The following is a 54,677-nucleotide window of genomic DNA, read 5'->3' as shown; positions in this document are numbered from 1 at the left end:
GAGTCCGTCCCGCACGCCCCGGGCGTCTACTTCTTCGAGGACGACCGCGGCGAGGTGCTCTACATCGGCAAGAGCACCAACCTGCGCAACCGCGTGCGCTCCTACTTCACGGCCGCCGAGACCCGCCCGCGCATCCGCGAGATGATCGGCATCGCCGAGCGCGTGCGCCACGTCGTCTGCGCCACCGGGCTGGAGGCCGAGGTCAGGGAGCTGCGGCTGATCGGCGGCGCCAAGCCGCGCTACAACCGCCGCTCGCGCTTCCCGGAGAAGGTCGTCTGGCTCAAGCTCACCCCCGGCCCCTTCCCCCGCCTGTCGATCGTGCGCGAGCTGAAGGACGACGACGCCACCTACCTGGGCCCGTTCAGCAGCTCCCGCCTGGCCGACGAGGCCCGCATCGCCCTGCACGAGGCCGTGCCGCTGCGCCAGTGCACCCAGCCGATCAGCCTGCGCACCCGCCGGGCGGCCTGCGTCCTGCACGAGATGGGCCGCTGCGGCGCGCCCTGCGCGGGCAAGGAGAGCCCGGAGGAGTACGCCGCGCACGTCGAGAGCGCCCGCCGGGCCATGACCTCCGACGCCTCGCTCGTCTACACCGCCGTCTCGGCCCGCATGGAGCGCCTGTCGGTCGAGCAGCGCTACGAGGAGGCGTCCGTCGACCGCGACCGGCTGGCCGCGTTCGTCCGGGCGGCGGCTCGCATGCAGCGCCTGAGCGCCATCACCCGCATCCCCGAGCTCGTGGCCGCCAGCCCGGCCTTCGACGGCGGCTGGGACATCCACGTCGTCCGCTACGGGCGGCTGGCCGCGGCGGGCGTGATGCCGAAGGGCGCCCATCCCACACCGTTCGTCGCCTCGCTCAAGGCCATGGCCGAGGCCGTCATCCCGGGCCCCGGCCCGGTCCACGCGGCCAGCGCCGAGGAGACCGAGTGCATCCTGCGCTGGCTGGAGTCGCCGGGCGTGCGGCTGGTCGAGGTCGACGGCGTGTGGTCGATGCCCGCCCGGGGCGCCGCCCGCCACAAGGCCCGCATCGACCTGGCCTACCGCGGGCTTGATCAGCGGCGCGACCGAGAGGGACGTCCTTTGCGATGACCGGATACAGTTAATACATGGTCACGGCAATCGTCCACATCAAGGCCGAGGTAGACCGGATCCCGGAGGTCGCCCAGACGATCGCCGAGATCGACGGGGTCAGCGAGGTCTACTCCATCACCGGCGAATGGGATCTGCTCGCCATGGTCAGGGTCGCCCGCTACGAGGAGGTGGCCGAGGTCATCCCCGGGCGGGTCAACAAGGTCGACGGCGTCGAGCACACCGAGACGCACATCGCCTTCCGCACCTACTCCAGGCACGATCTCGACGCCGCCTTCTCGATCGGCTTCCCCGAATCCGACTGACCCGCTCCCCCGCGGTCCCCGCGTAAACCCTCGCATCCGCTTCGGCGTCGGCGCCTGCGCCCGCTTCTGCTTCTGCGTCCATCTTGGGTGCCCACCTTGGGCGTCCGTCTTCGGTGCCCGTCTTGGGCGCCCGTCTTGGGCGTCCTTCCTCGGTGTCCGTCTTCCGGGCCCGGCCGTCCTTCGGCCGGGCCCGACGCGTTCCCGGGCCCGATCGTCCCCGGCCGGTGGGCCCGAATGCGGAAAGGCCCGGACGGGGAAACCCCGTCCGGGCCGATCACGATCAGGCGAAACCCTAGTGGGTGAGGCTCCGGTCGTCGCCGGAACCGATCGCGGCGTGCTCGCCGTGCTCCCCGTGCTCGCCGTGGTGCCCGTCGTCGAGCGGGATCTTCTCCCCGCCGTACGCCTTGGACATCCGGCCGCGGAGCTTGCCGAGCGGGCCGCGCATGCCCTTGGGCGGGATGCCGGAGGCGTCCTCGTCCACGGGCAGGGCCGCCACCGCCTCCTTGCCCCGCATGTGGGCCTCGAGGTCGTCGGACGGCGGCGTGTGCACCTCGATGAACTCACCGTGCGGCAGCCGCTTGATGACACCCGACTCCACACCGTGCCCGATGACCGCGGCGTCGCTGCGCTGCAGGCCGAGGCACATGCGGTAGGTGATCAGGTAGGCCAGCGCCGGCCCGACGAAGACCAGCACCCGGCCGATGTACGTCGTCCAGTTGAGGCTGACGTGGAAGTTGGCCGAGATCTCGTCGTTGGCGCCGAGCAGCCACAGCACACCGTAGAACGTCATCGCCGAGATGCCGATCGCGGTGCGGTGGGGGTTGTTGCGCGGACGGTCGGCGACGTGGTGCTCGCGGTTGTCCCCGGTGACCCACCGTTCGATGAACGGGTAGAGCGCGAGACCGGTCATGATGATGCCCATCGGCACCAGCGCCGGGATGATCACGCTCATCGGCAACGTGCCCGCGTGGGCCGTGCCGAACAGGTTCCACTCCCACGGCGGCATGAGCCGCAGCGAGCCTTCGAGGAAGCCCATGTACCAGTCGGGCTGCGAACCGGCGGAGATGTCCGCCGGCGTGTACGGCCCGAACAGCCAGATCGGGTTGATCTGGGCGAACGTCGCCAGCCCCGACACCACGGCGAGCGTGAACAGGAAGTACGCACCCGCCTTGGCCATGAAGGCCGGGTAGAACGGCGCGCCCACCACGTTCTTGTTGTTGCGCCCCTTGCCCGGCATCTGCGTGTGCTTCTGCACCCACATGAGCACCATGTGAGCCGAGACCAGCGCCAGCAGGATGCCCGGGATGAGCAGGATGTGCAGCGAGTAGAACCGGGAGATGACGTCCTCGCCCGGATACTCCCCGCCGAACAGGAAGAACGTGATGTACGTGCCCACCAGCGGCAGCGAGATCGCCACACCCTCGGTGATCCGCAGACCGGCGCCGGAGAGCAGGTCGTCGGGGAGGGAGTAGCCGGTCAGGCCCTCGGCGAGCGCCAGGGTCAGCAGCAGCACGCCGATGATCCAGTTGAGCTCGCGCGGCTTGCGGTAGGCGCCGGTGAAGAACACCCGCAGCATGTGCACCGTCATGCCGGCCACGAAGAGCAGGGCCGCCCAGTGGTGCATCTGCCTCATCAGCAGACCACCCCGGACGTCGAAGCTGATCTCCAGCGACGACGCGTAGGCCTCCGACATCATGACGCCCTTGAGCGGCGCGTACGAGCCGTCGTAGGCGATCTCGCCCATGCTCGGCTTGAACCACAGCGTCAGGAACGTACCGGTGAGCAGCAGGATGATGAACGAGTAGAGCGCGATCTCACCCAGCAGGAACGACCAGTGGTCAGGGAAGATCTTGCGCAGGTTGCGCTTGAGGAAGTTCGCCCCGCCCAGACGGTCGTCGAGGAAGGTCGACGGCCCGGCGATGGCCTTCGGTACGGCGTTCAGGTCGCTCATGCCTGGCCTCCCTTCTCCCTGGCCTCGGCCTCGGCGTCGCCGCGCTCCCAGTAGCTGGGACCGACGGGCACGTTGAAGTCACCCTGGGCGATCAGATAGCCCTCGCCGTCGACGGTGATGGGCAGCTGCGGCAGCGGCCGGGCGGCCGGGCCGAAGATGACCTTCGCGCCGTCGGCCGCGTCGAAGGTCGACTGGTGGCACGGGCACAGGATGTGGTGGGTGGTCTGCTCGTAGAGCGCCGCCGGGCAGCCGACGTGCGTGCAGATCTTGGAGTAGGCGACGATGCCGTCGTGCGTCCAGTTCTGCTTGACGCCGCTCTTGAGCTCCTCCGGACGGAACTTGATCAGGATCAGCGTGGCCTTGGCGAGCGCGTTGAGGTCGTGCTCGTAACCCTCGGGCACCACCGACAGGATGCCGCCGGGCGAGTTGAAGTCGGCCGCGCGGATCGGCTGGCCGGTGCCCTCGACCACAAGGCGCAGCGGCTTGCCCTCCTTGGTCTTCTCACCCCAGACCGTGTGGCGCAGCAGCTTGTTGAACTTCGCGGCGGGCATCTTGGAGTTGTCGAGGTCGCGCAGCAGCACCAGCGGCACCAGGCCGAGCGGCGCGGCGGCCAGCAGCAGCGTGCGGCGCATCAGCTTGCGCTTGACGAAGCCGCTCTCGTTGGCGCCCTGCAGGAAGGTCTCGGAGACGACCTCGCGGTCGTCCTCGTCGGAGGCCATCGTGTGGCGCTCCTGGACCAGCGCGTACTTCGGCATGATCTGGCGGACCCAGACCACGATGCCGACCGCGAGGCCGAGGACGGCCAGGGTCAGCGTGCCGCCGAGGGCGAGGTTGGAGACCCCCGTCGCCTCGGGGCTGCCCACCTGGAACACCACGTAGGAGATGAGGAAGGCGATGCCGGCCAGGAACGTGATCGCGAAGCAGAGCGCCACGATCTTCTCGGCCTTGCCGGCCTTCGCCTCGTCCTGCAGCGTCACGCCCGGGACGTCGCGGTCGGCGACGTCTTCCTTCTCCGCGGCGCCCAGCATCGACGTGCCCGGCGCGGGAGTGCCGATGACGCGCTTGGGCACGCGTTCGTCCGGCTGCTCGATCTCGTGCTCGTTGTCTGTCATGACTTCTGTCGCTTCTTCGCGGTGATCCAGATGGCGGCGAGGGCTAGGGCGGCGATGCCTACCACGAACGCTACGAGACCTTCGGTGACCGGGCCGATGCGCCCGAGGCCGAACCCTCCGGGGTCCTTCTGCTCACGGACCTGGGTGATGTACGCGATCATGCTGCGCTTCTCCTCAGGCGTGATCGTCGAGTCGTTGAAGACCGGCATCGCCTGCGGGCCGGTGACCATCGCCTCGTAGATCTGCGTCGGTGAGGACTCGTTGAGGTTGGGCGCGTACTTGCCCTGCGTCAGGGCACCGCCGGCGCCCGCCCAGTTGTGGCACTGGATGCAGTTGGCCCGGAACAGCTCGCCGCCCTTGCCGGCGTCGCCGAGCTTCGGGTCGACCTGCTCCTTGCCCGGGACCTGCGGACCGCCGCCGAGCGACTGCACGTAGGCGGCGACCTGACGGGTCGTGTCCTCGTTGACCCAGTGGGCCAGGGGCTTGCGCGGCGCCTGCGGGCCGGGGTTGCCGGCGGGCATGCGGCCGGTGCTCATCTGGAAGTCGACCGCCGCGGCGCCGACGCCGACGAGCGTGGGGGCGGTGTTGGTGCCCTCCGCGTTCATGCCGTGGCAGCTCGAGCAGTGGGCCACGAACAGGCTCTTGCCCTCGGCCACGTCGTCGACCTTGCCTGCCGCCAGCGCCGCGTCGGCAGGCTTGCCCGCCTGGACAAAGGCGGCGTATACCATCCCGACCAGCGCCAACGCCAAAATCAGGACGGCGTATCTCGCGAGGGGATGCCGCCGCCAAGCGGTGATCCTAGTCACAGAGATCCCGTTCCTTAACGAATGATGTAGATGGTCGCGAAAAGACCGATCCAGACGACGTCTACGAAGTGCCAGTAGTAGGACACGACGATCGCGCTGGTGGCCTGCTCATGCGTAAAGCGCTTCGCGGCGTACGTGCGTCCCAGCATGAACAGGAACGCGATCAGGCCACCGGTCACGTGCAGGCCGTGGAAGCCCGTCGTCAGGTAGAACACCGAGGTGTAAGCGTTGGCGGACAGGGTCGCGCCCTCTGACGCCAGCTCGCCGTACTCGTACAGCTGACCGGCGACGAAGATCGCGCCCATCAGGAAGCTGACGATGTACCAGAAGCGGAGCTTGCCGACCTGCCCCTTCTCCGCGGCCCACACGCCCAGCTGGCACGTCACACTCGACAGGACCAGGATGATCGTGTTGACCGTCGCGAACGGGATGTTCAGGTGAGCGCCTTCTGCCTCAACGCCTGCAGGAAGGAAGGCAGGGCCCCACTCGATGCCCTTCCCCTCGCTCACCGACCGGATGGTGAAGTACATCGCGAACAGCGCCGCGAAGAACATGAGCTCAGAGGACAGCCAGACGATCGTCCCGACACTGACCAGGTTCGGCCGTCGGTACGACTGTGCTGTCGTCGTCGAAGTTATTGCGGATGCTGTCGCCACGGGCAGCATTATTGCGGCTCCGGTGTTCGGTCCGGCCAACGACCCCCCGTTAGGAGGAACAAACCGGCCATCAACCTGGGATAATTGGGACAAAACGCCTGTCAGACCCGGTGGCCTGGGATTGCATCCCGGCGCAACGGTACGATCCAGGTGACCATACAGCTTCGACCGATAGTGAGCGCGACAGTGACGTCCTCTGGGAGCACCGACGACACGATGAGGGTCCTCGTCTACAGCGACGACGCGACCACCCGGGCCGAGGTCCGCCAGGCGATCGGCCGGCGGCCGGCGGCCGATCTGCCCCTCGTCGAGATCATCGAGTGCGCCACCGAGCCCAAGGTCCACCAGTGGCTCGGCTCCGGCGAGATCGACGTGGCGGTCCTCGACGGCGAGACCCAGCCCGCCGGCGGCATGGGCGTCTCCCGTCAGGCCAAGGACGAGGTCTACGACTGCCCGCCCGTCTGCCTGATCATCGCCAGGCGTGACGACCGCTGGCTGGCCGAGTGGTCCAAGGCCGACGCCGTCGTCCCGCAGCCCATCGAGCCCATGGTCCTGGCCGACACCGTCGCCGACCTGATGCGCCGCCGTTCCGCCACCCGACTCAACGCGAAGTAGGTGCCCATGGACTCCCGGACGACCTGGCCTGCCCTGTTCTCCGCGCTCCTTTCCGGCGAGCACCTGTCGGCCGACGAGACGGCCTGGGCGATGCGGGAGATCTTCTCGGGCAACGCCACCTCCGCCCAGATCGCGGGCTTCGCGCTGGCCCTGCGGGCCAAGGGCGAGACGGTGGCCGAGGTGGTGGGCCTGGCCCGGACGATGCTGGAGTTCTCCACGCCGCTGACCGTCGAGGGGCCCGTCCTCGACGTCGTCGGCACGGGCGGCGACCGTGCCCACACCGTCAACGTCTCCACCATGGCCGCCATCGTGGCCGCCGCGGCGGGGGCCAGGGTCGTCAAGCACGGCAACCGCTCGGCCTCCTCGCTGTGCGGGGCCGCCGACGTCCTGGAGCACATGGGCATCAGGCTCGACCTGACGCCCGAGCAGACCGCGCGGGTGGCGCGCGAGGCGGGCATCGCCTTCTGCTTCGCCCCCGTCTACCACCCGGCGCTGCGGTTCGCCGGCCCGGCGCGCAAGGAGATCGGCGTCCCCACGGTCTTCAACTTCCTGGGCCCGCTGACCAACCCGGCCCGGCCCAGCGCCCAGGCCATCGGCGTCTACGACGCCCGCATGCTGCCCGTCATCGCCGGCGTCTTCGCCGAGCGCGGCGTGTCCGCCCTGGTCTTCCGCGGCGACGACGGGCTCGACGAGCTGACCATCACCGGCACCTCCACGGTGTGGGTGGTCCGCGACGGCACGGCCACCGAGGCCAGGTTCGACCCCGCGATCCTGGGCATCCCCCGGGCCGACGCGAACGCGCTGCGCGGGGGCGACGTGCAGTTCAACGCCCAGGCCGTGCACGACGTGCTGGGCGGCAAGAAGGGGCCGGTGCGCGACGCCGTCCTGCTCAACACCGCCGCCGCGCTGGTCGCCCACGACGGCGCCGGCGACGACCTCGACACGGCGATGATCAAGGGCTACGAGCGCGCCACGCAGGCGATCGACTCCGGCGCGGCCGCCGACACGCTGCGCCGCTGGATCGAGGTCAGCAGCTCCTACCGCCCGTCGTGACCGTGAGCGCGCCCCTGAGGCGCGCTCACCTCCTTCGGCGGTACGCGGGTGCCCGAGAGCCCTGGCAGAGCCTCCAGGGCCTGCTCAGGGCCGGGTGACGGTCAGAAGGTGATGCTCGGGCCGTCCTTGAGCGTGCTCCACTTGAGCCAGTCCTTCCAGTTCTCCTGCCAGTGGCCCCACCCGTTGGTGGGCTCCAGCTTGCGCGGCGAGCCCGTGATGATGATCGGGTCTCCGATCAGGGTGTTCTTGATGAACCAGGCCGCGTTCTCCGGGCTGACGTTCACGCAGCCGTGGCTGACGTTGGAGTTGCCCTGGGAGCCCACCGACCAGGGCGCGCTGTGCACGTACTCGCCGCTGTTGGAGATGCGCACCGTGTTGTAGACGGTGAGCTGGTAGTAGCCCGACTGTCCTGGGCCGATGCCGGGCGAGGTCATGACGGTCACCGGCTCCCGCGACATCGCCAGGTGCACGCCCGAGGTGGTGTAGTACTTCCACTGGCCGCCCTGCCCGGCGCTCATCGGCATGGTGCGGATGCGCTTGCCGTCCCGGCGGACCGTCAGCACGTGCTCGTCGGTGCTGCCTCTGGTGATCTGGGAGCGGCCGATCTTGAAGTCGAGGGTGACGTCGCGCTTGCCGTACAAGCCGGGGCCGCCGCGCACGCCGGCCAGCTTCGCCTCCAGCCGCACCTTCGTGTACGCCGGCCAGTACTCCTCCGGCCGGAAGTCCACATGGCTGTCGTCGAACCAGTGCCAGGCCCCGTCCACCGGCTTGGAGCTGCGGATGGTCAGGTTGCGCTCGACGGCCACCCGGTCGCTCACGGGCTTGTCGAAGGCGATCATGACGGGCATGCCGATGCCCACCGTCAGCCCGGTGTCGTCCTTGTTGGGAGTGATCGTCTGGATGTCGAATGTCTTGTCGCCCTTGACCGTGGTGAACGTGCTGGAGGTCTCGCTCCGCTTGCCCGAGGCGTCCACGCTGACGACGGTGACCGTGTAGCCGGCGCTCGGCCGGGCGGTGGTCGTGCTGCGCCAGCGGGTGCCGTCACCGCTCAGGACGCCCTTCAGCCGGCCCGCCTTGCCGCCGTCCACCCGGACGCTCTTGATCGTGCCGCCGTGCGCGGACACCACCACGGGCTGGTCGGTGGCCACGTTCACGGCCTTGTCCTGGGGCGTGACGCCCACCGCCGGCTGCCGCGCGACCGCGGTCAGCTCCTTCGTCTCGTTCGCCGCGCCGCTCAGCGAGCACGCCGTGAGCAGCGCCAGGGCCAGCAGGCCGGCCGATCCATTCGCCACGCGTCTCACGAGTGACCCCCTCGCCCAAGATCCAACCTTCTCCTCCCTTATTACCCTGAGTGATCTATTCACGACATCCGTGACCTGGTAAAGAACACGAAAAAGCGGGCGTCCTCCCCTATGGGAAGGACGCCCGCTTCGAGCCGCTTGTCAGTGCGAGAAGTTGCCCCGGTAGTACTGGAACACGAACCCGATCATGGCCATGATGATCAGGAACACACCGATCAGGAACATCCAGAAGCCGATCACGAACCCGGCGAAGGCGAAGGCCGCCGCCAGGCACAGGAACAGCGGCCACCAGCTGCTCGGGCTGAAGAAGCCGATCTCGCCGGCGCCGTCGCTGATGTCGGCCTGCTTGTCGTCCTCCGGCTGGGCGCCGATGCGCCGCGCGGTGAACATCAGGTAGTAGCCCACCATGAACGCGAACCCGACCGAGATCGCCATGGCGGTGGTGCCCACGGGCTCACCGTGGCCGGTCGCGGCCTTGGTCCAGAACCAGTAGCCGACGTCGACACCGGCGAAGAACAGGCCGCACAGCAGGAACAGCCAACCCTGGACCTTCATCAGGCCTCCACCTCCTGGGCGGACTTGGCGGACATGTGCGGGTAGTGCAGGTCGAACGCCGGGCGCTCGGACCGGATGCGCGGCAGCGAGGTGAAGTTGTGCCGCGGCGGCGGGCAGGAGGTCGCCCATTCGAGCGAGCCGCCGTAGCCCCAGGGGTCGTCGACGGTGACCTTGCCCCCCGACCGCCAGGTCTTCCAGACGTTGTAGAAGAACGGCAGCGTGGAGGCGCCCAGGATGAACGCGCCGACCGACGAGATCATGTTCAGGTCGGTGAAGCCGTCGGCCGCGCTGTAGTCGGCGTACCGGCGGGGGAAGCCGACCATGCCCAGCCAGTGCTGGACGAGGAAGGTGGTGTGGAAGCCGATGAACAGCAGCCAGAAGTGCACCTTGCCCAGCTTGTCGTCGAGCATCTTGCCGGTGAACTTGGGCCACCAGAAGTAGAAGCCGGCGAACATGGCGAACACCACCGTGCCGAAGACCACGTAGTGGAAGTGGGCGACGACGAAGTAGGTGTCGCTGATCTGGAAGTCCAGCGGCGGCGAGGCCAGGATGACGCCGGTCAGGCCGCCGAGCAGGAAGGTGATCAGGAAGCCGACGGAGAACAACATCGGCGACTCGAACGACAGGTGACCCCGCCACATCGTGCCGATCCAGTTGAAGAACTTCACGCCCGTCGGCACCGCGATGAGGAACGTCATGAACGAGAAGAACGGCAGCAGGACCTGCCCGGTCGGGAACATGTGGTGCGCCCAGACCGTGATGGACAGACCGGCGATCGCGATGGTGGCGCCGACCAGGCCGATGTAGCCGAAGATCGGCTTACGGCTGAAGACCGGCAGGATCTCGGTCACGATGCCGAAGAACGGCAACGCGATGATGTACACCTCGGGATGGCCGAAGAACCAGAACAGGTGCTGCCACAGGATCGGCCCGCCGTTGGCCGGGTCGAAGATGTGGGTGCCGAGCTTGCGGTCGGCCTCCAGCGCCAGCAGCGCGGCGGCCAGCACGGGGAAGGCCATCAGCACGAGCATGCTGGTCAGCAGGACGTTCCAGGTGAAGATCGGCATGCGGAACATGGTCATGCCGGGGGCGCGCATGCAGATGATCGTGGTGATGAAGTTCACCGCGCCGAGGATCGTGCCGAGGCCCGACAGGGCCAGGCCCATGATCCACAGGTCGCCACCGATGCCGGGCGAGTGGATCGCGTTCGACAGCGGCGTGTAGGCGAACCAGCCGAAGGAGGCCGCGCCGCCCGGGGTGAGGAAGCCGGACACGGCGATGACGCTGCCGAACAGGTAGAGCCAGTAGCTGACCATGTTCAGGCGCGGGAACGCCACGTCGGGGGCGCCGATCTGGAGCGGCATCAGCTCGTTGGCGAAGCCGGCGAACAGCGGCGTCGCGAACATCAGCAGCATGATCGTGCCGTGCATGGTGAACAGCTGGTTGAACTGCTCGTTGCTGGTGATCTGCAGCCCCGGCTGCGCCAGCTCGGCCCGCATGATCAGCGCCATGACGCCGCCGATCAGGAAGAAGGCGAACGACGTGATCAGGTACATGTGCCCGATGATCTTGTGATCGGTCGAGGACATCCACTTGGCGATGATCTGGCCCTTGGTGACGGGCCGGACCGGCGCCCGAAGCGGTTCTTGGATGGCGGTCACTGGGCACTCCCAGCCTGGGTCGCGATGTACTGGTCGAACTCAGCCTGCTTGACGAGCTTCACCGAGAACAGCATCCGGCTGTGGTCGACGCCGCACAGCTCGGCGCACCGGCCGGCGTAGACGCCCACGCGGTCGTCGCCGAGCGTCTTGATCTCGAACTTGCGCCCCGGGTTGCCCTCCGGGATGCCGGGAATGATGTCCCGCTTGAACAGGAACTCGGGCACCCAGAACGAGTGGATCACGTCGTCGGTCGAGAGGTCGAACTCGACCTTGGTGTTCGTCGGCAGGACCAGCTGAGGGCCCTGGTGGTAGTCGTGCACCGGCATGCCGGACACGGGCTGCGTCGTCTTGCCGTTGTAGGTCGTGGTGAAGCGCCAGCTCCACTGGTAGGCCTCGACCTTGACCTTGACGGGCGCGTCACCCGCGACGTCCGTGAGGGCCTTGCTGTCGCGGGCGGTGAAGAAGAAGAACACCGAGACCATGACGAGCGGGACCACCGTGTAGAGGATCTCGATCGGCAGGTTGTAGCGCACCTGGGGCGGCAGTTCGGCCTTCCCCCTGCGCTTGCGGTGGAAGATCGCGGCCCAGACGATCAGGACGATGACGACGACGCCCGTGGCGAGTGCGGCGATCCAGGCCCCGTTCCACAGATGCTGAACGACCTTGGCCTGCTCGGTCACGCCCTCGGGCAGCAGGCCGTTGGACCAGTCGAACTTGGGAACGTCATTAGCACACGCCGTAGCAGTGGCCAGCAGCAACGCCAAAGCGGCGGCGCGCGGCACCCTGCGCCGGGCCAACGAACGCCGCGTCGTACGGCGAGTCGGACTCACGGATCGCCTACCCCACAGATGAAGCCCAAGAGTCTTTCCCTTGGGTGCTCGTATTTCCAAATGCACAGCTGATTGCAGACACATTAGCGTGCAGGTGTCCCGCCCTACCGCGCGACCCCTCGATGGCGCCGCAAGTGGGACGATGAGTCTCGTGGCGTATTTCGACGCGGCCTCGAGCGAGCCGCTCCACCCTCAGGCACGCGAGGCGCTGCTGGCGGCGATCGACGTCGGCTGGGCCGACCCCGCGAGACTGTACACCCAGGCCCGCCGCGCTCACCTGCTGCTGGAGCAGGCCCGCACGGAGGTGGCCGAGGCGCTCGGCGCGCGCCCCGACGAGGTGTCCTTCACCTCGTCCGGCACGCAGGCCGCGCATCTCGGCGTGCTCGGCACCCTACACGGCAGGCGCAGGGTCGGGCGTCATCTGGTCACCAGCGCGGTCGAGCACTCCAGCGTGCTGCACGCGGCCGGCGTGCACGAACGCGACGGCGGCACGGTCGAGACCGTGGGCGTGAGCCTGGAGGGGCGGGTCGACCTCGACGCGTTCGCCGAGGCCGTCGCGCGTCCCGGCACGGCGCTGGCCTGCCTCCAGACGGCCAACCACGAGGTGGGCACGGTGCAGCCGGTCGCCGAGGCCGCCGCCGCGTGCCGGGCGGGCGGGGTGCCGCTGCTGGTCGACGCCGCCCAGACGGCCGGCCGCATGCCGATACCGCCGGGCTGGTCGGTGCTGACCGCCAGCGCCCACAAGTGGGGAGGCCCGGCCGGGGTGGGCGTGCTGGCGGTGCGCAAGGGCACCCGGTTCCGCTCGTTCCTGCCCGAGGACGAACGCGAGCGGCGGCGGGTCCCCGGCTTCGAGAACGTGCCGGGCATCGTGGCCGCGGCGGCGGCGCTGCGCGCGATGAGCGCCGAGGCGGCGCAGGAGCAGGCCCGGCTGTCCACGCTCGTCGCCCGGATCAGGGAGACCGTGCCGAAGGTCGTGCCGGACGTCGAGGTGATCGGCGACCCGGTCGGGCGGGCGCCCCACATCGTGACCTTCTCGTGTCTCTACGTCGACGGCGAGGCGCTGCTCACCGAACTGGACAAGGCGGGATTCGCCGTATCGTCCGGAAGCTCGTGCACCGCTAGTACGCTTCGTCCATCGCACGTCCTCGAAGCGATGGGCGTGCTGACGCATGGGAATGTCCGGGTGTCGCTGCCCAGGGGCACGTCCGCGGCCGAGGTCGACCGGTTCCTGGCCGTGCTGCCCGATCTGGTGCGCCGCATCCGGCACGACGCAGGAGTCGCATGACCGAGGTAACTCAGCCGTCATTGACGATCGACGCGCTCGGGAAGAAGTGCCCGATCCCGATCATCATGCTCGCCGAGCAGATCAACCACGTGCCGCTCAACGCCGTGGTGGCGGTGCTGGCCGACGATCCGGCGGCCTACACCGACGTGCCGGCGTGGTGCCGGCTGAAGTCCCACCGCCACGTGGCCTCGTACGAGCTGCCCGAGGGCGGCTGGGCCATCCACGTGATGCGCAACTACTGACGGTTTGTGGGTAGGGCCCTCCCCTGACGGCACATCGACATTCGGGGGAGACCATGGCCAAGGGGAACGAGACCGCCCGTGACGTGATGAGCACGGGCGCGGAGTGCATCGCCGCGCACGAGACGCTCGACCGGGCGGCTCAGATGATGCGCAGCAACGACGTGGGCGCGCTGCCCGTGTGCGGCCCCGACGACCGGGTGACCGGCATCATCACCGACCGCGACATCGTGATCAAGTGCGTCGCGGCCGGTCACGACCCGGCGCAGGTGACGGCGGGCGAGCTGGCGACCGGCCTGGTCTGGGTGACGGCGGACGCCACTGTGCAGGAGGCGCTGTCGCGCATGGAGCAGAACCAGATCAAGCGGCTGCCGGTGCTGGAGAACGAGCGCATCGTCGGCATGATCAGCGAGGCCGACCTCGCCCGGTGCCTGCCGGACGACCAGCTCGCCGAGTTCGTGCACCGGGTGTACGCCAAGCGCTGACACCCGTACGGGGATCGCCCCGCCACGCCTGCGGCGGGCGGGGCGTACGCGTGTCAGGGGTGGTAGCAGCGCACGTGGCCGGCGATGTCGGCCGCGGCCTCGGCGCCGTAGGCGGCCGTGAAGCGCTCCAGGAAGACCTTCTGCCCCAGCTCGTACTCCTGGCCGCCGACGCGCTCCAGCACGTGCGTGGCCGTCAGGTTGCCGATCTGGCCGCAGCGCTCCAGCGGCAGGCCCCAGGCCAGGCCGGACAGGAAGCCGGCGCGGAAGGCGTCGCCGACGCCCGTGGGGTCGGCCTTGCCGCGCTCGGGGGCCGGGGCGACCTGGATGGACGGCTCGCCCTTGCGGTCGATGACGGCGCCCTTGGGGCCGAGCGTGGTGACGCGGACGCCGACCCGGTCGAGGATCTCCTCGTCGGACCAGCCGGTCTTCTGCTCGATGAGCCCCTTCTCGTAGTCGTTGGAGAACAGGTAGGCGGCGCCGTCGACGAGCTGCCTGATCTGCTCGTCCTCCATGCGGGCGAGCTGCTGGGAGATGTCGGCGGCGAAGGGGATGCCGCGCTGGCGGCACTCGTCGGTGTGCCGCAGCATCGCGTCGGGGTCGTTGGGGCTGATCAGCACCAGGTCGAGGCCGCCGACCCGGGCGGCGACCGGCTGCAGCTCGATCAGCCGCGCCTCGGCCATCGCCCCGGTGTAGAAGGAGGCGATCTGGTTGTGGTGCTCGTCGGTGGTGCACAGGAAGCGCGCGGTGTGCTGCGTCTCGGAGATGTGCACGGACTCGCAGTCGACGCCGTGGCGCTCCAGCCAGGAGCGGTAGTCGGCGAAGTCGTTGCCGACGGCGCCCACCAGGATCGGCTTGAGGCCGAGACAGCCCATGCCGAAGGCGATGTTGGCCGCGCAGCCGCCGCGACGGATCTGAAGGTCGTCGACCAGGAACGAGAGCGACACCCGGTCGAGCTGCTCGGCGATGAGCTGATCGCCGAAGCTTCCTGGGAACGTCATCAGGTGGTCTGTCGCGATGGAGCCGGTTACGGCGATGCGCACGGGATTCTTCTTCCTCGTTGTCAGCAGGCCAATGAGCCCCACGAGAATACGCGAAGGTCCCGCTCGCACAAAGGCGGGCGGGACCCCACAGGCCGAAGCCGTGACCCCTTAGTTGAACGAGTCGCCACAGGCGCAGGAGCCGGTGGCGTTGGGGTTGTCGATGGTGAAGCCCTGCTTCTCGATCGTGTCGACGAAGTCGATGCTGGCGCCCATCAGGTAGGGCGCGCTCATGCGGTCGGTGACCACGCTGACACCGCCGAAGTCCGTCACCACGTCACCGTCCATGGAACGGTCGTCGAAGAAGAGCTGGTAGCGCAGGCCGGAGCAACCACCCGGCTGCACGGCGACCCTCAGCTGCAGACCTTCCTCACCCTGCTGCTCCAGCAGGCTCTTGACCTTCGCGGCGGCCGCGTCAGTCAGGATCAGGCCCTGCGTCGTGGTCTCGCTGCTCTCAACCGTCATCTGCTGACTCCCTAACCCGGCTGTCTGTTTCCGACGTCCTACTGATGACGCTACCAACACCTCGCCCATGCCACACATTCCCGGGTCCCCTACCCCCGGAATAACCACGTTCGTCCATGTGTCATAGTGAGTATCGTCAAAACGACGATAAGGGGGTATGGCGATGGCCACCCAGACTGGGCTGCCGCTCTTCGTCCTCGGGCAGGGCACCGATCCGCACAGCGAGAAGGGCGTCGACTGTCCCGGCGAGCTGCCGCCCGCGTCCGACCCTGACCTGGTCGAACGCGCCCGCAAGGCCAAGGAGGCGCTGGGCGACCGCCTGTTCGTGCTGGGCCACCACTACCAGCGCGACGAGGTCATCCAGTTCGCCGACGTGACCGGCGACTCCTTCAAGCTCGCCCAGCAGGCCGCCGCGCGGCCCGAGGCGGAATTCATCGTCTTCTGCGGCGTGCACTTCATGGCCGAGTCCGCCGACATCCTCACCGGCGACGCCCAGAAGGTGGTGCTGCCCGACCTCGCCGCCGGGTGCTCCATGGCCGACATGGCCACGTTCGACCAGGTGGAGGAGTGCTGGGAGGCCCTTGAGGACGCCGGTCTGGCCGGCGAGGTGGTCCCCGTCACGTACATGAACTCCAGCGCCGACATCAAGGCGTTCTGCGGGCGCAACGGCGGGGTGGTGTGCACCTCCTCCAACGCCGAACGGGCGCTCGACTGGGCCTTCGAGCAGGGCCGCAAGGTGCTGTTCCTGCCCGACCAGCACCTCGGGCGCAACACGGCGGTGCTGGAGATGGGCATGTCCCTGGAGGACTGCGTGGTCTGGAACCCCCACCGCCCCGACGGCGGGCTGACCCGCGAGCAGCTCGACCGGGCGCGGATGATCCTGTGGAAGGGCCACTGCTCGGTGCACGGCCGCTTCACGGCCGAGTCCGTCGACGACGTGCGCGCGCGCATCCCCGGCGTGAACGTGCTGGTCCACCCCGAGTGCCGGCACGAGGTGGTGCTCAAGGCCGACCACGTGGGCTCGACCGAGCACATCATCAAGACCCTCCAGGCCGCTCCCGCCGGGTCGAGCTGGGCCGTCGGCACCGAGCTGAACCTGGTCAAGCGGCTGGCCACGATGTTCCCCGACAAGAACGTGTCGTTCCTGGACCGGACGGTCTGCTACTGCTCCACGATGAACCGGATCGACCTGCCGCACCTGGTGTGGGCGCTGGAGTCGCTCGTGCTGGGCGACGTCGTCAACCGGATCACGGTGGACGAGGACACCACCCACTGGGCCAGGGTGGCGCTGGACCGCATGCTGGCGCTCCCGTAACGCCCTCCCCCGACGGGCCGGGCCCGTGGCGAGGAGCGCCCGCCCTTGCCACGGGCCCGGCTCTGTTCCGGCTCCGGCTGCGGCTCGGCTGCGGCTGCGGCTCGGTCAGGCGAAGTCGTAGCCGACGCGGACGCCGACCGTGAGCGTCTGGCGGCCGGGGCTGACCGAGGACGCGCTCTCGGCCGCCGCGGCCATCGCGACCAGCGGCTGGGGGCCGCCCCTGATCTCCTCGGAGATCGACACGACCGGGCCGAGCGGACGTCCGGCCAGCTCGGCGTAGTGGGCGGCCTTGGCCGCGGCGTCCCTGAACGCTCTCGCCCTGGCCTCGCCGAGCACCGACGCCGGGTCGGACAGCTCGAAGGTCACGCCGTTGAGCCTGGCCTCCTCGCCCACGCCGGCGACCGTGTCGATGACGGCGTCGGCCCGCGACAGGTCCCTGACGACCACCTCGACGCCCTGGGCCGCCCGGTAGGCGGAGACCTTCGGATAGACCTCGTACTCGGGGCCGAGCGAGAGCTCGACCGTGCGCACGTCGTGGGCCGCGACGCCGACCCCGGCCAGCGCGTCGGCCAGCCGGGCCGCGGCGGCCCTGACCGCCGTGAACGCCTCGGACGCCGAAGCCCTGCGCACCTCGACGCCCGCCAGCAACCGCAGGACGTCGGGCGCGGCCTGCACACTGCCCTCACCGACGACGGAGATGTCCACGCCTGCCCCCTAAGACTGGGTTCGCCTCGATCCTACGGGCGTGTCCTGCCCCCGCCCACGGCCGGCTCACACAGCGGTTCAGACAGCGGTTCAGACAGCGGTTCAGACAGCGGTTCAGACAGCGTCGACGATCGCGCCCGGATCGTCCAGCTCGACCTGGTGCCCCGAGCGGGGCAGCAGCACCAGCTTGGCGTCGAGGCGGGCCGCCAGGCTCTGCCTGCGGGCGTCCCGGCCGCCCGCGCCGAGCACGGTGACCGGGATGTCGGGAAAGGGATGGCCGGCCCGGATGTCACGGAGGTCGGCGGCCATGTCGCGGCGGGCCAGCCACTCCCCCGCCACCGCCGCGGGCACCTTGCCCATCCGGTACACGCCGAAGGGGTCGCCCATGCCCGTGACCAGGCGGTGCGCCGGCGGCCCGGTCAGGCGGGCCAGCACGTTCGCGCCCCACGTGCCGCCGAGCGCGGGCAGCCACGCGCCCAGGACGGCGGCGAGCGCGAGCGGCCGGCGCACGGGCGGCGGACTGGGGTCCACCAGGACGAGCTTGGCCACGCAGAGCGGGTGCAACCGGGCGAACGCCTCGGCGTGCCAGCAGGACAGGCCGTGCGCGACCAGGGTGACCTGGGACGGCTGCGCGGGGGCCAGCGCGGCCAGCCGGGCCACCTCGCCGTACAGGGTGGGCCGGTCGGTCGCGGGCGGGCTGAGGCCGAGCCCCGGACGGTCGAAGCGGACGACCCGGTGGCAGGCGGCCAGGCCGGCGGCCACGGCGTCCCAATGGAACCAGGCGCCGCCGAGGCCCGCCGTGATGAGCACGCCGGGGCCCGCGCCCTGGTCGAGGACGTGCGGAGGGCCGCAGGGGGCCTCGTCGTCGTCGTGGACGAGCAGCCTGAGCGCCACGTACACGACCCAGACGGCGACCATCGTGAGCTGGATCCGGTGGGCGACGCCGGCCAGCCGCCCGGCGGCCAGGGCGGCCAGCATGAGCCCGGTGGCCCCCACGTTCAGGCCGGTGAACAACCACGACACCCACGAGCGCCAGCGCGCGGAGAGCACCGCCATGGCGGTCAGCACGGCCGTCGTGGCCAGCGCGCCGGCCACCATGTGGAGCCGGTGCGAGACCGTCTCGCCGCGGCAGGCGGGGTCGCTGAGCACGGCGCAGTCGAGCGGGACCAGGCCGGAGACGACCGTCAGCAGCCCGAAGGCGGCCAGCGCCAGCCAGCCGGCCCACTCGCGCGCCACCCTGGGCAGCGTCGCCACGGCGGCCAGGCAGGCCAGCCCGGACAGCACGTCGCTGACCCGGAACAGACGCGTCCACGGCTGGTCGCGGGCGGCCAGCTCGCTCACGTAGCCGTCGGTCCTGTCCACGGCGGGCGTGGTGAACTGGCCGGTGATCCAGGCGCTGTACAGCACGGCCGCCACGATGAGCGCCGAGGCCGCGGCGACGAACAACCTTCGCTCCACGTGATGATTAGAACACCATCCGTGGTCAAAGGCCCGGAGCACCCCATACCGGGAACCATCGGCCGAGGTCGGCCTCCAGCGGCAGCTCGCCGTCCAGGACGCCTCTGGCCTGCAGTTCGAGGGCGTTGTCGCGCCTGTTCCCGGGCAGCGGCGCGAACGGGTAGAACGTGCCGCGCTTGTACAGGTAGACCACCGCCAGCCGCCTGCCCGCCGGATCGGCGAACGACACCAGCGAGCACAGCAGCGAGGGCCCGAACCCGGCCGACTCCAGCGAGGAGTTGACCGCGTGCAGCTCGGTGACCAGGTCGCTGACGTCGTCCGGCGCGCGGCGGACCAGCAGCCAGGTGTAGCCGTAGCCGTCGTCGGACTCCTCGACGCGCCCGCCGAGCAGCGCCTTGACGTCGCTCTCCAGCGTGGCGAACGCGCCGCCCTCCGCGGCCCTGAACGACACCGAGCCGAGACCGGTGGGGACGAGACCGGTCGCGGCCTGGAGCGTCACGGCGGCGGACGGCAGCGCGAACAGCGCGTCGAGGTTGGGCTTGACCGGCTTGGACCGGCCCAGCAGCGAGTCGAGCCAGCCCATGCGCACCTCAGCCCCTTCCGAGCTGCTTGGAGATGGACGCGAGGAGTTCGAGCCGGCGCTCCAGCGGCGGATGCGTGGAGAACAGGTTCGCCAGCGTCTCCCCCCTGGCCAGGGCCGGGGCGAAGTAGAAGGCGTTGAACGGCGCCGCCTCGCGCAGGTCGGTGGTCGGGATGCGGGCCATGTCGCCGGTGACCTTGGTCAGCGCGCTGGCCAGGGCCGAGGGACGCTGCGTGAGCAGGGCTCCGGCCCGGTCGGCGGCCAGCTCGCGGTAGCGCGACAGGGCTCTGGTGAGCAGGAAGCTGACGGCGTACACGACGAGCGAGACGAACATGATGATCAGCCCGACCGGCACGCCGCCCTGGCCGTTGTCCCGGCGTCCGCCGAAGCCGGCGTACAGGGCGAACCTCGTCATCAGCCCGGCGACGATGCCGAGGAACGAGGCGATCGTCATGACGGCGACGTCGCGATGGGCGACGTGCGACAACTCGTGCGCCAGGACGCCTTCGAGCTCCTGAGGCTCCAGGCGGCGCAGGATGCCCGTCGTCACGCAGACGACGGCCCGCTTCTGGTTACGACCGGTGGCGAAGGCGTTGGGGACGTCGGAGTCGGCGATCGCCACCCGCGGCTTGGGCATGTCCGCCAGCGCGCACAGCCGGTCGATCAGGCCGTGGAGCTCGGGGGCCTCCTGTGGGGAGACCTCCCGTCCGTGCATCGCGAACAGGGCGATGCGGTCGGACAGGAAGTACTGCACCAGCAGCAGCCCCCCGGCGAGCACCAGCACGGTCAGCGCGCGCACGCCGAGGGCGATCAGCACGCCGACGAACGCCACGTAGAGCAGCCCCAGCAGGAACATCGTCACGACCATGCGGCGGGTCAGGCCGCTGTCGGACGCGAACCGCGTGCCCACGGGACTCAGCCCGGAATGAGGCCTTGGTCGCCCAGCATCTCCCGGACCTCCTCGATCGAGGCGTCCGCGGGGGGAAGGATCAGCTCTGACGGCTCAAGGCTGTCGTCGGGAAGCGCCTTGCCCACATGGCGCACCTTGTCGAGCAACGCGTGCAGCTTGACGCGGAAGGCCCCCTCGTCACCGGTCTCGATGGCGGCCTCCAGCTCGCTGTCGAGCTCGTTGAGCACCGCGATGTCGTCCGGCGAGATCTCGACCTGGCCCTCGCCCATGATTCTGACGATCATGCGTTCTCCCCGGGCTGACGCAGCTGCTGGGTGTGACCCTGCTGCGGCTGGGCCTGCTGCTGGGGCTGCCCCTGCTCGATGGCGCTCTTGGGCGCCGGGCCCTGGCCCAGCTCGGCCTTCATCCGGGCCAGCTCCAGCTCGACGTCCATGCCGCCGCCCATGCGGTCGAGCTCGGCCTGGATGTCGTCGCCGCGGGTGCCGCTGAAGTCGTCGAGCGCGCCACTGGCCAGCAGCTCGTCGATCGCGCCCGCGCGGGCCTGCATCTGCGCCGTCTTGTCCTCGGCGCGCTGGATCGCCAGGCCGACGTCGCCCATCTCCTCGGAGATGCCGGAGAACGCCTCGTTGATGCGCGTCTGGGCCTCGGCGGCGGTGTAGGTCGCCTTGATCGTCTCCTTCTTCGTGCGGAAGGAGTCGACCTTGGCCTGCAGCCGCTGGGAAGCCGTGGTCAGCTTCTCCTCCTCGGCCTGCAGGTTGTCGTGCTGGACCTTGAGGTCGGCCATCTGCCCCTGCAGATTGGACCGCCGCTGCAGGGCCTCGCGCGCGAGGTCCTCGCGCCCGACGGACAGCGCCTTGCGGCCCTGGTCCTCGTAGCGCCTGGCCTGCGCCTCCAGGCCGTTGATCTGCAGTTCTACCCGCTTGCGCGAGGTGGCCACGTCGGCCACCCCTCGACGCACCTTCTGCAGCAACTCGAGCTGCCGCTGATAGGAGTAGTCAAGCGTCTCGCGCGGATCCTCCATCTTGTCCAGGGCCTTGTTGGCCTTGGACTTGAAGATCATCGAAAGTCTCTTCATCACGCTCATGCGCGTCGGCCGTCCCCTTCTAGGTCGTGCTGGTGTTCACCCAATGCAGCGCAGCCGCCTTGGGATTACCCTACGCATAACGCACGGGGGCGTCACTAAGTTGCAGTCCAGGTAGGGTTGACGTGTGTTGCGACGCCGATCCCAAACCTCCGTGGACGACACCCCCGTCCCCGTTGACGATCCTAAGCCCCAGGGTAAAGGTCGTCCCACACCCAAGCGCCGGGATGCCGAGGGCAGACGACGCCAGCCGGTCTCCGCGCCGAAGGACCGCAAGGAGGCCTATCGGCAGATGCGCGCCAAGCAGGCCGCCGAGCGCGACCGGGCCCGCAAGGGCATGCTCGCAGGTGACGAGCGTTATCTTCCGGTTCGCGACAAGGGTCCGGGGCGCAAGTTCGCGCGCGACTGGGTCGACTCGCGGCGCCTGCCCAGCCAGTACTTCCTGCCGTTCTCGCTACTGATCCTGCTGGCGACCTGGATCCCGTGGCCGATCGAGATCCGCGCCAAGGTGCTCAACATCGTGATCGCGGTCGGCTGGCCGATCATGATGGTCGGCGTCCTGGCCACCTCCCTCTACGTGGCGTGGAAGGTGAAGAAGGAGGTCGCGGCCAAGTTCCCGAACGAGAGCGTGAAGGGCGTCGGCTTCTACGCGGCCATGCGCGCTTTGCAGATCCGCAAGCTGCGGTTCCCGCCGCCCACGGTGCTGCCGGGCGGGAAGCCCGCGCCGCCCAAGAAGTAGCCCCGTTTTCCCGATTTTTCGGGAAAACGACTTATCGGCGACGTCCGCGTGCCCATCACCGTCCGGTGGTGGGCACTCGTGCTTCCCGCCTTCCGCCGTGCGCCCCCGCTCAGCGGGCCGGTTTCCAGCGCAGGACACCGCCGGTGACCACGGGGCGGCGTCCGTCGATCGCGCCGTCCCGTTCGAGGGCGTCGGCGACGGTCCGCAGCAGCGTGTACGACGACCGCAGCCGCCTGCCCGTGACCCCGGACACCGTCCCGTCGGCCGAGCTCACGGTGGCGTACGCCGTGACGCCGTCGGCGGCCGTGTAGGACAGGATCGGGATCAGCAGGCCGTCCCAGGACCCGGCCGGACGGCGGGCGCACATCTCGCGCCAGGCGTCCCTGATGCCGCGGACGGTGAGATGGTCGCCGGCGCCGGGGCGGAAGCCCAGGACGCCGGCGCCGCGCGCGCCGTTGTGGCGCAGCAGGGAGGCGCGCAGGGCGTCGGGGAAGTCCACGCCCATCTGCGACTCGGCCACGGCGATCGTGCGCGCCCTGACCGGGCCGCCGAGCGTGCGGTAGGTGCGGGGGGCGTTGCTCCTGAGCCAGCGTTCGATGCGCCGCCATTGGGCGTCCACGGCCCGCTTGACGTCGGGCGCGACCCTGCGGGGGTCGATCGGGCGGCGCCGGGGCGCGCAGTTGGGCGCCTGGGCGGCGGAGGCGGCGGGCGTGGGCTGCGCGGTCGCCACGGCCTCGGCCGGCGGCTCCACGGGGGTCACGGGGGTCACGGCCGTCAGGGGCGTCACGGGCTCGGGGCCCGCCGGGGGCGGTTCCTGCTGTTCGGTGACGGCGCGCACGAGGGCCAGGGCGCCGCGCTGCACCGACGTCCCCATCAGGGCGAACCCCAGCGTCACCGTCACGACGACCGCGACGACCAGCCACGACAGGACCGTTCCCGCACGTCGGCGCCGCGGCGCGGGCGCCGGGACGGACGGCGGCGGCTCGGCCCGCGGCAGGCGGGCCCGGCGGCGCAACCGCACCGCGAGGGCGATCAGGACGGCCGCGGTGAGAGCCTGGCGGACGAGCTTGAGCACGTCGCGCACCCTATCCCGAATCGAATCGGCTCATGTGACGCTCTAAGGTCGAACGTATGGAATTCCGACACCTCGGCCGCAGCGGTCTCATGGTCAGTGAGATCAGCTACGGCAACTGGCTCACCCACGGCTCCCAGGTCGAGGAGGACGCCGCCAAGCTCTGCGTGCAGGCGGCGCTCGACGAGGGCATCACCACCTTCGACACCGCCGACGTCTACGCGGGGACGAAAGCCGAGGAGGTGCTCGGCCGGGCGCTCAAGGGCGTCCGCAGGGAGTCGCTGGAGATCTTCACCAAGGTCTACTGGCCCACCGGCCCCGGCAAGAACGACCGCGGGCTGTCCCGCAAGCACATCACCGAGTCGATCAACGCCTCGCTGCGCCGCCTCCAGACCGACTACGTCGACCTGTACCAGGCCCACCGCTTCGACAACGAGACGCCCCTTGAGGAGACCCTCAAGACGTTCGACGACCTCGTACGCCAGGGCAAGGTGCTCTACGTCGGCGTCAGCGAGTGGACGGCCGAGCAGATCGGCCGCGCGCTGAAGATCGCCGACGAGATGGGCTTCGACCGGATCGTGTCGAACCAGCCGCAGTACTCGATGTTGTGGCGGGTCATCGAGGCGGAGGTCGTGCCGCTGAGCGAGCGCGAGGGCCTCGGCCAGATCGTCTGGTCGCCGATCGCGCAGGGCGTGCTCACCGGCAAGTACCTGCCCGGCCAGCAGCCTCCGCAGGGCTCGCGGGCGACCGACGCGAGCGGCAGCGCCATGATCGCGCGGTACATGAACGACGACGTGCTCACCCGCGTCCAGGAGCTGCGGCCGATCGCCGACGACCTCGGCCTGACCATGGCCCAGCTCGCCGTGGCCTGGGTGCTGCAGAACCCGAACGTCTCCAGCGCCATCGTCGGCGCCACCCGCCCCGAGCAGGTGCGCGACAACGTCAAGGCGGCCGGCGTCAAGCTGGAGGACGACGTGCTCAAGCGCATCGACGACGTGCTCGGCACGGTCGTGGAGCGCGACCCGGCCAAGACGGTGAGCCCCGCCATCCGTCCGTGAACCGGAAAACGGAAACCCCTTGAGCCGCAATGCGCTCAAGGGGTTCCCTTTTTTCGCGGATCACTCCGGACGCAATGACATTCCCGTGTATTCGACGCGGTCCTCGTCGAGCAGCGACACCTGCTCGACCCCGGATTCGAGCAGCTCACGCCAGTTCTCCCCGAGCCAGGACTCCGCATCGGCCTGACTCGGGAAAACCTCTCGCGGCAAAGGGCGGTCCGTCACCTCACCACCATTTGCATTTTCATAACGCCACCGCCATGTCATGCCATACGCTCCTTCTCCGCGGGTTCGCCGGCGCCTTCCCTCCGACGGCACTGGAACCCTACTCCCGAGCTCGGAGGTCCATCGATGCTGCGCGCGGGCCGTGTTGCCGCGGCGGTCGTCCTGGGGGCGGCCGCCGTAGTCCTTCTCCCCTCCTCCGCGCTCGGCTCACCCTCCTCGCGGCCCGGCGGTCCCGCGCCGGGGATCGTGCGGCTGTGGGGGGTCTGGCGCAGCGACGGCACGGCGTGGCTGGCGTCCACGGCCGCGTACGAGCCGGCGGACGGCTCGGTCGTCGGGTGGCGCTTCGCGGTCTCGGCCGACGGGTCGGTGGGCGAGCCGCCGGGGGGTGAGCTGCCGTCGTTCCCGGCGGTGTGCGTCCAGGACGCGGCCGGCTCGGGGCACAAGCGGGTGGCGGTCGCGGTGGACTTCGGGGACGGGGAGGGCGACGTCCCGTCCGGTGAGCGGCCGCCGGCGCACCCGCTGCTGCGCTGCGTGACCGGCGCCGAGGACGCGACCGCCGCCCAGCTCCTGGCCTCCGCGGCCAGGGTCGGCGTGAACGGGCGCGGCGAGGTGGTGTCGGTCAGCGGCTACCCGTCCCAGGCCGCGGGGACGGCCCCGTCCCAGGGCGCGGGGACGGGGCCGTACCAGGAGGCGGGCGTCGCCGAGGGGGCCGCCGCGCCCGCGAGCGCGCCCGGCGGAGTTCCGGCGCTGCTGATCGCGGGCGGGGCGGGGGCGCTGTTGTTGCTCGGCGCGGGCACGGCCCTGGCCGCCCGCCGCCGCCCCGGTCGCCCGGGTCGGGCCGGTCGGTAGCCTCTGGGCGGTGAAGATTCTTCTCTCCGGGACCGGGGGTGCGGCGGGCTGGCCGGTGGACGGGTGCCCGTGCGCCTCGTGCGCCCGGCTCCCCCAGGGCCGTCGCCGTCCCTTCGAGCTGCTCGTGGACGACACGGCGCGGTTCCCCTTCACCGGCGGCGGCGCGTTCGGCGGCGGGCTCGGGCTGGTGGCGGCCGACGGCGCGGCGGTGCTGTGCCTGCCGCCGGGCCGGGAGGCCCCCTCGGACGGTCCCGCCCGCTACGACGTCGTCGTGCTCGACCTGCTGGACCGCCCGCAGCGGCTCGGCGAGCTGCGCCGCGCCGGGTCGGCCGACGACCGGACCACAGTGGTGGCCGCGTGGCTGGACCACCGGATCAGGTCGGAGGAGGAGCTGGCCAGGCGGCTGCGGTTGTGGGGGGCGGTGGCCGTGCCGGACGGGACGGTCCTGGAGGGCGGCGGAACGGTCCGCGAGACCCCGCCGCGGCGGGCGTTGCTGCTCGGCGGGTCCAGGTCGGGCAAGTCGGCCGAGGCGGAGCTGCGGCTGGCGGCCGAGCCGTACGTCACCTATGTCGCCACCGGCGGCGACGGCGCGGCGGACGGCGAATGGGCGGCGCGGGTACGGGCGCACCGGGAACGGCGGCCCGCTCACTGGGACACGGTGGAGACGACGGACCTGACCGGGGTCATCGCGGCGGCGCGCACGCCCCTGCTGATCGACGGGCTGGGCACGTGGCTGGCGGCGGTGTTCGACGAGCACGGGGCCTGGGACGGCGACCGCACGCCGGTCGCCCGGCGCTGCGCGGAGCTGGTCGAGGCCTGGCGTGGCACGCCGGTGCCGCTCGTGGCGGTCTCGGACGAGGTGGGGATGGGCGTGGTGCCCGCCACGTCCGCCGGCCGGGCCTTCAGGGACGCGCTCGGCAGGCTCAACGAACGGCTCGCCGCCGAGTCGGAGTACGTCGCCCTGGTGGTCGCGGGACGTCCGCTGGAACTGTGAGCCGGTGGCCTCCGGGAGCCGGGACTACGGGCGTACGGCTCTGGCGTACCAGCGGCCGTCGAGGCGGTCGACGTGCAGCGGACGGCCGAAGCACTCGGACAGCAGGCCGGGGGTGAGCACCTCCGACACCGGCCCGGCGGCCAGCAGCCGCGAGTCGCGCATGAGCAGCGCGTGCGTGGTGGTCGCGGGCACCTCCTCCAGGTGGTGGGTCACCGTGACCGTGGTCAGCACCGGACGGGTGGCGGCCAGCTGCTCGACCGCGGTGATGAGGTCCTCGCGGGCCGGCAGGTCGAGCCCGGCGAACGGCTCGTCGAGCAGCAGCACGGCGGGCTCGGCCATGAGGGCCCTGGCCACTCGGATCCGGGCCCGCTCCCCTTGCGAGCACACCCGGAACGGGCGCTCGACCAGGTCCTTGCAGCCCAGGTCGGCCAGTAGGCGGGTGGCGCGCTCGCGCTCGTTGTCGCCGTACTTGTCCCACAGCGGGACGCTCGTGCCGGTGTGGCCGGTCAGGACCACCGTGTGGGCGGTGGCGCCCTCCTCCTCCAGCAGGTCCTCGTCGATCAGCCGCTGACTGGCCGCGACCAGGCCGATGTGGCGGCGCAGCTCCCGCAGGTCGACCCGGCCGAGCCGGTGGCCGAGCACGCTGACCGCGCCCTCGCTCGGGTGGCGCACCGCCCCGGCCAGCGAGAGCAGGGTGGTCTTGCCCGCGCCGTTGGGGCCGAGGATCACCCAGTGGTCGCCGTACGCCACCTGCCAGTCGATGCCGTCGAGCAGCGTTTTGCCGACAACCCGGACAGCTACACCTTCGAGTTCAAGCACGTGCATTCCCGCCACATTAGTCGGCCCTAGGATCGGTCGTTATGCCGCTTGCTGAGCTGACCCATGGGCTGCGCTTCGCGATCGGCATGCTCAGCGCCGTTCCCGTGCGGGTCGGCAGGGTCGATCGGGAGGTCGCCGGGCCGGCCATGGTGGCGGCCCCCGCGATCGGGCTGGGGCTCGGCGCGGTGGCCGGCCTGGCGCTGCTGCTGCCGGGGCCGCCGCTGCTGGGCGCGGCGCTCGCGCTCGGGCTGCTCGCCGCGCTCACCCGCGGCCTGCACCTGGACGGGCTGGCCGACCTCGCCGACGGCCTGGGCAGCGGCCGGCCCGCCGAAGACGCCCTCGACATCATGAAGAAGTCGGACATCGGGCCGTTCGGGGTGATGACGCTGGTCATCACGCTGCTCGTCCAGGCGGCGGCGCTGACCGGGGCCGGCTATCCCGCCCTGGTGACCGCCTGCGTGGCCGGGCGGCTGGCGCTCACCTGGGCGTGCCGGGCGGGCGTGCCCGCCGCGCGGCCCGGCGGGCTCGGGGCGATGGTGGCGGGCACCGTGAGCGATCCGGCGGCGTGGCTGGCCACGGCGGCCGCCCTGGCCGTGACCGCCGGGCTGGGGCTGGCGGCCGGGACGTGGGCGCCGCCGATCGCGCTGGCGGCCGGGCTCGGGGCGGCGCTGCTGCTGCTCCGGCACGCCCGTCGGCGGCTCGGCGGCGTCACGGGGGACGTGTTCGGCGCCCTGGTGGAGACCGGCACGGCGGCCGCGCTGGTGGTGTGCGCGATCCTGGGCTGAGCGGCGATCCGGGCCGAGCGGGGGCGAGTCAGGCGGCCGGCTGCGGGGCGCGGGCCGGGAGGCGGCGCAGGAGCACCACGCACAGCAGCGCGAGCGGGACCCAGCCGACCAGCCCGGTGAGCCCGGACACCGCGGTGTCGGGCGGGGCCGCGGCGTCCCCGAGCAGCAGCACGGCGGGCAGCACCGCGTTCAGCGAGCCGTGCGCGACCACGCAGGGCCACACGCTGCCCGTACGCAGCCGCAGCCAGCCGATCGCGATGCCGGCCAGCACGCAGAAGCCGATGAACTGCAGCGCCGCCCACGACCCGAGGCTCGGGTAGTTGTAGCCGAGCAGGGTGAGCGGGGCGTGCCACAGCCCCCAGATCGCCCCGGACAGCGCCAGGCCGCCGATCGGGCCGTACGTGGCGGACAGCCGGGGCAGCAGCCAGCCGCGCCAGCCCCACTCCTCGCCCAGCGCCGGGACCGCGTTCAGCACCGGGCCCGCCAGCACGCCGATGGCGATCTGCAGGTAGAGCGCCGGGCCCGGGTCGGCCGGCGGCTGCACGCCCCCGGCCGCGAGCTGGGCCCGGAACAGGCTGAACCGGTCGAGGTCGAGCGGGAACAGCCCGACGGCGGTGCTGAGCCCGGCGCAGACGGCGATCAGCAGCGGCACGCCCAGCCAGGCGGCCAGCACGTACCGGCCGGTGCGGCCCTTGCTCTCGCCCAGCGTCAGGCCGGTCTCGGCGGCCCAGCGCCGCCAGGGCGCGCGCGACAGCGCCCACACCCCGAGCACCCCGGCGGCCGGCGTGAACATCATGAGCGCGGCCAGCCCCTTGGCCGCGGGCGAGCCCAGGCCCGCGCCGAGCCAGATGGGCAGCGCCACCAGCCAGGACAGCCCGAAGGCGAGGACGAGGAAGACGGGAAGCTGTTTTCTCATGACCGTGCACGCTCCGCGACGAGGGCGTTGATGAGGGACGCGCCGCGCTCGGCGTCGTCGATGCTGATCGCCAGCCGCCCGCCGGAGCGGTAGCCGACGACCAGGCACTCGCCGCCGCGCAGCATGATGGTGGCCGCGCCGGGCAGGCCGCGGAAGCCCCAGCCGCCGACCTCGCTCGGCCTGCGGTCCTCGGTCCAGGCCCGGTCGATCCGCGACAGCGGGATCCTGCGCGCCGGGACGCCGAACGGCCCGAAGCCGATGACGAGCGCGTCGTCGCCGACCCGTACGGACAGCGTCGCCGTCGCCAGCCCAGCGACCAGCACGATCACGGCCCCGGGCAGGGCGGAGGCCATGGTCGCCGCCGGCACGACGCCGGCCAGGCGCAGCCCGCAGAGCACGACGATCGCCGCCGCGGCCACCAGCGTCAGCGCGACCAGCCAGGGGTTGACCAGCCGGCTGACCCAGACCGTACGGCGACCGGGCCGCAGCTTCATGGCCGGGGGCGGCTGAACGGCCCCGACCGGGTCGGGCCCGCCCCTGCCGAGGTAGCCGGCGAGCGCGCCCACGCCGAGGGAGCCGAAGAGAACCAGCGGGACGTGCCAGCCCGGCAGGCTCGCGGCCGTCCAGTCGGGCACGTCGAGGTTGGCCGCCAGCGTGGAGGCCTGCGTGCCGAGCATCAGGACGCCGCCGCCGAACAGCCCGCCCCACCACAGCGCCCGCCCGTTCCGGTGCCGCAGCGCCCAGCCCCGCGCGGCGACGGCCAGGAACACGATCCACACCGCGGTCCACACCGCCGCCACCGTCAGCACGTGGGCCTGGAAGGACGCCGAGCCGTCGACGCCCGCCGCGCCCCAGTGGGTGGCCAGCGGGTCCGGCAGCCGGTCGCGCAGCCCCATGGGGGCCAGGAGCAGGGCCGCCGTGACGGCCGCGCCCCACCCGGCCGCGGGGATTCGGGGGTTCATGGCAGATCCTCCAGGATGGTGATGAGGTCCTCACGGCGGTAGCCGTGCCTCTCGGCCTCCTCCAGCAGCTCCCGGGCGCGCTGCACGAGCAGCGCGCGCCCGTCGGCCTGGCCCGCGACGCTGACCCCGCGCCCGCGCCTGAACTCCAGCAGCCCCTCGTCGCGCAGGTCGCGCAGCGCGCGCAGCACGGTGTTGGGGTTGATGCCGAGCGCCCTGGCGAGGTCGCGGGCCGGCGGAAGGCGGTCACCGGGCGTGTAGGAGCCCTCGCCGATGGCGCGGCGGATGGCGCCGGCCACCTGTTCGTGGAGGGGCCGTGCGTCGTTGAGATCGAGCGCGAGCAACATGATGCTAATGACACTAGCACCATGAAACGGAATGCGTCCGACCAGCATTTGTAGGATGAACCCCTGTTTGTGAGTACGCAGAAACCGTGGATAGCATCGGTTTACGTGACCACTGTGCGGCTGAACTCAGCAGACCCAGTCTCTGTCGACACCGACGCCCTGATCGTCGGCTTCCGGCCCGGCCAGGACGGCCCCCGCCCGGCCACGGGCGCTGAGTCCCTCGACGCGGCTTTCGGCGGCAACCTCGCCACCTCCCTCAGCTCGCTCGGCTTCTCCGGCAAACCCGGAGAGCTGGCCAAGCTGCCCACGTTCGGCGCCGTCCAGGCCCCGGTGCTCGTCGCCGTCGGCCTGGGCGACTCCTCCGACCACGAGTCCCTCCGCCGTGCCGCCGGCGCCGCCGTGCGGTCGCTGGCCGGCACCGCGCGCGCCGCGCTGGCCCTGCCGGCCGACGACGACGCCCAGGCCGAGGCCGTCGCGCTGGGCGCGCTGCTCGGCGCGTACGGCTTCGACCGCTACCGCACGGGCGAGCCGCCGAAGGCCCCCGTCTCCGAGATCACCGTCCTGTCCGGGCAGGGCGAGTCCGCCGCCGAGCGGGCCGGCGTGCTGGCCGAGTCGGTCTCGCTCGTCCGCGACCTGGTCAACACGCCGCCGTCCGACCTGTGGCCGGCCAAGTTCGCCGAGATCGCCGAGCAGGAGGGCGCCAAGCACGGGCTGACCGTCGAGGTCCTCGACGAGAAGCAGCTCAAGGACGGCGGCTACGGCGGCCTGGTCGGCGTCGGCCAGGGCTCGGTCAACCCGCCGCGCCTGGTCCGCGTCGCCTACAGCCACCCCGAGGCGGGCAAGACGCTGGCGTTCGTGGGCAAGGGCATCACGTTCGACTCCGGCGGCCTGTCGCTCAAGCCGTCGGCCGCCATGGACTGGATGAAGTCCGACATGGGCGGCGCGGGCGCCGTGCTCGGCGCGCTGGTCGGCATCGCCCGGCTCGGCCTGCCGGTCAACGTCGTCGGCTACCTCTGCCTGGCCGAGAACCTGCCGAGCGGCACCGCCCAGCGCCCCTCCGACGTCATCCACAGCTACAGCGGCAAGACCGTCGAGGTGCTCGACACCGACGCCGAGGGCCGCCTGGTGCTCATGGACGGCATCGCGCGCGCCGCCGAGGACGACCCCGACCTGATCGTCGACATCGCCACGCTGACCGGCGCGCAGATCGTCGCGCTCGGCTGGCGCACCGCGGGCGTCATGGCCAACGACGACGCCGTCCGCGAGCTGGTCGTCGAGGCCGCCACCGCCGCGGGCGAGGGCGCCTGGGGCATGCCGCTGCCGGAGGAGCTGCGCAAGGGCCTCGACTCGCCGGTCGCCGACATCGCCAACCTCCACCCCGAGCGCTTCGGCGGCATGCTCACCGCCGCCATCTTCCTCAAGGAGTTCGTGCCCGACGGGGTGCGCTGGGCGCACATCGACATGGCCGGACCGGCCTACAACAAGGGCGAGGCGTACGGCTACACCCCCAAGGGCGGCACCGGCGCCATCACCCGCACCCTCATCGGACTCGCAGAGCGGCACGCGAGCATCTGAAACAAATGAAAAGATGACGGCATCACGAACACCCCGACAAGGAGCCTTCCTGTGGCCTATGACATCGTCGTCCTAGGTGGCGGCAGCGGCGGTTACGCCTGCGCGCTCCGGGCGGCCGAGCTGGGCAAGTCGGTCGTCCTGATCGAAAAGGACAAGATCGGCGGCACCTGCCTCCACAGGGGATGCATCCCCACGAAGGCCCTGCTGCACTCGGCCGAGGTCGCCGACGAGACACGCGAGAGCGCGTCCTTCGGCGTCAAGGCGAGCTTCGAGGGCATCGACGTCCAGGGCGTGCACGCGTTCAAGGACAAGATCGTCACGCGGGCCTGGAAGGGCGTCCAGGGCCTGCTCAAGGGCGCGGGCGTGACGGTGGTCGAGGGCGAGGGCCGTCTGGTGGGCCCGCGCAGCGTGCAGGTGGGCTCGGAGGTCTACGAGGGCGCCAACCTCGTGCTGGCCACCGGCTCGGCCCCCCGCACGCTGCCCGGCCTGGAGATCGACGGCGAGCGGATCATCACCAGCGAGCACACCCTGAAGATGGACCGCGTGCCGTCGTCGGTGATCGTCCTGGGCGGCGGCGTGATCGGCGTCGAGCTGGCCAGCGTCTACCGCTCCTTCGGCGCCGAGGTCACGATCGTCGAGGCGCTGCCGCACCTGCTGCCGACCGAGGAGGAGTCCAGCTCCAAGCTGCTGGAGCGGGCCTTCCGCCGCCGCGGCATCAAGTACGAGCTGGGCGTCTTCTTCGACTCCGCCAAGACCACCGAGACGGGCGTCGTCGTCACCCTGGCCAACGGCAAGACCCTCGACGCCGAGCTCCTGCTCGTCGCGGTCGGCCGCGGCGCGGTGTCGTCCGGCATGGGCTTCGAGGAGCAGGGCGTGACCATCGAGCGCGGCGCCGTCGTGGTCGACGAGCACTGCCAGACCTCGGTCCCCGGCGTCTACGCCATCGGCGACCTGATCCCCACGCTGCAGCTGGCCCACGCCGGGTTCGCCGAGGGCATCATGGTGGCCGAGCACATCGCCGGCCTCAACCCGCCGCCGATCGACTACGCCGGCGTGCCCCGCATCACCTACTCCGACCCCGAGGTCGCCTCGGTCGGCATCACGTCGGCGCAGGCCGCCGAGCGCGGCATCGAGATCGTCGAGCAGGTCTACGACCTGGCCGGCAACCCCAAGAGCCAGATCCTCGGCACCTCCGGAGCGGTGAAGGTCATCGCCCAGAAGGACGGCCCGGTCGTCGGCGTCCACATGGTGGGCCGGCGCATCGGCGAGCTCGTCACGGAAGGCCAGCTGATCTACAACTGGGAGGCGCTGCCCGCAGAGGTCGCCCAGCTCATCCATGCACATCCGACCCAGTCCGAGGCAGTCGGTGAGGCGATGCTGGCCCTGGCCGGCAAGCCGTTGCACGTACACAACTAGTCCAGCCCTCGAGATCAGAACGCGAGAGAAGAATAACGATGCCGGTCTCCGTACAGATGCCCCAGCTCGGCGAGAGCGTGACCGAGGGCACGGTAACCCGTTGGCTGAAGAAGGAGGGCGAGCGCGTCGAGGCCGACGAGCCGCTCCTCGAGGTCTCGACCGACAAGGTCGACACCGAGATCCCGTCGCCTTCCGCGGGTGTCCTCACCAAGATCGTCGTGGCTGAGGACGAGACGGTCGAGGTCGGCGCCGAGCTCGCCATCATCGACGAGAACGCCCAGCCGGGCGCCGCCGCCCCGGCCCCGCAGGCCGCGCCTGAGCCCGAGCCCGAGCCGGAGCCGGAGCCCGCCCCGGCTCCCCCGGCCTCCTCCATCCCGCAGCCGGCCCCGGCCCAGCCCGCTCCCCAGCAGGCCGCTCCGGCTCCGGCCCCGCAGGCCCCGGCCCCGCAGGCCGCTCCGGCCCCGGCCCCGCAGGCCCCGGCTCCGCAGCAGCCCGCCGAGCCCACGCCGCTGCCGTCCTCGGGCGACAGCCCCTACGTGACGCCGCTGGTGCGCAAGCTCGCCAACGAGCACGGCGTCGACCTCGACTCGATCAACGGCACCGGCGTCGGCGGCCGCATCCGCAAGCAGGACGTGCTGGAGGCCGCCAAGTCCCAGCGCGCGCAGGCCGCCGCCCCCGCCGCGGCTCCGGCCGCCCAGCCGGCCGCCGCCGCGCCGGCCCCCGCCGCCGCCCAGGCCCCGGTCGCCGCGGCGCCCGAGCCGGTCGAGGTGGACACCACGCTGCGCGGCCGCACGGAGAAGATGACGCGGCTGCGTCAGACCATCGCCAAGCGCATGGTCGAGTCGCTGCAGACCGCGGCGCAGCTCACGTCGGTCGTCGAGGTCGACGTCACGAAGATCGCCCAGCTCCGGGCGCGGGCGAAGGACGACTTCTTCCGCCGCGAGGGCGTGAAGCTGACCTTCACCCCGTTCTTCGCGATGGCCACCGTCGAGGCGCTCAAGCAGCACCCCAAGCTCAACGCCACGATCAACAACGAGACCAACGAGGTCACGTACTTCGACGTGGAGAACCTGGGCGTCGCGGTCGACACCGAGCGCGGCCTGCTCGCGGCGGTCGTCAAGAACGCCGGCGACCTCAACCTGGCCGGCCTCGCCCGCAAGGTCACCGACCTGGCCGAGCGCACCCGCAACAACCAGGTGACGCCCGACGAGGTCACCGGCGGCACGTTCACGCTGACCAACACCGGCAGCCGTGGCGCGCTGTTCGACACGCCGATCCTCAACCAGCCGCAGGTGGGCATGCTCGGCACCGGCGCGGTCGTCAAGCGGCCCGTCGTGCTCGACACGCCCGAGGGCGAGGTCATCGCGGTGCGTTCGATGGTCTACCTGGCGCTGACCTACGACCACCGCCTGGTCGACGGCGCCGACGCCGCCCGCTTCCTGACGACGATCAAGCGTCGCCTGGAGGAGGGCCGCTTCGAGGCCCAGCTCGGGCTCGCGTAGTCATCGCTCATGAGGCCGGGTGGCTCCTTCGGGGGCCGCCCGGCCTTTGGCGTACTGTGGGGCCATGGCGATCATCGTGACCGGGGCGTCGGGCCTGATCGGTACGGCGCTGGTCGGGGCGCTGCGCGACCAGGGGCGGGAGGTCGTCCGCCTGGTCCGGCGGGAGCCCGCAGGGCCGGGAGAGGCCTTGTGGGACCCCTCGGCGGGGGTGATCGACCGGGCCGCGCTCGAAGGGGCCGAAGCCGTGGTGCACCTGGCCGGGGCCTCGGTCGGCGACCGGCGCTGGACCGCGGACTACAAGCGCGAGCTGGTGCGCAGCCGCGTCGAGGGCACCCGGCTGCTGGTCGACGCCCTGCGCGCGCTCGGCAAGCCGCCCGAGGTGCTGCTGTCGGCCTCCGGGGTCGACTTCTACGGCGACACGGGCAGCCGGGAGATCGACGAGAGCCAGGGCAAGGGCCAGGGGTTCCTGGCCGAGCTGTGCGAGCGCTGGGAGCGGGAGGCCGAGCGGGCCGCCGAGGCCGGCTGCCGGGTCGCGCGGCTGCGGACGGCGATGGTGCTGAGCCGGCACGGCGGGGCGCTCGGGCGCATGTTGCCGATCTTCCGCATGGGGCTGGGCGCGCCGCTGGGGACGGGCCGGCAGTACTGGTCGTGGATCTCCTTGGACGATTGGGTGGCCGCCGCACTACATATCCTGAAAAATCGGGATATTGAGGGTCCGGTCAATCTCGGGTCCCCTTCTCCGGTCACCAACGAAGAATTCACCCGGACTCTGGGTAAATGCCTGCGTAAAGGCACAGTCCCCATGCCCGTACCGGCGTTCGCCCTGTCCATCGGGGTGGGCGAATTCGCCCGCGCGGGGCTGCTGCCGAGCCATCGCATGATCCCGCGGAAACTGCTTGACAGCGGCTACGGCTTCACGCATACCCGTCTCGACGAGGCGCTGCGCGCCGTACTGTAGGGTGCCGTTCGTCCTTCAGCACGCGGGAGATCCGACATGAGCAGGTCCGGGCAGTCGCACATTCTGGCCATCGGGGGCGGATCGTTCCGCCCGAGCGAGCGTCACAACTTCATCGAGGCGAGCGGGTTGCTGCGGTACGGCCTCGACCTGACCGGCCAGGACCGCCCCAAGCTCGGCCTGGTCGCCACCGCCGTCGGCGACTCCTCCGACTGGCTGCTGAAGATGTACGGCGCCTTCTCCGGCTGGGACGTCGAGCTGAGCCACCTGACCGTCTTCCCCATGCCCAACGTGGAGGACGCGCGGGCCTGGGCGCTCGAACAGGACATGATCTACGTCAGCGGTGGCAGCGTGGCCAACCTGATGGCGTTGTGGCGGCTGCACGGCCTCGACGAGGTCTTCGAGGAGGCCTGGCGGGCCGGCGTGGTGCTGTCCGGGCAGAGCGCGGGCGCCCTGTGCTGGCACGTGGGCGGCAACACCGACTCCTTCGGCCCGGCGCTGCGCCCGTGGGCCGACGGGCTCGCGCTGCTGCCGTACTCGTGCGGGGTCCACTACAACGCCGAGCCGCAGCGCCGCCCGCTGCTGCAGGAGTCGGTCGCCTCCGGCGAGCTGCCCGGCGGGTACGCCGCCGACGAGGGCGTCGCCCTGCACTACGTGGGCACCGAGTTCATCCAGGCGGTCACCGTCGACCCGCGGGCCTACGCGTACCGGCTGGAGTACGACGGCGCCAACGGCGTCAAGGAGTTCAGGATCGAGCCACGCCTGTTGACCCCCTGATTACCCGGACCGGGTGAGGGAACGGCACAATAGGCTCATGCGCCCCATCCACGGGGACGATCCCCACGCGCTGGCCGTCGTCCGCCTTGGTGTGGACGTCCCCTACGAGCAAGCCTGGTCGTTGCAGCGCTGGATGCACGGCAAGCGGGTCGCCGGCGAGCTGGGCGACGCGGTCCTGATCCTGGAGCACGCCCCCGTCTACACCGCGGGCAGGCGCACCCTGCCCGGCGACCGCCCCTCCGACGGCACCCCCGTCGTCGACGCCGACCGGGGCGGCCGGGTCACCTGGCACGGCCCCGGTCAGCTCGTCGCCTACCCCATCGTCGCCGTCGCCGACGTGACCCGTTACGTCTGCGCCCTTGAGGAGACGATGATCCAGGTGTGCGCCGACTTCGGCGTCACCGGCCGGCGGGTGCCGGGGCGTCCTGGCGTGTGGGCGGCCGGTGACGTCGCCCTGGGGCTGCCCGACCGGCAGCTCGGCGCGGTCGGCATCCGCGTCGCGCGCGGCGTGACGATGCACGGGTTCGCGCTCAACTGCGCCAACGACCCCCGGTGGTTCAACCGGATCACGCCGTGCGGGCTGCCCGACGCGGGGGTCTCCTCGCTGTCGGCCGAGACCGGCCGCCGGATCGTGGTCGAGGAGGTCATCCCGATCGCCGAGAAGCGGCTGGCCGACGCCCTCGGCAGGGAGCCGTTCGACCTGCACGAGGAGGATCTGCTGCGCAGGTGACCGAATCGGCATCGAACAGCGGTTGAATCTGGATCTTTCCGGCTTAACATCGCCGTGTGAAGCGTTCCGCCGCTCTCGTTCTCGCGCTCCTGGTTCACCTGCTCACGCTGGCCTTCCTCGCGCTGGGCGCGTGGGCCGTGCTGGCGCACCTCGACTCCCTCGTGGCGTGGCTGGTCGGCGGCGTGAGCCTGGCCGTGGGATGGGCGCTGCGGCCCCGTCTTCCCCGCCTGCCGGCCGACGCCGAGGTGCTCGACCGCGCCGCTGCCGGCGAGCTGTACTCGCTGGCCGGCCGCGTGGCCGACCGGGCCCGCGTCAAGAGGCCGCGCAAGGTCGCGGTCCTGGACCTGGCCACCGAGACCGTCTATGACCATGTGGGCGTGCCGCGCACGCCGGTGCTGGTCATCGGGCTGCCGTTGTGGCTGGCCCTGACGCCGCGGCAGCGGGTGGCGCTGCTGGCCACCGCGTACGCGCGCACCCCCGCCGCCGAGGAGCTGATCGTGGACGGCGCCCTGTTCACGCTGGCCGCCTGGCACGACGCGCTGCTCGGGCCGAGCCCTCCGCTGAAGATCAGGGAGGAGGCCCAGGCGAAGATCGCCGCTTCGTCACTGGGCGCGATCGACCAGCCCGGCACGACGTACGAGGCGGCGGGGTTCTTCGGCCGGCTGATCGGGCGGGTGCTGGGCGGCCCGGTGCTGCTGGCGGAGTACGCGCTGACGGCGCTGGCCCGCGCCGGACGGCCCCGTGCCGAGCAGCGGCGGGAGGCGATCGCCCGGCGGGTCGTGTCCGAGGCCGAGCTGGACGAGCTGCGCGGCCTGGCCGCCGGCGGCTACCTGGCGCCCATCCAGGCCGCGGCGCTGCGCGGCGAGAGCGTCACGGCCATCAGGCAGGGCGCGCTGGCCCGCCACCGGCTCACCGACGACGGCGTGCTGACCTCGGCGCCGCACTCGGAGCTGCTGGACACCGCCGGGTCCGCGCTGATCGACGAGGAGCTGCTGCGCCACTACACCAGGGCGATCCGCGGCTTCGGGCTCATCACCTGACCCTCGACCGGTCCGGTTCTGCGGCGGACGTAAGCTGGACGGGTGACCGTTGCTCCTGATGGCCGAAAGCTCCTCCGCCTGGAGGTGCGCAACGCCGAGACCCCTATCGAGCGCAAGCCCCCGTGGATCAAGACCAAGCTGAGGACGGGCCCCGAATACACCGAGCTGAAATCGCTCGTGCGCCGGGAGGGCCTGCACACGGTCTGTGAAGAGGCGGGCTGTCCCAACATCTACGAGTGCTGGGAAGACCGCGAGGCGACCTTCCTCATCGGCGGCGACCAGTGCACCCGCCGGTGCGACTTCTGCCAGATCGACACGGGCAAGCCCAAGGAATACGACCGCGACGAACCCCGCCGGGTCGCCGAGTCCGTCCAGCAGATGGGCCTGCGCTACGCGACCGTGACCGGCGTGGCCCGCGACGACCTGCCCGACGGCGGCGCCTGGCTCTACGCCGAGACCGCCCGGCAGATCCACTCCCTGCTGCCCGGGTGCGGCGTCGAGCTGCTGGTGCCCGACTTCAACGGCAACCGCGACCAGCTGGAGGAGGTCTTCTCCAGCAAGCCCGAGGTGTTCGCCCACAACGTCGAGACGGTGCCGCGCATCTTCAAGCGCATCCGCCCCGCCTTCCGCTACGAGCGTTCGCTCGGGGTGATCACGACGGCCCGCGAGGCCGGGCTGGTCACCAAGTCCAACCTGATCCTGGGCATGGGCGAAACCCGCGAAGAGATCGTCGAGGCGATGCGCGACCTGCACGCCGCCGGCACCGACCTGCTGACGATCACCCAGTACCTGCGGCCGACGCCGCGCCACCACCCGGTGGAGCGCTGGGTCAAGCCGGAGGAGTTCGTCGAGCTGCAGGCCGAGGCCGAGGCGATCGGGTTCGCCGGGGTGCTGTCGGGGCCGCTGGTGCGCTCGTCGTACCGCGCGGGCAGGCTCTACCAGCAGGCCATCGCGGCCCGCCAGACCACCTGATCCAGGCCGATCCCGTTTGATCCTGCTTGATCTTGCTTGATCCTGCTTGAGCGGAGCCCCGGGCCGTTGCCCGGGGCTTTTCGCGTCCCTAGCATGGCAGGGCTGCCGAGGGAGGGCGAGGCCATGGCGACCGTGATCCGCACCAGCGACCTGCCCGCGCGCAGCCGTCACGACGCCTGGCGCGGCATCGTCTGCGACACGCTCGGGCCGCTCGACCTGCGCATCGATTCCGGCGCGCCGCTGCGGGGCGAGATCGAGCTGGGGCAGTTGGGCCCCGTGGGCGTGGGCCGGGTGCGCACGTCCACGCCGCACAGCGTCCACCGCACGGCGAAGCTGATCCACCGCGACAACCCCGAGCTCTACCGGGCCGTGCTGGCCGTCTCGGGCAACCCGGTGCTGCGCCAGGACAGCCGCGAGATCCGCCTGGACAAGGGCGAGTTCGCCATCTACGACTTCACCCGCCCCTACGAGGTGGCCTACGACTCGGCCGTGCAACTGGCGGTGTTCAGCTTCCCGCACGAGCTGCTGCCGCTGCCGTACGACGACGTGGCCCGGCTGACCGCGGTGCCCGTCTCGGCGCGCGAGGGCGCCGGCGCGCTGGCCGTGCCGCTGCTGCGCCGGGTCACCGAGGACTACGACGACTACACCCCGGCCAGCGCGGCCAGGCTGGCGACGGTGGTGATGGACCTGGTCACCACGGCCCTGGCCGAGCGGGCCGAGCAGGCCGCCGCGGTGCCCGAGGACGCCCGCCGCCGCGCCCTGCTGCTGCGCGTGCGCGCCTTCATCGACCAGCGTCTGGGCTGGTCCGACCTCGATCCGGCGATGGTGGCCGAGGCGCACCACGTCTCGGTGCGTTACCTGCACCGGCTGTTCGAGTCCGAGAACACGACGGTGGCCGCCTGGATCAGGCACCGGCGGCTGGAGCGCTGCCGCGGCGACCTGCTGGGCGCCCGGCACCTGCCGGTCGGCGAGGTCGGGGCGCGGTGGGGGCTGCCCGACTCGGCGCACTTCAGCAGGCTGTTCAAGCGGGCGTACGGGCTGCCGCCGGCCGAGTTCCGGCGGGCCCACCCCGTGCGCTGATCGTCAACCGTCCTGGCACGGGGATCCAAGACGCGCGGGGTCGTGCGGAGCAGACTGAAGGTGTTCCAGAACACCTCAGATGCCTAGGAGCACGACATGCAGCTCTTCCTCAACCTTCCGGTCAAGGACCTGGACCGGTCGCAGAAGTTCTTCACCGAGCTCGGCTTCACGATGTACGGCATGGCCGAGGGCATGGCCTCGATGCTCGTCAACGAGCAGACCCAGGTGATGCTGCTCACCGAGCCGACGTTCTCCACGTACGTCACCAAGGAGATCGCCGACGCCACCACCAGCACCGAGGCCATCCTGGTGCTCGGCATGGAGAACCCGGCCCAGGTGGACGAGCTGGTGGACAAGGCGCTCGCGCTCGGCGCCACCCCGGCCGGCGTGCCGCAGGAGGCCGGGTTCCGCTACCAGCGCGGCTTCGCCGACCTCGACGGGCACCACTGGGAGGCCCTCTGCCTGGTCCAGCCCGCGTGAACGGCCACGCCACCTCGGCGGACGGCACCGTGCTGGCCTACGACAGCTACGGCTCCGGGCCCGCGGTCGTGCTGGTCAACGGCGCGTTCGGCGACCGGGCGCACCCCACGCTGGCGGGCGTGGCCGCCGCGCTGGCGCCCTGGTTCACGGTCGTCAACTACGACCGCAGGGGCCGGGGCGGCAGCGGCGACACCCGGCCGTACGCGGTCGAGCGGGAGATCGAGGACCTCGCGGCGGTGATCGGGGCGGCGGGCGGGACGGCCATGGTGTTCGGGGGCTCGTCCGGCGCGGCGCTCGTGCTGGAGGCCGCCGCCCGGGGCCTCGGCATCACGAGGGTGGCGGTGTGGGAGCCGCCGTACCACGTGGACGACGACGCTCCCCCGCTGCCGGACGACTTCGCCGCGCAGCTCGACGCGCTGGTGGACGCGGGCCGCTGGGAGGAGGCGGTCGAGCGGTTCATGGTGGAGGCGGCCGAGGTGCCGGTCGAGGCCGTGGCCGCGATGCGGGCCGACGCGTCGTGGGCGCACCTCAAGGACGTGGCCCGCACGCTGGCCTACGAGGCCGCCGTCCTCGGGCCGGGCAACCGGCTGCCGGCCGCCACGCTGGCCGCGATCGCACAGCCGTTGCTGGTGCTGAGCGGGGAGCGGAGCCCCCGGTGGATGGCGGGCGCGGCGCTGGCGGTCGCGGCGGGCGTGCCGGGGGCGCGGCATCGGGTGCTGGAGGAGCAGGCCCACGCCGTGACGTCGGAGGCGCTGGTGCCGGAGTTGCTGGAGTTCTTCGCCCGGTGACAGGCTTTGCGTAACGTAAAGGTCACAAACCTATCGAGTACTCGGTTTTCTGGTGAACACTGATGCCGTGGAACTCGACGAACTGATCGCCCGGCTCGACCTCCCCACCAAGATCCGCCTGCTCACCGGGGCCGGCATGTGGTCCCTTCCGCCGATCCCCGAGATCGGGCTCGACCGGCTCGTGATGAGCGACGGCCCGATCGGCGTCCGCGGCGAGCAGTGGACCTCCGCCGACCCGTCGATCGCGCTGCCCAGCCCGACCGCGCTCGCGGCCACCTGGGACGTGGAGCTCGTCCGGCGGGCCGGCGCGCTGCTGGCCCAGGAGGCCCGGCGCAAGGGCGTGCACGTGCTGCTCGCGCCCACGATCAACCTGCACCGCTCCCCGCTCGGCGGCCGGCACTTCGAGTGCTTCTCGGAGGATCCGTACCTGACCGGCGAGATCGGCGCGGCCTACGTCGAGGGCGTGCAGGAGGGCGGCGTGGCCACCACGCCCAAGCACTTCGTGGCCAACGACTTCGAGACCGACCGCTTCACCGTGGACGTGCGGGTCGACGAGAAGACGCTGCGCGAGGTGTATCTGCGGCCGTTCGAGCGGGTGGTGCGGGCCGGCGCGTGGGGGCTGATGACGGCCTACAACGCCGTGAACGGCACCACCATGACCGAGCACTCCGCCCTGGTCAACGGCGTGCTGAAGGACGAGTGGGGGTTCGACGGGCTCGTCGTGTCCGACTGGACGGCCGTGCGCAGCACCGAGGCCGCCGCCCTCGGCGGCACCGACGTGGCCATGCCCGGCCCGTTCGGCCCGTGGGGGGACAAGCTGGAGGCCGCCGTCCGGGAGGGGCGGGTGCCCGAGTCGGTGGTCGACGACAAGGTCCGGCGCGTCCTGCGGCTGGCCCGGCGCACGGGCGCGCTCGGCGGCGGCGAGCGGCCCGCCCCCGGCGTCATCGACGGCCCCATCGACGGACTCGCGCTGGCCCGCGAGGTGGCCGCGCGCGGGTTCACCCTGCTCACCAACGACGGCGTGCTGCCGCTGCGGGACGTGCGCACGCTCGCGCTCATCGGCTCGGCGGCCGGCGAGGCCCGGGTCATGGGCGGTGGCAGCGCCCAGGTCTTCCCCGACCGGATCGTCTCGCCGCTGGCCGGGCTGAGCGCGCTGGAGGGCGTCGAGGTCCGGCACGCCGTCGGGACCGACCCGCGGATCCGCCTGGCGCCGCTGGCCTGCCCGGTCGTGGCGCAGTTCCTCGACGCGGGCGGCGGCCTGCTGGCCGAGCATCCGCTGGCGGCCGCCGAGGCGCGGTGGGTCGGCCAGCTGCCGCCGGACGTGGACGGCGAGCGGCTCGGGGCGGTGCGGCTGCGGGCGGCGTACACGCCGGGCACGTCGGGCCGGCACGAGCTGTCGGTGGCGGGCGTGGGCGCCTTCACCGTCACGGTGAACGGCGAGACCGTCCTCGACACGACGATCGAGCCGGAAGGGGGCGATCCGGCGGCCGCGTTCCTGTCGCCGCCGGAGCGGCGTTTCGCCGTCGAGATGGCCGCGGGCGAGTCGTACGAGCTGAGCGTGACGCATCCGGCGGGGGCCTTCGGGGGCATGGCGTTCGTGGCGTACACGCTGGGCCACGCCGACCCGGCGCCGGGGGCGGACGAGCTGATCGCCGAGGCCGTGCGGGTGGCGGCGGACAGCGACGTGGCGGTGGTCGTGGCCTCGACCACGCCGGAGGTCGAGAGCGAGGGCTTCGACCGCGAGACCCTGGCGCTCCCCGGCCGCCAGGACGAGCTGATCCGCGCCGTGGCCGCGGCCAACCCGCGCACGGTGGTCGTGGTCAACGCGGGCTCGCCGGTGGAGATGCCGTGGGCGGACGAGGTCGCGGCGGTGCTGCTGACCTGGTTCCCCGGGCAGGAGGCCGGGTCAGCGCTGGCCGACGTGCTGTCGGGCCACGCCGAGCCCGGCGGCCGCCTGCCCACCACCTGGCCCGCCACGCTCGCGGACGCCCCCGTCACGGACGTCACCCCCGTGGACGGCGCTGTGGCCTACGACGAAGGCGCGTCCATCGGGTACCGGGCCTGGGAGCGGTCGGGGCGGGTTCCGGCCTTCTGGTTCGGCCACGGCCTCGGCTACACGACGTGGAGCTACGACTCCGTCGCCGCCGAGGGCGCTACCGTGACCGTCGCGCTGACCAACACCGGCGACCGCTTCGGCCGCGAGGTCGTGCAGATCTACCTCTGCCGGGGCGCCGACCGCCGCCTGGCCGGGTTCGACGTGGTCGAGGCCGGGCCGGGAGAGACCGTGATCACGACCGTCTTCCTGCCCGACAGCGCCTTCCAGGTGTGGGAGGACGGCTGGCGCACGGTCGAGGGCGAGTACACGGTCCAGGCGTCGCACCACGTCGCGGACCCGAGGCTGTCGATCACGGTGAAGATCTAGCGACAAAGGCCGGTCGCGTTTTCCATAGTGCACCAGTTGGTTTGTATCCTTCTGAGCATGGCAAAGTCCGAGGATCCAGAGAAGCCGGGGCGCATCAAGCAGCTCCGCATGATCGCGCAGATCATCAAGCAGGCCAATCCCAAGGGGATGCCGATCGTCTTCCTCTCGGCGGTGGGCACGCTGGCTGTGGTCGTCGTGATCGGCCTGGTCACGGACTACCTGTGGTATTCGGTGTTCATCGGCGTCCTGGCCGCGCTCACCGTCGGGCTGGTCGTCTTCGGCCAGCTCGCCCAGAAGGCCCAGTACTCGATCCTGCACGGCCAGACCGGCGCCGCCGCCGCGGTCCTGCAGGGCATGCGGGGCAACTGGCAGGTCACCCCGGCCATCGCGGTCAACCGTGACCAGGACCTGGTCCACCTCGTCGTCGGCTTCCCGGGGGTCGTGCTGGTCTCCGAGGGGCCGGGCAACCGGGTGGCCAAGATGCTCGCGGCCGAGAAGAAGCGGGTCGCGCGCGTGGTGCTGGGCGTCGAGATCTACGACATCCAGTGCGGCGACGGCGAGGGCCAGGTGCCGATCGCCAAGCTCCAGCGGCACATCATGAAGCTGCCGCGCAACCTGAAGAAGCCCTCGGTCAACGAGGTCAAGGACCGGCTGCGCTCGCTGCCGAAGAACCTGCCGATGCCCAAGGGCCCGATGCCCAAGGGGGCCCGCATGCCGCGCGGCCCGAAGATGCGCTAGTGCTGTCGGTCTCCTCGCGGGCCAACCGCCACTGGTGGGACGGCAACGCCGACGACTACCAGGTCGAGCACGGCGGCTTCCTGGGGGACACCGGGTTCGTCTGGTGCCCCGAGGGCGTCGACGAGGCCGAGGCGCGCCTCCTGGGCGAGGTGCGCGGCCGGCGGGTGCTGGAGATCGGCTGCGGCGCGGCGCAGTGCGCGCGGTGGCTGGTGACGCAGGGGGCCCGGGTGGCCGCCTTCGACATCTCCCACCGGCAGTTGCGCCACTCCCAGCGCATCGACCTCGACACCGGCCTGCGCGTGCCCGTGGCGCAGGCCGACGCCGAGTCGCTGCCGTACGCGTCCGGCGCCTTCGACCTGGCGTGCTCGGCGTACGGGGCGCTGCCGTTCGTGGCCGACCCGCTGGCGGTCTTCCGCGAGGTGCGCAGGGTGCTGCGGCCGGGCGGCCGGTTCGTGTTCTCGGTGAGCCACCCGATCCGGTGGGCCTTCCCCGACGATCCCGGCCCGCGCGGGCTCACCTCCGACCGCTCCTACTTCGACCGCTCGCCCTACGTCGAGCGGGACGACGACGGCACCCCCTCCTACGTCGAGCACCACCGCACGATGGGCGACTGGATCGGCCTGCTGGCCGCCTCCGGGCTGACCCTCACCGGCCTGCTGGAGCCGGAGTGGCCCCAGGGGCACGAGCGGGCGTGGGGCGGCTGGAGCCCGCTGCGCGGCCGACACATTCCCGGCACGGCCATCTTCACCTGCGCGAATACCTAGCCGCCAGCGCCGCGAAGACCTCCTTGGGCTCCCAGCGGGTCTCGTCGAGCATCCTGACCACGCCGTAGGAGCCGAGATCGTCGGCGCCGCGCCGGTTGTAGGCGGCGAAGGTGAACCAGAACGCGGCCGCCAGGCCCTCGGCCTCGAAGACGTCGAGCAACTCCGCCAGGTAGCGGACCTGCTCGCCCTCGTCGGGCACGGCCCCCTCGGGCACCAGGTACGCCGAGCCGCCCCGCTCCCCCGCGCCCTTGTAGGCGCAGGTGCCGAACTCGGTGGCGGCCACCGGCTTGCCGTGGGCGAAGTGGGCGCGCACCTCCGCGGGGAAGTCGGCGGCGTTGTAGGCGGCGCGGTAGGCGTCGACGCCGACGATGTCGAAGGGCGTCCAGTCGACGAACTCCCAGGGGCCCGACGCGTACGTGAGCCGGCCTCCGAACCGGGCCCTGACCGCCGCGGCCGCCTCGGCCAGGAAGGCGTTGAAGCGGGGCGCGACGTCGGCGGCCGTCGTCTGCCACCAGGCGAGGTCGGCCGTCGTCATGGCCTGCAGGCGCTCGCCGTACGTGGCGCCGGGGATGAAGCCGTGGCAGAACGCGCTGGTCTCGCACCCGGCGACCAGCACCACCTCGGCGCCGGTGCGGCGCAGGGACTCGGCGCGGGCGGCGCAGTCGGCGTAGAGGGCGACGGCCTGCTCGGGGGTGGCGTCCACGGGGAAGGGCGCGAACCACACCTCCAGACCGGCCGCCGCGGCCCGCTCGGCCGCGACGGAGAGCCGGTCGGGATCGCCGCCGGAGACGCGGACGGCCGTGCAGTGGAGCTCGTCGGCGATCACCCGCATCTCGCGGGCGACGACGTCGGGATCGAGGGTCCGGCGGCTGAGCTGCGGGCCGTTCAGAAACCCAGTGTCATAGTTAATCCCTTTTTTCACTGTTTTTCCCCTTTTATGGATGGAAAGCCGTTTTCGAGGAGATCGAAGGCCGTCTCGACGTCGTCCGCCAGCAGCCGGCCCGCCTCCTCCAGCGCGCCCCCGGACGCGAGCCGGTGGAAGAACGTCTCCTGCAGCGTGGTGATCGTGGCGGTGATCTGGGCCGCCATGAGCTGGGCGGTCAGGCCGCCCGCGGGCGCGCCCATGGCCTCGGCCAGCGCCGCGGCCAGCGCGTGCCGCTCCCCCGCGTGGGCCTGCTGGACGGCCGCCAGCAGCGCCGGGGTGGCCGCGATCACCCGGACGCGGGTCAGCAGCCCCTCCACGTCCACGTCCCGCGCCCCCTGGGCGGCCATCGTCCGGTAGTGCTCGCGCAGCGCGCCGAGCGGCGAGACGCCCGGCGCCCGGCCCGCCACGATCGCGGCCGTGTCCTCCGTGACGCCGTCGAGGGCCAGGCACTCCTTGCTGGGGAAGTACGCGAACAGCGTGACCTTCGCGACCCCGGCCGCCTCGGCGATCTCGTTGACCGTCACCGCGTCGTAGCCGCGCTCGGCGAACAGGCGCAGAGCCGTCTCCGCGATGCGCCGCCGCGTCTGCTCCTTCTTGCGCTCCCTGAGTCCCGCCATCATGGCTCCACGATAACCGTACCGGGTAGGAAAACAAACCCGGTACGGTTTTCTAATCCGCGGTGCTCATCGGCGCGCGGGCGGCCAGACCGGCGGTGGCGGCGAGCATGGCGGCGCTCAGCGCGAAGACGCCGAGCACGCCGGTCGCCCCCGCCACCACGCCCGCCACGGCGGGCACCAGCACCTGACCCAGCCGGTTGCCGGTCAGGCGCAGCGCGAGCGCCGTGCCGCGCTCGCCGGCCCGCGCGCGACCGGCCACCCAGGACAACGTCAGCGGCTGGCCCAGCCCCAGCGCGAAGCCCATCAGCGCGACCACCGGCACCGCGGCGGCCGTACCGCACAGCGGCAGCGCGGCGACGGTGACCGCGGCGGCGACGGTGCTGGTCACCAGGACGGCGCGGCGGCCGTACCGCAGGACCAGGCGTTCCATGGCGAGCCTGCTCGCCATGGTGGTGGCGGCCCGCAGCGCCAGCAGCGCGCCGACCGCCACCACCCCGGCGCCACGGCTCTGTCCCCAGGCCGGCAGGTACGCCAGCACCAGGTCGATCGTGGACACCGTGGCCAGGCTCGTGACCAGGGCCTGCCACATGCCCTCCTGGCCGAGCGTGCCGCGCAGCGGGAAACGCCGGACGGCGGCCCGCCCGCGCGCCGGGCCCGGCCCGTCGGTCCACAGGCTCGCCAGCCCCGCCACCAGCCCGAACCCGGCCGCCACGACGAGGGCGGGCCCGACGCCGGCCGCACCGCCCGCGTCGCCGCTCGTGACGAGCGTGCCGCCCGCCACGAGGGCCGCGGCGGACGGCCCGGCGAGCTGGCCGAGCGAGGTGAACACGGTGAAGCGCGCGTAGGCGCGGTCGTGGCCCCCGGCGGCCACCCGGTTGGCGATGACGGCCTGCTGGGCGACGACGGACAGCAGGTGCCCGAGCCCGAACAGCGCGTTGAGCAGCACCAGCGCCCACAACGAGCGGGCCACGGCCAGGGCCAGGGCGCTGCCGGTGATCAGCGCGGCGCCCAGCAGGGCCGCGCCGCGCTCGCCGGAGGCGTCCACCCAGCGCCCGACGGGGACGGCCGCGAAGAGCGGGAGCACCGAGAACCCGGCGGTGATGAGCCCGATGCCGAGGTTGCCCGCGCCGATCTCGATGGCCCGGTAGCTGACCATCGGACGGGCCGCGAACGTCGCCGCCTGCACGCACACCGCCGCCACCATGAGCGGGCCGAACCACCGGCCCGTCCCGGCCCGGCGGGTCGTCACATCCGGACGACCATGGTGTTGGACACCCGGTCGTGCACCCCGCGGTGGTCACGGTCCCAGATCAGGGCCGGCAGGGCCAGGCCGAGCAGGACGGTGCGCACCAGCACGGGCAGCAGGCGCGGGGCGCCGCCGTCCATGGCGGCGACGCGGACGCCGGCCAGCCGGTGGCCGAACGTCTGGCCCATGAAGCCGACGAGCAGCAGGTACTGGAGCGCGAACACCAGCACGGGCGCCCACGGGGACTCGGCCGGGTTCATCCTGAGCAGCAGCTGCACGACGACCCAGGTGCAGATCATCCAGTCGATCACGAGCGCGGCGATCCTGCGCCCCCACCCGGCGACCGATCCGCTGCCCTCCTCGGGCAGCCCGAGGCGCTCACCCGGGTACCCGAGGTCGATCCCGGCGGACCGGATGCCGCCCAGCCAGGTCTGCGTCCACCGAGGCTCGTTGCTGCTCATGCCGTCAACGGTATCCGGCCCCCGGGGCGGTCGGCATCGTGACCCAACCGCGCTCTGCCCTCGCCATCATGGTCGCCATGCCACACGGGGATGACCTTGACGCGCGCTTCAACGAGGTGGTCGCGCAGATCGACGAGGGCGAGCGCCGCAGGATGCGCTCGTCCGCCGCCAAGGGGGCCAAGGAGGGCGTCACGCGGCAACGCGCGCCACGCCCGCCGCGGCGGGACCGCTTACCCGCCGATCACGTGCGGGTCGACCACGGCCCGCGCCGGCTCGGGCGCATGTCGGTCGCCCTGATCGCGTTGTGCGCGATCGTGGGCGCCGCGGGGCTCGTGGTCACCTACCGCCCCGACCTGCTCGGCGGGAACCCCGGCCTGGAGGCCCTGTCCCTGCCCGCGAACCCCGTCGACGCGGACGACCCCTTCGCCGGCTCGCCCGCCGAGCGCTACGCCGACGGCGCCGCGGGCCTCGTGATGCCGGCGGCGAAGGCGCTGGGCGGCCTGTCGAAGGCGGAGGTGGCCAAGGGCCTGGAGCGCACCCGCGCCCTGCTGGCGGCGGCCCTGCTCGACCGCGAGACGCTGCTGGGCGGCAGGCCCAAGGCGTTCGCCGGGCTGCTCGACGCCGACCAGCGCGAGGAGTTCTACAAAGAGCTGGGCGGCAAGAAGTACGACAGCCGCGAGATGGTGCACAGCTTCGCCCCCGGCAGCGCCGAGCTCGCCACCGACGTGGTCAAGATCAACGGCATCGCCCGCCTCGGCACCTTCCGTGAGGACGGGCTGCACGGCGTCAAAGTCGACGTGAACTACCTGGCCGTCTACGCCGTGCGCCGCCCCGGCGTGCCGGCCACCACCATGCGGCTGGTCTCGCAGCTCACCGGCGAGGTGCAGCTCTACCGCTCGGACGGCAAGCCCGCCGTGTACGTGGACTGGGGCATGAGCAGCACCCCGGCCGACTGCGACATCGACGACGGGTTCGTCCACCCCGTCTACGAGGACGACCCGCCCGGTTCCGTCGCGCCGACGGGCCCGGCCACCGACCCCTACGACCTGGACGTCCGGCCGGATTTCGACGGAGGCTGCGACACGTCCCAGGGGACGTGACCCTGCGTAACACATGCGAAACAATCGAGACACCGTACGGAAACGGCCGCGACCTAGCGTCGGCATGATGGCCAGTCCCTCAGGGAGGTTCGAGAGTGTTCAACTCCGCCGACGACGTCCTGAAGTTCATCAGTGACGAAGGGGTGCAGTTCGTCGATGTCAGGTTCACCGACCTGCCGGGGACGACGCACCACTTCACCTTCCCGGTCGAGAACTTCGGCGCGAACGTCTTCACCGACGGGCTCATGTTCGACGGCTCGTCCATCCGCGGCTTCCAGGCGATCCACGAGTCGGACATGCTGCTGCTGCCCGACCCGTCCAGCGCGGTGCTCGACCCGTTCCGCCAGCACAAGACGCTCAACCTCAACTTCTTCGTGCACGACCCGCTGACCGGCGAGGCCTACAGCCGCGACCCGCGCAACGTGGCGCGCAAGGCCGAGGAGTACCTCAAGGGCACCGGCATCGCCGACACTGCCTACTTCGGCCCCGAGGCCGAGTTCTACATCTTCGACGACGTGCGCTTCGAGACGAAGGCGAACGCCGGCTACTACTACATCGACTCCATCGAGGGCGCCTGGAACACCGGCAAGCGGGCCGAGGGCGGCAACCTGGGCTACAAGCCGCGCTACAAGGGCGGCTACTTCCCGGTCCCGCCGATGGACCACTTCACCGACCTGCGCTCGGAGATGGTGCGCAACCTCATCGAGTGCGGCATCGACGTCGAGATGCAGCACCACGAGGTCGGCACGGCGGGCCAGGCGGAGATCGACTTCAGGTTCGGCACGCTGCTCAAGACGGCCGACAACCTGATGCTCTACAAGTACGTCATCAAGAGCACCGCTCTTGAGTACGGCCACACCGTCACGTTCATGCCCAAGCCGATCTTCGGTGACAACGGCTCCGGCATGCACTGCCACCAGTCGCTGTGGAAGGACGGCTCGCCGCTGTTCTACGACGAGGTCGGCTACGCGGGCCTGTCCGACACCGCCCGCTACTACATCGGCGGCCTGCTGCGGCACGCGCCGTCGCTGCTGGCCTTCACCAACCCGACGGTCAACTCCTACCACCGCCTGGTCCCGGGCTACGAGGCCCCGGTCAACCTGGTCTACTCCCAGCGCAACCGCTCGGCCTGCGTGCGCATCCCGATCACGGGGTCCAACCCGAAGGCCAAGCGTATCGAGTTCCGCGTGCCCGACCCGTCGTGCAACCCGTACTTCGCCTTCTCGGCGATGCTGATGGCGGGGATCGACGGCATCCGGAACAAGATCGAGCCGCCGGAGCCGGTCGACAAGGACCTGTACGAGCTGCCGCCGGAGGAGGCCCGCCAGGTGCCGCAGGTGCCCGGCTCGCTGCCCGAGGTGCTCGACGCGCTGGAGGCCGACCACGACTACCTGCTCGAAGGCGGCGTGTTCACGCCCGACCTGATCGAGACGTGGGTGTCGTACAAGCGGGAGAACGAGGTAGACCCGATCCGCCTGCGGCCGCACCCGCACGAGTTCGAGCTGTACTACGACGTGTGAGGCCGCGGTTCTCCCCTCGGGAGAACCCGGAACGAAGGGGGCCCGGCGCCGTTGACGGCGCCGGGCCCTTTCTCGCTCACTCCCGTCCGCGGCCCCGCAACGGCCGGTTGGGAGGGCTCTGGCGGGGTTCGCCGAACGCGGTTACCTTGATCCCAGATCACGCAACCGGCCATCGGCCGAACGCGCCCGAAGGATCTGGAGGACCGTCATGAGGATCAGACGAGGGCTGTTAGCCGCGGTGCTGGCCGCCGGCGCGCTCTGTCTCGGTTCGACCCCGGCTCACGCCATCCCGCCGCCGCCGCCCGGTGGCGACCTCCTCGTCGTCTTCGCCTACTTCAACGGCGACCAGCTCGTCGGCCAGCGCTGGTTCGGCTGCGGCCAGCCCGCCGGCGAGTGGGGCGTCCTGTCGGGCACCCAGAAGGTCTACTTCACGCCCTGCTGAGCCGTGAGCGGGGACCGCCCCGTGGTCAGAAGTCGAAGCGGGGCGCCGACGCGGTGAGGATCTCCGACTTCGGCGACACCGGCCACAGGGCGGTCAGCTCGTCGTAGAGGGCCGTGGCCAGGCGTTCGACGTCCGCGCGGGCCGTCTCGTGCAGGGCCTCGGCCACGATGAGCACGTCGGCGGTGGTGTCGCGGACCGCCGACAGGCCGCTCTGCCGGTTGGTCCAGCGGCGCGCGTGCGCCTGGTCGTCCGCGTCGGCGAAGATCACTTCTCCGGCGGCCGGGTGCTCCGTCTCGCCGGAGAAGGTCAGGTACGTCTCCGCGCCCGAGGCGTACCGCACCTCGACGAAGCCGGAGACGCGGGAGACGTCGAACACCGCCACCGGCACGGCGAAGGCGATCGAGACCGCGTTGCACAGGTCGATCAGGGGATGCAGGCGCGGCAGTGCGCCCTCCTTCCTGAAACGGCGCAGCAGCGACTCCGACGCGCACCGGTACTGCGTCGGCTTGAGCCCCATCCGGGTGAACGCCCGCCGCCACGCCTGGATCTCGGGCAGCTCGCTCTCGGGCGCGGCCCGCCGCGCGGCCAGGTCGCAGTAGCGGGCCACCTGGTCGTCGACGCGGGCGGCGGCGTCGACGCCCGCCACGTGGAGCGCGAAGGGCACCAGGTCGGGGAAGTCCCGCCAGATCTCCGCGGAATGCTGGAAACGCACTGTCACCTCGCCGGTCGTCTGACTCGTGCGCCTCACGATACTGCGGCGGCCTCCCGTCGTCCCCGCGCGGCATGCCGGGCGCGGGCGGCGGTCAGGGCGTAACAACCGAACGTCGCCGCCGTCAGGACGGCCGCGGCGAGCAGGGGCCGCCCGACGACGCCCAGCACCGCCACGCCGAGGGTGGCGCCGACCTGGCGGGAGGCGTTCAGCACGCCGCCCGCGGTGCCGGCCGTGCCCGCGGGGGCCGCGTTCACCATGCCCGCCATCAGCGCCGGGAACACGAACGACAGCCCGAACCCCATGACCACCAGCCAGGGCGCGAGCACGTCGGTGAACGCCACCCCCGCCAGGCCGGCCGCGAGGAGGGCGAGACCGCCCAGGATCGGCGGACGGGGGCCGTAACGGGCCACCAGGCGGCCGGTGAGCAGCGGGTTCACCGTCATGGGCAGGGTGAGCGGCAGGAAGGCGAGCCCGGCGGCGACCGGGGACAGGTGGCGGGTGTCCTGGAGGAGGAGGGTGAGCACGAACAGCGCGCCGGAGAAGGCGAAGTTGGCGACCGTCCCGGCCAGCAGCTCCGGCCAGGTGGCGGCGAGCAGGCCGCCGGGCAGGGCGGGGGCGTGGCTGCGGCGCTCCACCAGCACCAGCGCCACCAGGACGGCCACGGCCGGCGCGGCGGCGAGCGCGGAGGTGTCGATCAGGGCCTCGGCCACCAGGCCGAGCAGCACGCAGGCCAGGGCCTGGACCTGCCAGTCGATCCGGCGGGAGCCGCGCGGGGAGGCGACGTTCCGCATGATCAGCAGGCTGGCCACGGCGAAGGGCACGTTGACCAGGAAGACCGCGCGCCAGCCGGACAGGCCGACCAGGAGGCCGCCGAGCAGGGGGCCGGCGGCCAGCGCCGAGCCGGTGACGGCCGCCCACAGGCCGGTGGCGCGGGCGCGGGCGGCGGGCGCCGGGAACATCTCGGCGAGCAGCCCGAGCGAGCCGCCGGTGCACAGCGCCGCGGCCACGCCGAGCAGCGCGCGCAGCACGACCAGCACACCCAGGTCCGGCGCCGCCGCGCTGAGCAGCGACAGCGCGCCGAACAACGCCACCCCGGCCTTGAAGACGCGGGCCGCGCCGAACCGGTCGGCCACGGCGCCGGCGGTGAGCAGCGACGCGGCGAAGGCGACGGTGTAGGCGTTGACCGCCCACTGCTGCCCGGCCAGCGAGCCGCCGAGGGAGGCGCGCAGGTCCGGCAGCGCGATCGTCAGCACGGTCGTGTCGAGGATCACCAGGAAGTAGGCGAGGGAGAAACCGAACATTCGCATGCCCACAGCCTGGTCAAACGCCGCTTTCCCCCTCAACAGGCGGCGCCGTACGGGGCATTCGGGAAAACCTTATGCTGCTGTATATGGACTTGCGGCAGTTGAGGGGTTTTGTCGCCGTCGCGGGGGCGGGCACCGTCACCGGCGCGGCGAACGCGCTCGGCCTGGCCCCGGCGTCGGTGTCGGAGCAGGTGCGCAGGCTGGAGGGCAGCCTCGGCGTGCCGCTGTTCGAGCGCACGCCGCAGGGCATGCGGCTGACCGAGGCCGGCGCCGCGCTGCTCGGCCGCGCGCAGGGCCTGCTCGACCACGCCGAGGAGGTGCGCCGCGCGGTCACCGGCCGGCGCCGCCGGGTGCGCGTCGGCGCGCTGGAGATGCTGGCCGCCGCCCGGCTGCCGGCCGTGCTGCGCCGCCTGTCCGAACGCCGCCCCGACCTGGACGTGGACGTGCGCTCCCTGATGCGGCAGGACCTGCTGGCCCAGGTGGCCTCCGGCGACCTGGACGCGGCGCTCCTGCTCGACCTCGGCCCGCGGATCGGCGGCCTCGGGTTCACCCCGCCGCCCGGCATGGACTTCCTCGACGTCGGCGAGGTCGCGCTGTCGCTGGTCGCCGCGCCGGACGGCGAGCGGGAGCCGCTGCTGGTGAGCCCGCCCGGCTGCTCGATCCGGCTCGCGGCCGACCAGGCGTTCGGCCCGGACGTGCCGCGCAGGGAGCTGACCAGCATCGCCACCGCCCGCGAGTGGGCCAGGCAGGGCTTCGGGCAGGCCCTGCTGCCGGACTTCGCGCTGGGCGCCGACCTCGGCTCCGGCGCGTTGGTCGCGCTGGACTGCCGGGCGCCCGCGCTGGCCCTGCGCCTGGTCTGG

Annotated in this window: 59 protein-coding genes (2 of these 59 only partly in view); 31 read left to right on the top strand and 28 right to left on the bottom strand. The window is 71.7% G+C overall.

From position 1 onward, the window contains the following. A protein-coding gene (locus tag ACIBQ6_RS17520) for a DEDD exonuclease domain-containing protein (RefSeq protein WP_397212959.1) crosses the window boundary here: on the top strand, window positions 1-1,083 show its 3' portion. Its footprint begins 642 nt before the window's first position; the window shows 1,083 of its 1,725 coding nt (coding positions 643-1,725); its start codon lies beyond the left edge, outside the window; its stop codon occupies window positions 1,081-1,083. Between the two features lie 17 nt (window positions 1,084-1,100). Continuing rightward, a complete protein-coding gene (locus ACIBQ6_RS17515; protein WP_125630767.1) occupies window positions 1,101-1,388 on the top strand; it encodes an Lrp/AsnC family transcriptional regulator in 288 nt (95 codons plus the stop codon). Between the two features lie 292 nt (window positions 1,389-1,680). Here the strand turns inward: ACIBQ6_RS17515 and ACIBQ6_RS17510 are convergent, their stop codons facing one another. From ACIBQ6_RS17510 to ACIBQ6_RS17495, 4 genes are read right to left on the bottom strand one after another with little or no spacing between them, the layout of a single operon-like run. Then, a complete protein-coding gene (locus tag ACIBQ6_RS17510) occupies window positions 1,681-3,339 on the bottom strand; it encodes a cytochrome bc complex cytochrome b subunit (RefSeq protein WP_387666139.1) in 1,659 nt (552 codons plus the stop codon). After that, window positions 3,336-4,451: a Rieske 2Fe-2S domain-containing protein gene (locus ACIBQ6_RS17505; RefSeq protein WP_397212957.1), complete on the bottom strand. Its 1,116-nt coding sequence runs from the start codon at window positions 4,449-4,451 to the stop codon at window positions 3,336-3,338. Before ACIBQ6_RS17505 ends, ACIBQ6_RS17510 begins: the two co-directional genes overlap by 4 nt. Then, window positions 4,448-5,257 carry a c-type cytochrome gene (locus ACIBQ6_RS17500; RefSeq protein WP_352326595.1) on the bottom strand — a complete coding sequence of 270 codons (810 nt, stop codon included), beginning with the start codon at window positions 5,255-5,257 and terminating at the stop codon, window positions 4,448-4,450. The genes ACIBQ6_RS17505 and ACIBQ6_RS17500 overlap by 4 nt, the downstream gene beginning before the upstream one ends. Window positions 5,258-5,271: 14 nt before the next feature. Continuing rightward, window positions 5,272-5,922, bottom strand: coding sequence for a heme-copper oxidase subunit III (locus ACIBQ6_RS17495; protein ID WP_125630774.1), 651 nt, complete (start codon window positions 5,920-5,922; stop codon window positions 5,272-5,274). 207 nt (window positions 5,923-6,129) lie between these two features. On the opposite strand from ACIBQ6_RS17495, the gene ACIBQ6_RS17490 reads away from it, so the two are divergent. Together ACIBQ6_RS17490 and trpD are read left to right on the top strand one after the other, a co-directional pair. Further along, the gene (locus ACIBQ6_RS17490; protein ID WP_352353671.1) at window positions 6,130-6,528 is read left to right on the top strand and encodes a hypothetical protein; all 399 of its coding nucleotides are present in this window, start codon (window positions 6,130-6,132) and stop codon (window positions 6,526-6,528) included. A gap of 6 nt (window positions 6,529-6,534) precedes the next feature. After that, window positions 6,535-7,581 (top strand): anthranilate phosphoribosyltransferase, encoded by a 1,047-nt coding sequence (gene trpD, locus ACIBQ6_RS17485; RefSeq protein WP_358294143.1) that lies wholly within the window; start codon window positions 6,535-6,537, stop codon window positions 7,579-7,581. A gap of 101 nt (window positions 7,582-7,682) precedes the next feature. On the opposite strand, the gene ACIBQ6_RS17480 is transcribed toward trpD, so the two are convergent. The 4 genes from ACIBQ6_RS17480 to ACIBQ6_RS17465 all read right to left on the bottom strand — a co-directional run bounded on the left by ACIBQ6_RS17480 (window position 7,683) and on the right by ACIBQ6_RS17465 (window position 11,928). Then, the gene (locus tag ACIBQ6_RS17480; RefSeq protein ID WP_397212954.1) at window positions 7,683-8,882 is read right to left on the bottom strand and encodes an Ig-like domain-containing protein; all 1,200 of its coding nucleotides are present in this window, start codon (window positions 8,880-8,882) and stop codon (window positions 7,683-7,685) included. A gap of 141 nt (window positions 8,883-9,023) precedes the next feature. After that, the gene (locus ACIBQ6_RS17475; RefSeq protein WP_352353336.1) at window positions 9,024-9,437 is read right to left on the bottom strand and encodes a cytochrome c oxidase subunit 4; all 414 of its coding nucleotides are present in this window, start codon (window positions 9,435-9,437) and stop codon (window positions 9,024-9,026) included. Continuing rightward, window positions 9,437-11,098, bottom strand: a complete 1,662-nt coding sequence (gene ctaD, locus ACIBQ6_RS17470) for a cytochrome c oxidase subunit I (RefSeq protein WP_397212952.1) — start codon at window positions 11,096-11,098, stop codon at window positions 9,437-9,439. Before ctaD ends, ACIBQ6_RS17475 begins: the two co-directional genes overlap by 1 nt. Next, window positions 11,095-11,928: a cytochrome c oxidase subunit II gene (locus ACIBQ6_RS17465; RefSeq protein ID WP_358294146.1), complete on the bottom strand. Its 834-nt coding sequence runs from the start codon at window positions 11,926-11,928 to the stop codon at window positions 11,095-11,097. Before ACIBQ6_RS17465 ends, ctaD begins: the two co-directional genes overlap by 4 nt. 142 nt (window positions 11,929-12,070) lie before the next feature. Here ACIBQ6_RS17465 and ACIBQ6_RS17460 point away from each other — a divergent pair, with 142 nt between their 5' ends. The 3 genes from ACIBQ6_RS17460 to ACIBQ6_RS17450 are packed head-to-tail and all read left to right on the top strand — an operon-like array spanning window position 12,071 to window position 13,937. Continuing rightward, window positions 12,071-13,213, top strand: coding sequence for an aminotransferase class V-fold PLP-dependent enzyme (locus ACIBQ6_RS17460; protein WP_358294147.1), 1,143 nt, complete (start codon window positions 12,071-12,073; stop codon window positions 13,211-13,213). Next, a complete protein-coding gene (locus ACIBQ6_RS17455; RefSeq protein WP_352353344.1) occupies window positions 13,210-13,455 on the top strand; it encodes a sulfurtransferase TusA family protein in 246 nt (81 codons plus the stop codon). Before ACIBQ6_RS17460 ends, ACIBQ6_RS17455 begins: the two co-directional genes overlap by 4 nt. A gap of 53 nt (window positions 13,456-13,508) precedes the next feature. Next, a complete protein-coding gene (locus ACIBQ6_RS17450; RefSeq protein WP_358294148.1) occupies window positions 13,509-13,937 on the top strand; it encodes a CBS domain-containing protein in 429 nt (142 codons plus the stop codon). A 53-nt stretch (window positions 13,938-13,990) separates the two neighbouring features. On the opposite strand, the gene ACIBQ6_RS17445 is transcribed toward ACIBQ6_RS17450, so the two are convergent. Both ACIBQ6_RS17445 and erpA read right to left on the bottom strand, forming a co-directional pair. Next, window positions 13,991-14,977, bottom strand: a complete 987-nt coding sequence (locus ACIBQ6_RS17445) for a carbohydrate kinase family protein (protein WP_358294149.1) — start codon at window positions 14,975-14,977, stop codon at window positions 13,991-13,993. A gap of 108 nt (window positions 14,978-15,085) precedes the next feature. Beyond that, entirely contained in the window at window positions 15,086-15,439 is a 354-nt protein-coding gene (erpA, locus tag ACIBQ6_RS17440) for an iron-sulfur cluster insertion protein ErpA (RefSeq protein ID WP_049566397.1), read from the bottom strand. A 157-nt stretch (window positions 15,440-15,596) separates the two neighbouring features. Between erpA and nadA the strand changes: the two genes are divergently transcribed. Beyond that, entirely contained in the window at window positions 15,597-16,754 is a 1,158-nt protein-coding gene (gene nadA, locus ACIBQ6_RS17435; protein ID WP_397212949.1) for a quinolinate synthase NadA, read from the top strand. A 105-nt stretch (window positions 16,755-16,859) separates the two neighbouring features. Here nadA and ACIBQ6_RS17430 read toward each other — a convergent pair whose 3' ends face one another. The 6 genes from ACIBQ6_RS17430 to ACIBQ6_RS17405 form a co-directional block, all read right to left on the bottom strand. Then, a complete protein-coding gene (locus ACIBQ6_RS17430; RefSeq protein ID WP_397212947.1) occupies window positions 16,860-17,459 on the bottom strand; it encodes an SIMPL domain-containing protein in 600 nt (199 codons plus the stop codon). A gap of 114 nt (window positions 17,460-17,573) precedes the next feature. Beyond that, entirely contained in the window at window positions 17,574-18,917 is a 1,344-nt protein-coding gene (locus ACIBQ6_RS17425) for an alpha/beta fold hydrolase (RefSeq protein ID WP_358294152.1), read from the bottom strand. Window positions 18,918-18,942: 25 nt separating this feature from the next. Beyond that, window positions 18,943-19,500, bottom strand: coding sequence for a hypothetical protein (locus ACIBQ6_RS17420; protein ID WP_352323078.1), 558 nt, complete (start codon window positions 19,498-19,500; stop codon window positions 18,943-18,945). Window positions 19,501-19,507: 7 nt separating this feature from the next. Continuing rightward, entirely contained in the window at window positions 19,508-20,407 is a 900-nt protein-coding gene (gene htpX / locus ACIBQ6_RS17415; RefSeq protein ID WP_358294153.1) for a zinc metalloprotease HtpX, read from the bottom strand. 5 nt (window positions 20,408-20,412) lie between these two features. After that, entirely contained in the window at window positions 20,413-20,691 is a 279-nt protein-coding gene (locus tag ACIBQ6_RS17410) for a hypothetical protein (RefSeq protein ID WP_352323076.1), read from the bottom strand. Then, complete coding sequence (locus tag ACIBQ6_RS17405) at window positions 20,688-21,491, bottom strand: PspA/IM30 family protein (RefSeq protein ID WP_352323075.1); 804 nt, start codon at window positions 21,489-21,491, stop codon at window positions 20,688-20,690. Before ACIBQ6_RS17405 ends, ACIBQ6_RS17410 begins: the two co-directional genes overlap by 4 nt. Before the next feature lie 151 nt (window positions 21,492-21,642). Between ACIBQ6_RS17405 and ACIBQ6_RS17400 the strand changes: the two genes are divergently transcribed. Beyond that, complete coding sequence (locus tag ACIBQ6_RS17400; protein WP_358294154.1) at window positions 21,643-22,227, top strand: DUF3043 domain-containing protein; 585 nt, start codon at window positions 21,643-21,645, stop codon at window positions 22,225-22,227. A gap of 109 nt (window positions 22,228-22,336) precedes the next feature. Here the strand turns inward: ACIBQ6_RS17400 and ACIBQ6_RS17395 are convergent, their stop codons facing one another. After that, on the bottom strand, window positions 22,337-23,302 hold the full coding sequence (locus ACIBQ6_RS17395; protein WP_397212945.1) for a hypothetical protein: 966 nt from the start codon (window positions 23,300-23,302) through the stop codon (window positions 22,337-22,339). A gap of 56 nt (window positions 23,303-23,358) precedes the next feature. Between ACIBQ6_RS17395 and ACIBQ6_RS17390 the strand changes: the two genes are divergently transcribed. Next, window positions 23,359-24,357 (top strand): aldo/keto reductase family protein, encoded by a 999-nt coding sequence (locus ACIBQ6_RS17390; protein WP_358294156.1) that lies wholly within the window; start codon window positions 23,359-23,361, stop codon window positions 24,355-24,357. A 60-nt stretch (window positions 24,358-24,417) separates the two neighbouring features. On the opposite strand, the gene ACIBQ6_RS17385 is transcribed toward ACIBQ6_RS17390, so the two are convergent. After that, window positions 24,418-24,624 (bottom strand): hypothetical protein, encoded by a 207-nt coding sequence (locus ACIBQ6_RS17385; protein WP_358294157.1) that lies wholly within the window; start codon window positions 24,622-24,624, stop codon window positions 24,418-24,420. A gap of 84 nt (window positions 24,625-24,708) precedes the next feature. Between ACIBQ6_RS17385 and ACIBQ6_RS17380 the strand changes: the two genes are divergently transcribed. Then, a complete protein-coding gene (locus ACIBQ6_RS17380) occupies window positions 24,709-25,431 on the top strand; it encodes an SCO2322 family protein (protein ID WP_397212942.1) in 723 nt (240 codons plus the stop codon). Window positions 25,432-25,441: 10 nt separating this feature from the next. Beyond that, a complete protein-coding gene (locus tag ACIBQ6_RS17375; protein WP_397212940.1) occupies window positions 25,442-26,425 on the top strand; it encodes a bifunctional adenosylcobinamide kinase/adenosylcobinamide-phosphate guanylyltransferase in 984 nt (327 codons plus the stop codon). A gap of 24 nt (window positions 26,426-26,449) precedes the next feature. On the opposite strand, the gene ACIBQ6_RS17370 is transcribed toward ACIBQ6_RS17375, so the two are convergent. Continuing rightward, a complete protein-coding gene (locus ACIBQ6_RS17370; protein WP_358294161.1) occupies window positions 26,450-27,250 on the bottom strand; it encodes an ATP-binding cassette domain-containing protein in 801 nt (266 codons plus the stop codon). Between the two features lie 35 nt (window positions 27,251-27,285). On the opposite strand from ACIBQ6_RS17370, the gene ACIBQ6_RS17365 reads away from it, so the two are divergent. Then, a complete protein-coding gene (locus ACIBQ6_RS17365; protein WP_397212937.1) occupies window positions 27,286-28,029 on the top strand; it encodes an adenosylcobinamide-GDP ribazoletransferase in 744 nt (247 codons plus the stop codon). 28 nt (window positions 28,030-28,057) lie between these two features. Here the strand turns inward: ACIBQ6_RS17365 and ACIBQ6_RS17360 are convergent, their stop codons facing one another. The 3 genes from ACIBQ6_RS17360 to ACIBQ6_RS17350 are packed head-to-tail and all read right to left on the bottom strand — an operon-like array spanning window position 28,058 to window position 30,251. Next, window positions 28,058-28,945, bottom strand: coding sequence for a lysostaphin resistance A-like protein (locus tag ACIBQ6_RS17360; protein WP_397212935.1), 888 nt, complete (start codon window positions 28,943-28,945; stop codon window positions 28,058-28,060). After that, window positions 28,942-29,907, bottom strand: a complete 966-nt coding sequence (locus ACIBQ6_RS17355) for a hypothetical protein (protein WP_397212933.1) — start codon at window positions 29,905-29,907, stop codon at window positions 28,942-28,944. The genes ACIBQ6_RS17360 and ACIBQ6_RS17355 overlap by 4 nt, the downstream gene beginning before the upstream one ends. After that, complete coding sequence (locus ACIBQ6_RS17350) at window positions 29,904-30,251, bottom strand: GntR family transcriptional regulator (protein ID WP_352353377.1); 348 nt, start codon at window positions 30,249-30,251, stop codon at window positions 29,904-29,906. Before ACIBQ6_RS17350 ends, ACIBQ6_RS17355 begins: the two co-directional genes overlap by 4 nt. A 105-nt stretch (window positions 30,252-30,356) precedes the next feature. On the opposite strand from ACIBQ6_RS17350, the gene ACIBQ6_RS17345 reads away from it, so the two are divergent. From ACIBQ6_RS17345 to ACIBQ6_RS17280, 14 genes are all read left to right on the top strand, one after another. Next, window positions 30,357-31,826 carry a leucyl aminopeptidase gene (locus tag ACIBQ6_RS17345; RefSeq protein WP_358294170.1) on the top strand — a complete coding sequence of 490 codons (1,470 nt, stop codon included), beginning with the start codon at window positions 30,357-30,359 and terminating at the stop codon, window positions 31,824-31,826. 51 nt (window positions 31,827-31,877) lie between these two features. Then, window positions 31,878-33,242, top strand: coding sequence for a dihydrolipoyl dehydrogenase (gene lpdA, locus ACIBQ6_RS17340; RefSeq protein WP_358294172.1), 1,365 nt, complete (start codon window positions 31,878-31,880; stop codon window positions 33,240-33,242). Between the two features lie 38 nt (window positions 33,243-33,280). Continuing rightward, complete coding sequence (gene sucB, locus ACIBQ6_RS17335; RefSeq protein WP_397162258.1) at window positions 33,281-34,744, top strand: 2-oxoglutarate dehydrogenase, E2 component, dihydrolipoamide succinyltransferase; 1,464 nt, start codon at window positions 33,281-33,283, stop codon at window positions 34,742-34,744. Window positions 34,745-34,808: 64 nt separating this feature from the next. After that, entirely contained in the window at window positions 34,809-35,702 is an 894-nt protein-coding gene (locus ACIBQ6_RS17330; protein WP_397212931.1) for a TIGR01777 family oxidoreductase, read from the top strand. Between the two features lie 36 nt (window positions 35,703-35,738). Beyond that, window positions 35,739-36,476: a peptidase E gene (locus tag ACIBQ6_RS17325; RefSeq protein WP_358294177.1), complete on the top strand. Its 738-nt coding sequence runs from the start codon at window positions 35,739-35,741 to the stop codon at window positions 36,474-36,476. A gap of 37 nt (window positions 36,477-36,513) precedes the next feature. Continuing rightward, a complete protein-coding gene (gene lipB, locus ACIBQ6_RS17320) occupies window positions 36,514-37,206 on the top strand; it encodes a lipoyl(octanoyl) transferase LipB (protein WP_358294179.1) in 693 nt (230 codons plus the stop codon). Between the two features lie 56 nt (window positions 37,207-37,262). Next, window positions 37,263-38,246, top strand: a complete 984-nt coding sequence (locus ACIBQ6_RS17315) for a hypothetical protein (protein ID WP_397212929.1) — start codon at window positions 37,263-37,265, stop codon at window positions 38,244-38,246. A 42-nt stretch (window positions 38,247-38,288) separates the two neighbouring features. After that, window positions 38,289-39,218 (top strand): lipoyl synthase, encoded by a 930-nt coding sequence (gene lipA, locus ACIBQ6_RS17310; protein ID WP_397212927.1) that lies wholly within the window; start codon window positions 38,289-38,291, stop codon window positions 39,216-39,218. Between the two features lie 93 nt (window positions 39,219-39,311). Further along, window positions 39,312-40,298 (top strand): helix-turn-helix domain-containing protein, encoded by a 987-nt coding sequence (locus ACIBQ6_RS17305; protein ID WP_397212925.1) that lies wholly within the window; start codon window positions 39,312-39,314, stop codon window positions 40,296-40,298. A 96-nt stretch (window positions 40,299-40,394) separates the two neighbouring features. Further along, a complete protein-coding gene (locus tag ACIBQ6_RS17300) occupies window positions 40,395-40,778 on the top strand; it encodes a VOC family protein (protein ID WP_352353397.1) in 384 nt (127 codons plus the stop codon). Further along, window positions 40,775-41,566: an alpha/beta fold hydrolase gene (locus tag ACIBQ6_RS17295; RefSeq protein WP_397212923.1), complete on the top strand. Its 792-nt coding sequence runs from the start codon at window positions 40,775-40,777 to the stop codon at window positions 41,564-41,566. The genes ACIBQ6_RS17300 and ACIBQ6_RS17295 overlap by 4 nt, the downstream gene beginning before the upstream one ends. 67 nt (window positions 41,567-41,633) lie before the next feature. Next, window positions 41,634-43,988: a glycoside hydrolase family 3 C-terminal domain-containing protein gene (locus tag ACIBQ6_RS17290; protein ID WP_397212921.1), complete on the top strand. Its 2,355-nt coding sequence runs from the start codon at window positions 41,634-41,636 to the stop codon at window positions 43,986-43,988. Window positions 43,989-44,045: 57 nt separating this feature from the next. Then, window positions 44,046-44,726 (top strand): DUF4191 domain-containing protein, encoded by a 681-nt coding sequence (locus ACIBQ6_RS17285; protein WP_352323051.1) that lies wholly within the window; start codon window positions 44,046-44,048, stop codon window positions 44,724-44,726. After that, window positions 44,726-45,490 (top strand): class I SAM-dependent methyltransferase, encoded by a 765-nt coding sequence (locus ACIBQ6_RS17280; RefSeq protein ID WP_358294188.1) that lies wholly within the window; start codon window positions 44,726-44,728, stop codon window positions 45,488-45,490. Before ACIBQ6_RS17285 ends, ACIBQ6_RS17280 begins: the two co-directional genes overlap by 1 nt. On the opposite strand, the gene ACIBQ6_RS17275 is transcribed toward ACIBQ6_RS17280, so the two are convergent. Genes ACIBQ6_RS17275 through ACIBQ6_RS17260 form a run of 4 tightly spaced genes read right to left on the bottom strand, consistent with a single transcriptional unit; the run spans window position 45,471 to window position 48,739 of the window. Then, window positions 45,471-46,412, bottom strand: coding sequence for a hypothetical protein (locus ACIBQ6_RS17275; protein WP_397212919.1), 942 nt, complete (start codon window positions 46,410-46,412; stop codon window positions 45,471-45,473). The genes ACIBQ6_RS17280 and ACIBQ6_RS17275 overlap by 20 nt on opposite strands. After that, on the bottom strand, window positions 46,409-47,035 hold the full coding sequence (locus ACIBQ6_RS17270) for a TetR/AcrR family transcriptional regulator (protein WP_397212917.1): 627 nt from the start codon (window positions 47,033-47,035) through the stop codon (window positions 46,409-46,411). Before ACIBQ6_RS17270 ends, ACIBQ6_RS17275 begins: the two co-directional genes overlap by 4 nt. Before the next feature lie 49 nt (window positions 47,036-47,084). After that, a complete protein-coding gene (locus ACIBQ6_RS17265) occupies window positions 47,085-48,281 on the bottom strand; it encodes an MFS transporter (protein WP_397212915.1) in 1,197 nt (398 codons plus the stop codon). Then, window positions 48,278-48,739, bottom strand: a complete 462-nt coding sequence (locus tag ACIBQ6_RS17260; protein ID WP_358294195.1) for an RDD family protein — start codon at window positions 48,737-48,739, stop codon at window positions 48,278-48,280. Before ACIBQ6_RS17260 ends, ACIBQ6_RS17265 begins: the two co-directional genes overlap by 4 nt. A gap of 77 nt (window positions 48,740-48,816) precedes the next feature. Here ACIBQ6_RS17260 and ACIBQ6_RS17255 point away from each other — a divergent pair, with 77 nt between their 5' ends. The 3 genes from ACIBQ6_RS17255 to ACIBQ6_RS17245 all read left to right on the top strand — a co-directional run bounded on the left by ACIBQ6_RS17255 (window position 48,817) and on the right by ACIBQ6_RS17245 (window position 51,801). Beyond that, entirely contained in the window at window positions 48,817-49,839 is a 1,023-nt protein-coding gene (locus ACIBQ6_RS17255; protein WP_397212913.1) for a hypothetical protein, read from the top strand. Window positions 49,840-49,934: 95 nt separating this feature from the next. Then, window positions 49,935-51,359, top strand: a complete 1,425-nt coding sequence (glnA, locus tag ACIBQ6_RS17250; protein ID WP_352323044.1) for a type I glutamate--ammonia ligase — start codon at window positions 49,935-49,937, stop codon at window positions 51,357-51,359. A gap of 208 nt (window positions 51,360-51,567) precedes the next feature. Continuing rightward, entirely contained in the window at window positions 51,568-51,801 is a 234-nt protein-coding gene (locus ACIBQ6_RS17245; RefSeq protein WP_352353417.1) for a hypothetical protein, read from the top strand. 25 nt (window positions 51,802-51,826) lie between these two features. Here ACIBQ6_RS17245 and ACIBQ6_RS17240 read toward each other — a convergent pair whose 3' ends face one another. Together ACIBQ6_RS17240 and ACIBQ6_RS17235 are read right to left on the bottom strand one after the other, a co-directional pair. Further along, window positions 51,827-52,513, bottom strand: a complete 687-nt coding sequence (locus ACIBQ6_RS17240; RefSeq protein ID WP_397212911.1) for a B3/4 domain-containing protein — start codon at window positions 52,511-52,513, stop codon at window positions 51,827-51,829. A gap of 32 nt (window positions 52,514-52,545) precedes the next feature. Continuing rightward, a complete protein-coding gene (locus ACIBQ6_RS17235) occupies window positions 52,546-53,820 on the bottom strand; it encodes an MFS transporter (RefSeq protein ID WP_358294204.1) in 1,275 nt (424 codons plus the stop codon). Window positions 53,821-53,903: 83 nt separating this feature from the next. On the opposite strand from ACIBQ6_RS17235, the gene ACIBQ6_RS17230 reads away from it, so the two are divergent. Beyond that, a protein-coding gene (locus ACIBQ6_RS17230) for a LysR family transcriptional regulator (RefSeq protein WP_364331905.1) crosses the window boundary here: on the top strand, window positions 53,904-54,677 show its 5' portion. 54 nt of this gene lie beyond the right edge of the window; only the first 774 of its 828 coding nucleotides appear in the window; it begins with the start codon at window positions 53,904-53,906; its stop codon lies off the right edge, out of view.

The organism is Nonomuraea sp. NPDC049655, from assembly GCF_044465465.1.
GTDB lineage: Bacteria > Actinomycetota > Actinomycetes > Streptosporangiales > Streptosporangiaceae > Nonomuraea.
Note: the sequence above shows the minus strand (reverse complement) of the source record. Positions and strands in the feature narration are given on the sequence as shown.

What these genes read in the sequence shown, in the direction of transcription:
- ACIBQ6_RS17305 (WP_397212925.1), top strand. Translation starts at nt 39,312, where the DNA reads ATGGCAGGGCTGCCGAGGGAGGGCGAGGCCATGGCGACCGTGATCCGC.
- ACIBQ6_RS17475 (WP_352353336.1), bottom strand. Translation starts at nt 9,437, where the DNA reads ATGAAGGTCCAGGGTTGGCTGTTCCTGCTGTGCGGCCTGTTCTTCGCC.
- nadA (WP_397212949.1), top strand. Translation starts at nt 15,597, where the DNA reads ATGGCGATGGCCACCCAGACTGGGCTGCCGCTCTTCGTCCTCGGGCAG.
- ACIBQ6_RS17285 (WP_352323051.1), top strand. Translation starts at nt 44,046, where the DNA reads ATGGCAAAGTCCGAGGATCCAGAGAAGCCGGGGCGCATCAAGCAGCTC.
- ACIBQ6_RS17505 (WP_397212957.1), bottom strand. Translation starts at nt 4,451, where the DNA reads ATGACAGACAACGAGCACGAGATCGAGCAGCCGGACGAACGCGTGCCC.
- sucB (WP_397162258.1), top strand. Translation starts at nt 33,281, where the DNA reads ATGCCGGTCTCCGTACAGATGCCCCAGCTCGGCGAGAGCGTGACCGAG.
- ACIBQ6_RS17490 (WP_352353671.1), top strand. Translation starts at nt 6,130, where the DNA reads ATGAGGGTCCTCGTCTACAGCGACGACGCGACCACCCGGGCCGAGGTC.
- ACIBQ6_RS17515 (WP_125630767.1), top strand. Translation starts at nt 1,101, where the DNA reads ATGGTCACGGCAATCGTCCACATCAAGGCCGAGGTAGACCGGATCCCG.
- lipB (WP_358294179.1), top strand. Translation starts at nt 36,514, where the DNA reads ATGCGCCCCATCCACGGGGACGATCCCCACGCGCTGGCCGTCGTCCGC.
- ACIBQ6_RS17350 (WP_352353377.1), bottom strand. Translation starts at nt 30,251, where the DNA reads ATGTTGCTCGCGCTCGATCTCAACGACGCACGGCCCCTCCACGAACAG.
- ACIBQ6_RS17355 (WP_397212933.1), bottom strand. Translation starts at nt 29,907, where the DNA reads ATGAACCCCCGAATCCCCGCGGCCGGGTGGGGCGCGGCCGTCACGGCG.
- ACIBQ6_RS17410 (WP_352323076.1), bottom strand. Translation starts at nt 20,691, where the DNA reads ATGATCGTCAGAATCATGGGCGAGGGCCAGGTCGAGATCTCGCCGGAC.
- ACIBQ6_RS17450 (WP_358294148.1), top strand. Translation starts at nt 13,509, where the DNA reads ATGGCCAAGGGGAACGAGACCGCCCGTGACGTGATGAGCACGGGCGCG.
- ACIBQ6_RS17460 (WP_358294147.1), top strand. Translation starts at nt 12,071, where the DNA reads ATGAGTCTCGTGGCGTATTTCGACGCGGCCTCGAGCGAGCCGCTCCAC.
- ACIBQ6_RS17330 (WP_397212931.1), top strand. Translation starts at nt 34,809, where the DNA reads ATGGCGATCATCGTGACCGGGGCGTCGGGCCTGATCGGTACGGCGCTG.
- ACIBQ6_RS17370 (WP_358294161.1), bottom strand. Translation starts at nt 27,250, where the DNA reads ATGCACGTGCTTGAACTCGAAGGTGTAGCTGTCCGGGTTGTCGGCAAA.
- ACIBQ6_RS17270 (WP_397212917.1), bottom strand. Translation starts at nt 47,035, where the DNA reads ATGATGGCGGGACTCAGGGAGCGCAAGAAGGAGCAGACGCGGCGGCGC.
- ACIBQ6_RS17380 (WP_397212942.1), top strand. Translation starts at nt 24,709, where the DNA reads ATGCTGCGCGCGGGCCGTGTTGCCGCGGCGGTCGTCCTGGGGGCGGCC.
- ACIBQ6_RS17390 (WP_358294156.1), top strand. Translation starts at nt 23,359, where the DNA reads ATGGAATTCCGACACCTCGGCCGCAGCGGTCTCATGGTCAGTGAGATC.
- ACIBQ6_RS17260 (WP_358294195.1), bottom strand. Translation starts at nt 48,739, where the DNA reads ATGAGCAGCAACGAGCCTCGGTGGACGCAGACCTGGCTGGGCGGCATC.
- ACIBQ6_RS17495 (WP_125630774.1), bottom strand. Translation starts at nt 5,922, where the DNA reads ATGCTGCCCGTGGCGACAGCATCCGCAATAACTTCGACGACGACAGCA.
- ACIBQ6_RS17255 (WP_397212913.1), top strand. Translation starts at nt 48,817, where the DNA reads ATGCCACACGGGGATGACCTTGACGCGCGCTTCAACGAGGTGGTCGCG.
- ACIBQ6_RS17510 (WP_387666139.1), bottom strand. Translation starts at nt 3,339, where the DNA reads ATGAGCGACCTGAACGCCGTACCGAAGGCCATCGCCGGGCCGTCGACC.
- trpD (WP_358294143.1), top strand. Translation starts at nt 6,535, where the DNA reads ATGGACTCCCGGACGACCTGGCCTGCCCTGTTCTCCGCGCTCCTTTCC.
- ACIBQ6_RS17300 (WP_352353397.1), top strand. Translation starts at nt 40,395, where the DNA reads ATGCAGCTCTTCCTCAACCTTCCGGTCAAGGACCTGGACCGGTCGCAG.
- ACIBQ6_RS17325 (WP_358294177.1), top strand. Translation starts at nt 35,739, where the DNA reads ATGAGCAGGTCCGGGCAGTCGCACATTCTGGCCATCGGGGGCGGATCG.
- ACIBQ6_RS17420 (WP_352323078.1), bottom strand. Translation starts at nt 19,500, where the DNA reads ATGGGCTGGCTCGACTCGCTGCTGGGCCGGTCCAAGCCGGTCAAGCCC.
- ACIBQ6_RS17385 (WP_358294157.1), bottom strand. Translation starts at nt 24,624, where the DNA reads ATGACATGGCGGTGGCGTTATGAAAATGCAAATGGTGGTGAGGTGACG.
- ACIBQ6_RS17235 (WP_358294204.1), bottom strand. Translation starts at nt 53,820, where the DNA reads ATGCGAATGTTCGGTTTCTCCCTCGCCTACTTCCTGGTGATCCTCGAC.
- ACIBQ6_RS17365 (WP_397212937.1), top strand. Translation starts at nt 27,286, where the DNA reads ATGCCGCTTGCTGAGCTGACCCATGGGCTGCGCTTCGCGATCGGCATG.
- erpA (WP_049566397.1), bottom strand. Translation starts at nt 15,439, where the DNA reads ATGACGGTTGAGAGCAGCGAGACCACGACGCAGGGCCTGATCCTGACT.
- ACIBQ6_RS17360 (WP_397212935.1), bottom strand. Translation starts at nt 28,945, where the DNA reads ATGAGAAAACAGCTTCCCGTCTTCCTCGTCCTCGCCTTCGGGCTGTCC.
- ACIBQ6_RS17455 (WP_352353344.1), top strand. Translation starts at nt 13,210, where the DNA reads ATGACCGAGGTAACTCAGCCGTCATTGACGATCGACGCGCTCGGGAAG.
- ACIBQ6_RS17405 (WP_352323075.1), bottom strand. Translation starts at nt 21,491, where the DNA reads ATGAGCGTGATGAAGAGACTTTCGATGATCTTCAAGTCCAAGGCCAAC.
- ACIBQ6_RS17245 (WP_352353417.1), top strand. Translation starts at nt 51,568, where the DNA reads ATGAGGATCAGACGAGGGCTGTTAGCCGCGGTGCTGGCCGCCGGCGCG.